This is a genomic window from Hymenobacter baengnokdamensis, from assembly GCF_008728635.1.
GTDB classification, from domain to species: domain Bacteria; phylum Bacteroidota; class Bacteroidia; order Cytophagales; family Hymenobacteraceae; genus Hymenobacter; species Hymenobacter baengnokdamensis.
The window spans coordinates 3,551,759-3,607,797 of record NZ_CP044285.1 but is presented as its reverse complement, the minus strand read 5'-3'; the positions used below and the strand labels follow the sequence as shown (position 1 = coordinate 3,607,797).

Here is a 56,039-nt window from a genome sequence, read left to right as displayed (position 1 = left end):
GGGTTCAGTCACTGGCATTAGGCTTTTTTCTCCCTGGCGGCGGGCAGGTCAATCACGGCCATCGTGATGCGGCTGATGCACACCAGCGCCCCGGTTTCTTCGTGCGTGATGCGGATTTCCCACACTTGCGTAGTACGGCCTACGTGCAGCGCCGTAGCCCGGCCGCGCACCCAGCCCTCGCGCACGCCCTTGATGTGGTTGGCGTTGATTTCCAGTCCTACGCAGGCCTGCTTGGTAACGTCGATGCGGGTAGCCGCGCCGATGCTGCCCAGCGTTTCAGCCAGCGCCACCGAAGCCCCGCCGTGCAGTAGGCCCATGGGCTGGTGGGTGCGGCCGTCGACGGGCATCCGGCCTTCGAGGTAGTCGTCGTTGAGAGCCGTCAGCTCAATACCCAGGGCATCGGCCAGCGTGGGGCGGTGGGCCGCCCAGATTTTTACGTCGTCAAGCGTCATTTTTTATACTAGGCAGTGGGTAATGGGCACTAGGTAATTATTCGACAGGGCGGGTTGGGAAGGGAGGGCGGCCGGAGGCCAACATGCCTTCATTACCCCTTGCTTTTTACCCATTACCCATTGAAAAACCCCGTACTTTACAGCATTGTTCGGCAAAACTACTCGACTTCCTTACCCGTGCCAGTTCAGCAGCTCTATCTTCTTCGCCACGGCCAGACCGACTTCAACGTGCAGGGCATTGTGCAGGGCAGTGGTATCGACTCCGACCTCAACGAGCGGGGCCGCCGCCAGGCCGCGCAGTTCTGGCAAGCATATCAGGCCACGCCATTCGACCGGATTTATACCTCCCGGCTCCGGCGCACCCAGCAGTCGGTGCAGCAGTTTATCGACGCGGGAATTCTGCACGAGCAGCACGCCGGCCTCAACGAAATCAGCTGGGGCACCCGCGAAGGTACCCGCATCACGCCCCAGGAAGACGCCGAATACGCTCAGGTACTGACCGAGTGGACCACCGGCAACGACCACGCCCGCCTGCCCGGCGGGGAAAGCCCGGCCGAGGTGGCGGCCCGCCAGCGCCCGTTTATCGAGCTGCTGCAGAGCCGGCCCGAAGACGAGCTGGTGCTGGTGTGCCTGCACGGTCGGGCCCTGCGCGTGCTGCTCTGCCAGCTGCTGGGCTACCCGCTGCGCTGCATGGATGGCTTTGAGCATCAGAACCTCTGCCTCTACAAGCTGCACTACACGGGGTCACACTACACTATCCGTAATTTTTTAGACGTAAGTCACTTAGCGGTGGGCTAACAGGTAGTGAGCAGTGAGTAATGAGCAGTGAGCAGTTGACTGCCATTCAGCTGCCCAGCTCAGCTGTTTACCGCTCACTACTCACTGCTCTCTTTTTTCGAATTGTTTCCCCACCTTTTGGCGGCTAATTTTGGCCCCCAATCCCAACCTGCAATTCCGATGGCCGAAATTATTAAAATGCCGAAAATGAGCGACACGATGACCGAAGGGGTCATTGCGGCCTGGCTCAAGAAAGTAGGCGACAAAGTGAAGTCGGGCGATATCCTGGCCGAAGTCGAAACCGACAAAGCCACGATGGAGCTGGAAAACTACGAAGATGGCACCCTGCTTTACATTGGCCCTAAAGAGAAGGACTCGGTGCCGGTTGATGGGGTTTTGGCTATTGTGGGCAAGGAAGGGGAAGATATTTCGGGCCTGCTAAACGGCCAGAGCGGTACTAGCACCACCCAGGCAGCCGCGCCGGCGGCAGCGCCGGCGGCTACTCCCGCAGCAGCACCCGTCGCCCCGGCGCCCAGCGCGCCCGCCAATGGCAAGAAAGCCACGGTGGTACGCATGCCCAAGATGAGCGACACAATGACCGAAGGCACTATTGCCGCCTGGCTCAAAAAGGTAGGCGATAAGGTGAAGTCGGGCGACGTGCTGGCCGAAGTCGAAACTGACAAAGCCACGATGGAGCTGGAAAACTACGAAGACGGGATTCTGCTTTACACCGGCCCCAAGGAAGGCGAAGCGGTAGCCGTAGATGGCATCCTGGCCATTATCGGGGAGGAAGGCGCTGATGTGCAGGCCCTGCTGGGCGGCCAGAGCGGCGGCGCCGCGCCCGCTGCCCCGGCTCCGGCCGAAACGGCGGCTCCGGCGGCTACTCAGCCTGCCGCCAGCACTTCGCAGCCCGAGGCCAGCACCGGCCGCCTGCTTGCCTCGCCCCTGGCCAAGAGCATTGCCAAAGACAAAGGCGTTGACCTGCGCCAGATTAAGGGCAGTGGCGAAAACGGCCGCATCGTGGCCCGCGACCTGCAAAGCACCCAGCCCCAGGCTGCTCCCACTGCCGCGCCGGCCCCGGCTGCTCAGCCCGAGCGAGCGCCTCAGCCAGCGGCCGCTGCCCCGGCTCCAGTGGCTACCGAAGTAACCTACACCGATACGCCCGTATCGCAGATGCGCAAGGTGATTGCCAAGCGCCTGTCGGAAAGCCTGTTTACGGCCCCGCATTTCTATCTCACGATGGAAATTCTGATGGACAAGGCCATGGAAGCCCGCGTACGCATGAACGAGCTGTCGCCGGTAAAACTGTCGTTCAACGACATGGTTATCAAGGCTTCGGCCGTGGCGCTGCGCCAGCATCCGGTTATCAACTCGTCGTGGCTTGGCGATAAGATTCGCCAGAATAAGCAAATCAACATCGGCGTAGCCGTGGCTGTCGATGAGGGCCTGCTGGTGCCCGTCATCCGCAGCGCCGATGGCAAAGGCCTCTCGCAGATTGCCACCGAGGTGAAAGAGCTGGCCGGCAAAGCCAAGAGCAAGAAGCTGCAACCCGCCGAGTGGGAAGGTAGTACGTTTACTATATCTAACCTGGGCATGTTTGGCATCGACGAGTTCACGGCCATCATCAACCCGCCCGATGCCTGCATCCTGGCCGTGGGCGGCATCAAGCGGACTGCCGTGGTGAAAGATGGTCAGCTGGCTATCGGCAACATCATGAAGGTGACGCTGAGCTGCGACCACCGTGTGGTAGACGGCGCCACCGGCGCAGCCTTCCTGCAAACCCTGAAAGGCTTGCTCGAAGACCCCATGCGGATGCTCATTTGATAGCAGTGAGCAGGTAACAATGAGCAATGAGCAGTGGCCATCCGGTCACGCTCATTGCTCATTGTCCTTTCAACTGCCCGCTGTTCACTGTTTACTGCTCACTGTTAACTGAAGATGAGAATCCGCTCCACAACTGTGCTTGGCGTGCGCCACAACGGCCAGATTGCCCTCGGGGCCGACGGCCAGGCCACCATGGATAAGCACGTAGCCAAAAACAACGTGCGCAAGGTGCGGCAGCTCAACGACGGCAAGGTCGTGACCGGCTTCGCCGGCTCCACGGCCGATGCGTTTATGCTGCTCGACCGCTTCGAGGAAAAGCTCGCGGCCTATGGAAACAACCTCAAGCGCGCCGCCATCGAGCTGGCCAAAGACTGGCGCAAAGACCAGTACCTGCGTAAGTTAGAAGCCATGATGGTCGTCTGCGACAAGGATGAGCTGCTCATCATCAGCGGCACCGGCGACGTGCTGGAGCCCGATTCTGATGTAGCGGCCATTGGCAGCGGCGCGATGTACGCACAAGCCGCCGCGCTGGCCCTCAAAAAGCACGCCCCGCATCTCACTGCCCGCCAGATGGTGGAGGATGCCCTGCACATCGCGGCTGATATTTGTATTTATACCAACCACAATTTGATTATTGCCGAGCCGGCGTAGTAATAGTAGTAGTGGTTAGACGATAAGTCACCTATGCAACCACTGATTGTAAGGTATTCACGCTGGTATTTTGTTTTACAGCCTCTAATGTTTGTTGCCTTTGCCAGTGGCCCTTTTGTCATTCTTCATGAAACTAAGCACTTAAAGATTCTAGACTTACTAGGAATCATACTGCTGGGAACAATGGCTGTAATAACTGGCTGGGGACTCGTACAGCTAATTCACCGCAAACCTTTTATTGTGCTTAATGACAATGGCGTTTTTAATAAAGATTGGGGGATGGGAACAATACCTTGGTCAGACATTGAGCAAACATTTATCTCGTCGGAGCGCTGGCCGAAACACGTTGAATTACTAATATGCAACCCCGACTCTTATCTGAAACGCCAGTTCTGGTTGCGCCGCATTTTAACAGCTTGTGAGTCTGCCTTTGGTAAATCACCTTTTCTTTTACTTACTGGAATTTCTGATACTACCGCTGACACTGTAGTAGAATATATCTGCCAGCAGTTGAGCAAGCAGCGTACCTCTTCTGTTTAAATAAATTTATTTATCCGCATTTGGTGTCGTAACCGGCACGTAAGCCTTACCATGCACATTACCAATTTCCTCAAGCACCACTACCGCCACTTCAATGCCGCTGCGCTCATCGACGCGGCGGATGGCTACAACAAGCACTTGGCCGAAGGCGGCAAAATGATGATTACCCTGGCCGGCGCCATGAGCACCGCCGAAATGGGCATTCAGCTGGCCGAACTTATTCGCCAGGATAAAGTGCAGATTATCAGCTGCACCGGCGCTAACCTCGAAGAGGATATCTTCAACTTGGTGGCCCACGACTTCTACGAGCGCGTGCCGCACTACCGCGACCTCACGCCCGCCGACGAGCACGCCCTGCTCAAGCGCCACATGAACCGCGTAACCGATACCTGCATCCCTGAAGAGGAAGCCATGCGCCGTATCGAGCACACGGTGCTGAAGTTCTGGGAGCAGGCCGACAAAGCTGGTGAGGCGTATTTCCCGCACGAGTTCTTCTACCAGATTCTGAAATCGGGTGAGCTGGAGCAGTACTACCAGATTGACCCCAAAGATTCCTGGATGCTGGCCGCCGCCGAGAAAAACCTCCCTATCATCTGCCCCGGCTGGGAAGATTCTACCCTGGGTAATATATATGCCGGCCACGTTATTACGGGCGACATCAAGAACGTGCACACCATGAAAACCGGCATCCAGTACATGATGTACCTGGCCGACTGGTACACTGAGCAGGCCACGGAGGAGAGCAAGGTGGGCTTCTTCCAGATTGGCGGCGGCATTGCCGGCGACTTCCCCATCTGCGTGGTGCCCATGCTGCACCAGGATTTGCAGCGCCACTCGGTGCCGCTCTGGGGCTATTTCTGCCAGATTTCGGACTCAACCACTTCCTACGGCAGCTACTCGGGCGCAGTGCCCAACGAGAAAATTACCTGGGGCAAGCTGGGCGAGAAAACCCCGAAATTCATCATCGAAAGTGACGCGACTATCGTAGCACCGCTGGTGTTTGCGATTGTGCTGGGGCAATAGGCCGGTCAGCTGAATAGGAAAAGGAAAGGCCGAACGCTACCCATGCGTTCAGCCTTTCCTTTTGCCAATGGCTATAGGGTTAGCGACCCAACACCTCATCGGTGAAATGCGCCTGGTGCGGGCCCTGAGCAAATTTCTCCGCATTAAAGGCGGCGGAGTTGCCGCGCGGAATAGAAAGCGACTGCCAGGCATCGCCTACCAGCAGCTTGCCGATAAAAACCAACTGCCCCACGTGGTACGGGTAGTGCGCCAGCTGTCGGTTGATGGCCTCCATAATGGTATGGCCCTGGTTGCGGATATAGATAATGCGCTGGCCATCGGCTTCCGTCAGCGTATCGAGGGCGGCAAACAGGCACTGCCAGCCGGCTTCCCAGCGCTGAAGCAGCGCGGCGCACGTCTGAAGGTCGTTGTCGAATTCTGCCTCGCGGTCGCGCCACGGCTTTTCGCCGTCCGTAGTGAGGAAATCAGTCCACCGGGATAGCATATTGCCCCACATATGCTTTACAATGGCCGCCATGCTGTTGCTGGCGGCGTTGGGCTGCCAGAAAAGCTGGTCGTCGGGCACTTGCATCATTGCCTGCTCGCCAAGCAGCTTGTAATAGGCAAATTGCTTACGGGCGCTGGAAAGAAAGTCCTGAAACATAAGATGGCAGCTGGTAGACCGTTACAAACCGCAATTTTACCACTTCCGGCGCTGGCGATAGGCATCTACCTGCTGGCGCAGCGCAGCCAGCACGCTACCGTAATGCTGGCGCGCATCCTGCTGCTGTTCCAGCCGTTGGAGGCGGCTATTGATTAGCTCAGAAAATTCCTCTACAGAGTAAGAGCGTTTCGGCTGGGTAGACACAGGCAAAAAATAGGGGCAGGACCAACAACACGTAGCGACCGCAATTTAAGCAGCGCAGCCGAATTGCCACGTTTGGAAAATGCAAATTTGCCGCTCCAATGCCGACTTGACAGTTAGGGCATTCCAAAAAAATGTCCGCTTCTCGCATTATGCGAAAAGCGGACGTGTTAATCACTGAAAAAAAGCTAAAACCGGAAGAGCGGCCGGGCCGGATTCCAGATGCCCCAGGGAATCATGAGCAGCACCAGCAGCAAGGCGATGCCGTAGTAAATGAAGGCAGTTTTGTGCTTTTGCGAATCATTAAGACGGTTTTTGGAGAGTGTGCGGCCTACCTGGGCCAGCACAACGGCCAGCACCATAACGGCCACGTGCTCCATCCCGAAAAAGCGGGTGGTGGGGTCTTTCATAGCCCCGGCTACCTTCATGGCCTTGAGGCCGTAGGGGCTCAGGCCGAAGTACAGCCCCAGCCCAATAATAAGCTGCAGCAGCATGAAGCCCACAAAGCTGGCTCCAAAGGCATTGTCGCCCTTGCCAAAGGCCTTGCGGCCCGACCAGCCCGCGTAGCCGCGAAATACGGCCACCAGGCCCGCGCCCAGTACAAACCAACGAAGCCAGGAGTGAAGAAAAAGAAGAATCTGATACATAGTAAAAGTGTAATATGCCGGGCGGCCCGGTCGGTGAAAACCTGCCGCGAAGCTACGGGTGGGGCTGCCTTCTACTCAAACTCGCCCGGCTGGGGCACGGGAGCGGGTGCCCCACCCCGGGCCGCTGCCGCCCGCTGCTTGTGCCGAACGGCCACGGCAATAGCCAGAAAAACCGAAACGAAGGGCAGCACCAGCCCCACCACAAGCCACCGCCCAACCGACTGCCCATGCGAGTAGGCGATATAAGCCGTGAGCAGCGCCAGCGGCACGTTCAGCAAATAAAGCAGCAGATAGGGGAGCAGGTAAAATAACATAGTAAAAATACAATATTCTGCGTCCGGCCGTTGAACAGTTCGTGCCAGGTGAGCTGCCTACCGGGCCTTGCCCCGCTTTACCAGGTAGGCGTAGAGCACCTTGTCGAAAGGCTCGCGCACATCGACCGGCACAAAATCAATTTTGAGCTGCCCGCAGCGCAGGGCCAGCTCTTCCTCAAATTGGCGCATAGCCGCCCGGTACTGCGCGCGCACCTGCGCCGGCTGCAGCCGTATCTCCTGGCCCGTTTCGACATCCTCGAAAATGTAAGGACGGTCCTGGAAGTCGAAATCCGACTCGGTGGCGCGGTCCAGCACATGAAACAGCAGTACCTCGTGGTGCTGGTGGCGCAGGTGCTGCAAGGCGGCCAGGGCGGCTTCCTGCTCGGCCGCGCCACGCCCCAGCATATCGCTAAACACGATAACGAGCGACCGCTTGGGTATTTGCTGCGCAATGGTGTGCAGTACGCCGGCCACGTCGGTCCGGGCCGTGGCGCGCCGGGTGGCGGCCAGGGGCGCGGGGCGGGCCAGTAGCTGCTGCATGGCCAGCAGCAGCGTGTGGCGGTGGGCCGAGGTCGAGCGCACGGGAGTTTGCAGCTCCACGGTTTCGGCAAACGTGACCAGGCCCACGGCATCGCGCTGGCGCTGCAGCAGCGTGGTGAGCGCGGCCGCCGCCAGCACCGCAAAGCGCAGCTTGTCGTGGCCGGGCTCGGGATAATACATACTCGGGCTCACATCGAGCAGCAGGTGGGCGCGCAGGTTGGTTTCTTCCTCGTAGCGCTTCACAAACAGCTTGTCGGTGCGGGCAAATACTTTCCAGTCGATATGCCGGGTGCTTTCGCCGGGGTTGTAGAGGCGATGCTCCGAGAACTCGACCGAAAAGCCGTGGTAGGGCGACTGGTGCAGGCCGGTAATAAACCCATCGACTAATTGCCGGGCCAGCAGCTCCAGGTTTTCAAAAGAGCGGATGGCGGCGAGGTCAAGGGCGGGAGCAGGCATGGTAGCGAAAGGTGGCGCAGGAGTAGGGAATTAGCAATCAGCCGGCTACTGTAATCTAGCGCGGCGTTTACTAAGAAAAGTTTGTCAGGATGGAGCCAGACCGGTACTGAACTAATCTTACGTGCTGATAAACAAGCCGGCCACCAGTTGAGTTTCGTCGACATTGCTACGCTGTTTAGGTAAGCAGTTTCGCCTTTATCTTTGTCTGAGCCTACGCAAGTTTAGTGCCTTATAACTAAAAATCAACTTACTTTCCCCTTCTCAACTCGTGGAAGACCGCTACTCAAAAGACCAGGAAGAAATCTACTCGCACCGCATGAAGGCGGGCAAGCGCACGTATTTCTTCGATGTGAAAGCTACCCGTGGCCAGGATTATTACCTCACCATTACGGAAAGCAAGCGCCGCCCTGGGGCCGACCCCGATGGCCCGGCCAGCTACGAAAAACACAAAATATTTCTCTATAAAGAGGACTTTAATAAGTTTATCGACGCGCTGCACGATGCCGTGGACTATGTGCGCGACGAGCTGCTGACCGAGGAAGAAGTGGCCGAGCTCGACCGCCCGCGCCCCGGCTTTGAGGGTGAGCAGCCGCGCGCCGGTGGGCAGCCGGCGGATGATAGCCAACCGGCCGCTCCCGACCTCGGCGAAAGCACTTACTAAATACCGATACGCAGTTGGAGAGGAGAGACTGGTAGCGCGCCGCTGTTCTGGCAAAGAGCAGCGGCGCTTTGCATTGGTGCCCCGCTCCGCTGCCCGCCGTACCTTTGCCCGTGGATTATGCGAACTCATAATTCATACCTCATAATTCAACACTCAACATAATGGGCCTCCGCTGCGGTATTGTCGGCCTGCCGAACGTCGGCAAATCCACGCTTTTCAACGCGTTATCCAACGCTAAGGCCGAATCGGCCAACTATCCCTTCTGCACCATCGAGCCCAACGTGGGCGTTATTACCGTGCCCGACGAGCGCCTCCAGATTCTGGAAGCGCTCGTGAACCCCAAGCGCGTGCTGCCCACCATCATCGAGTTTGTCGACATCGCCGGCCTTGTAAAAGGCGCCAGCAAGGGCGAGGGCCTGGGCAATAAATTCCTGGCCAACATTCGTGAGGTTGACGCCATCATCCACGTGGTGCGCTGCTTCGATGACCCCAACATCGTGCACGTGGCCGGCGGTGTTGACCCGGTGTTTGACAAAGATGTTATCGACACCGAGCTTCAGCTCAAGGACCTCGAAAGCGTTGATAAGAAGCTGGTAAAAAGCGAGCGCAGCGCTAAAGCCGGCGACTCCGCCGCCAAGAAGGAGGTGACCAACCTCCAGAAATTCAAGCAGGCCCTCGAAGCCGGCCAAAATGCCCGCGCCGTATCGGCCAGCGAAGACGACCTGGCCGCCGTAGCCGACTTGCAGCTGCTTACCATCAAGCCCGTCATCTACGTGGCCAACGTGGACGAGGCCAGCATCGCCACTAACGGCAACAAGCACGTAGAAGCACTGCGCCAGCACGTAGCCGCCGAAAAGGCGCAGGTGGTGCTCGTGTCGGCCGCCATCGAGGCGCAGATTGCCGAGATGGAGGACCCCGAGGAAAAAGCGCTGTTCCTGGGCGAGTACGGCCTCACCGAGTCGGGCCTGAACAAGCTCATCCGGGCCAGCTACGAGCTACTGAACCTCATTACCTACTTTACTGCCGGCGTGCAGGAAGTACGCGCCTGGACCGTGCACCGCGGCGACAAGGCGCCCGCCGCCGCCGGTGTCATTCACTCCGATTTCGAGAAGGGTTTCATTCGCGCCGAAGTTATCAAGCTGGCCGATTACCAGGAATACAAAACCGAGGTGAAAATCAAGGAAGCCGGCAAGATGGCCGTCGAGGGCAAAGACTACGTGGTGCAGGACGGCGACATCATGCACTTCCGATTTAACGTCTAGGACCACTGATTAGCGCGGGTTTTAACGGATTTCACGGATTTTGGGGACGCATTCTTCATTTATATAGAAAAAGGCTGACGCAACCACGTCAGTCTTTTTCTATATAAATGAAATAATATATAATATATATTATTGAAATAAATTGTTAATTGTTAGCTCAATGCCGCTGGCGGGGTCTTGCAGGGTGCTGCCGGGCGCAAAAGCGGTAATGGCACCGTCGGCAGAGAAGATATAAACGGTTTTAATAAAGGGTACAATCAGCCAGGCCGACCGCACGCCCGCCGGCAGGTAATACTTAACGATTTTTGAGGCAACAGCATCAAACGCCTGAGTAGGCGATAAGACCTCGATGGCCGTGATGGGGGGATGCGGAAATCGAATAAGGTCTTCCTGCCAATTATAAGCCCATTTAGAAATAATAGCTACGTCGGGCTTGAAATTGCCCGTGTTCAGCTCAAATTCCAATTCAGCTAAAATATCGTACTGTTGCTCGTAGGCGGCGGACAATTGCCAGGTAAGGCGGCTGATAAGCCGGGAGTGATTAAGCGACATAGCTTCTTCGAGCACAACCTCGGTTTCGATAACTTCGATGGCCTGCGTTTGCATAGCAAAAAGGGTTTTTTCAAAGGTAGGTTGACGGCTTATAAAGTTAGTGACAAAGCCCGCCCGGAAGTATCTTTGCCCCCTGCCAAAACCTAGCCCAACCCCACCTTTATGAAGTTCATTGTTTCGTCCTCGGCCCTGCTCAAGCAGCTCCAGAGCATCAACGGCGTGGTCACGAACAACCCCGTGGTGCCCATCCTGGAGAACTTCCTGTTTGAGATTGAGCCCGGCAAGCTCACCATCACCGCCTCCGACCTGGAGACGAGCATGATAACCGAGCTGCCCATCGAAGCCCGCGAGTCGGGGCGCATTGCCGCGCCGGCCCGCATCCTGCTCGATACGCTCAAGAACCTGCCCGACCAGCCGGTGACCTTCACCCTGGACGAGGAAACCTATACCATCGAAATCAGCTCGGCCAACGGCCGCTACAAGCTGGCCGGCGAAAATGCCGCCGACTTCCCGCGCGTGCCGGTGGTGAAGGGCTCGGCGCCGGTCGAAATCCCGTCGTCGTCGCTGGCGCGGGCCATCAACAAAACCATCTTTGCCGTGAGCACCGATGAGCTGCGCCCGGCCATGACCGGCATTCTGGTGCAGCTGGGCGAAGCCCAGGTAACGTTTGTGGCCACCGACGGCCACCGCCTGCTGCGCTACCGCCGCCAGGACGTGGGCGCCGGCCAGACCGCCAACCTCATCATTCCGCGCAAAGCCTTCAACCTGCTGAAAAGCTCGCTGCCCAGCGAGGCGACGCCGGTACGCATCGAGTTCAACCAAAGCAACGCGTTCTTCTCGTTCAACCAGATGCGCCTGGTGTGCCGCCTCATCGACGAGCGCTACCCCGACTACGAGAACGTAATTCCCGTCAGCAATCCGAATAAGCTCATTATCAATCGCCAGGAGCTGCTGAACTCGGTGCGCCGCATCAGCATCTACTCCAACAAGACCACCCACCAGGTGCGCCTGCGCCTCACCGGCTCGGAGCTGGTGATTTCGGCCGAAGACCTGGATTTCAGCAACGAGGCCAAGGAAACCCTGGCTTGCCAGTACGACGGCGAAGACATGGAAATCGGCTTCAACGCCCGCTTCCTGCAGGAAATGCTCTCGAACATTGACTCCGAAGAAATCACCCTGGAGCTGAGCACGCCCAACCGGGCCGGCCTGCTCATGCCTACCCTGGCCGATGAGAACGAAAGCATCCTGATGCTGGTAATGCCGGTGATGCTCAATAACTACGTGTAGCTGCCAGCCTATTAAAACACGTTTGTCATTGCGAGCCTGCGAAGCAATCGCACTAGAACGAGCCGCTTGAGTTTCGTTCAGGTGCGATTGCTTCGCAGGCTCGCAATGACAAACTTTTTTAGAATCCTGCCCAATCCTTCTTATGAAAAAATCAGAAATTCACTTCAGCATTGCGCTCGACGACCAGAAGGTGCCTGAGGCTATCAGCTGGCAGGCTACCGATGCCGGCAAGGATATTCATTTTGCTAAAGCTATCAACGTGGCCATCTGGGACCGCAACGCCGATGCGACGATGAAAATCGACCTCTGGACCAAGGATATGCCCACCGATGCCATGAAGTTTTTTGTAGTCGATAACATCGGCTCAATGGCCGAAACTATCGTGACGGCCACCGGCGACAAGAAAATGGCCGAAATGATGCGTACCCTCTGCAAAGAGCTCAGCGATTACCTCGAAGAGCAGGGTCAGACTAATCAGTAAATATAATATATATTTAATACTAAAAAGGCCTGCCGCATCATGCGGCAGGCCTTTTTAGCTTATACCTGGACAATCCTTTTAGCGCGTGGAGCGGCCCGGCGAAGCCGGCCGGGTGTTCGTGCCGCCGGCGCTCCTGGCCGGCGTGGAGGGCCGGATAACCGCATCGTTGGCCCGGGCCGGTACTGGGTTCTGGACTGAGTTGACGAGCAGCGAAGCCGAGGCATTGTGGGCGTAGTCGTGGTCGGCCTGCGCGTAGCGCTTGCGGGCGTCGAAATAATCGGTGTACTGGTCGGTCGAGAGAACGGCCTGCACTTCCGCATCGCGCTCGTGGCTGATGGCCTTCGACTGCTTGTCCAGCATATCGGGGTCTTTGGCGTACAGGTGTTCGGCGGCGGCCAGCTTGGCAATTTTATCGTTGTTGATATCGCGCATGCGCGAGGCCTGGTAGCCGTTCAGGCGTAGGTCGCGCGTCATCCGTTCGGTCAGGTATTCCGCCCGTGCCGATACGGCCGGATTCAGGCGCGGAGTAGACTGGGTTTTATCCTGCGGCATTGGCGAGGCCGGCCCTTGCGAGGGCGATGCCTGCTGCGCCCGGGCAGTAAGGGTAGCAGCCAGCAATAGAAAGGCAAAAGCAGATTTCATTGGCGGGCAAAGCATGGGTTAGAATGACTGGTAGCCAACTATCGCGCCAGTAGCGGGCGGCGTGCGGCTGCTGCTGCTAACGCAAAAGCCGCCCGCGAAGTTGATGCCCCTGCCCGCCCGGCCCAGCCTAAAACTGGTTTTTCCACATCATGCTCTCCACCGGCCGGTCGGTGCGGTCGTTGTACTTGGCCGACTGCTTGCGGTTGTAAAACGTTTGCACATCGCCTTGCAGGCTGAAATAAATCAGCTGGCCGATAGGCATGCCCGGATACACGCGCACCGGCATCGAAACGCTGATTTCCAGGGTCCAGTGGTTGCAAAAGCCCACGTCGCCCTTCCCGGCGGTGGCGTGAATGTCGATGCCCAGGCGACCCACGCTGCTTTTGCCCTCCAGGAAGGGAACGTGGGCGTGAGTTTCGGTATATTCCTGCGTTACGCCCAGGTAAAGCGTGCCCGGCTGAAGCACGAAGCCTTCTTCGGCCGACAGCTCGAAGGTGGTGATTTGGTTGTGGCGGCGGGCATCGAGCACCGCGTCGTTGTAGGTAGCCAGGTAGCGGCCCAGGTGCACGTCGTAGGAGTTGGTACCCAGGCAGCTCGGGTCGTAGGGCTGCACTACAATGGTACCGCGCTCCATTTCGGCGCGGATTTGCTGGTCGGTCAGAATCACAGGTTAACGAGGAGTTTAGCGAGTTTCAGGGTTGTTAGAGACGGCTCCGGCTGAGGCAAAGGCCGCAAAAGCAGGCGCTTATTCGGAGTCGTCGTAGCTGTCGGCGGGCAGCTCGCCGGTAGACTGGGGGCGGAAGCGGCTGAAAAAGCCGGCGTTAGTGCCAGTCGCCGCGCCCGGCTCGTCGGGGGCTTCTTCCTCGCCTTCGGGTGGGGCCGTATAGTACGCCTGCTCGGCCTCCAGGGCCCGTACGCGGGCGCGCAGGCGCCGCAGCTCGGGCAGCAGGCTGGCGGCCGAGTACAGCAGCAGGCCAAACGAGCCCAGGCTGAGCAGCAGTGTGGTGTAGCCTACCCAGCCGGGGCCGCTGGTGGGCGCGGTGCTTGCGGAGGAGTAGGCCGCCGGCCGGATTTCCGGCTCCGCTACCGCCGGTGGGGTCTCGTCGCTGGGAGCCGGGCCGTTGGTAGTAAGCGGCGCGGCTGCCGCCAGCGGCTCCTCGGGCTCGGGGGCGGGTTTGGCGGCGGGGCTGGCGCTGGCGTTGAACTGCGCGGTGGCTTGCTTGATAACGCGTTGCTCGGCGCGTACCAGGGCCGACTTTTCATCGTGCGGCAGGCCCCGGATAAAGAACTCGAAATTGCGGTCGAGCAGTACGCCGTTCAGCTGCTTCTCAAACTCAGCCAGCGTGAGCGGGCCGTTGCCGAAACGCGTTTTGTAGCGCTCAGCCACGCCGTTGTAGTTCAGAAACAGCTTTTGCAGCTCGGCATTATTTTCAAAGTTGGTAAACTGCCGCCGGGCTGCAGCCGTGCGCAGGCTCTCGGGAAATTTCTGCCGCGTAAAGTGCTTGTCGTACACCGTTTCGAAGGTGCGGAAGTTCAGCTCGTCGATGGTGCGGTCGAAGAGCTGCTTGTTGGCTTCGGCGGGCGTTTGGGCGCTGGCGGAGCCCGCCAGCAGCAGGGCAAAAAAGAGGGGCAGCAGGTAACGCATAAGAGTGTTTAGCGCAGAGTTTCGCAAAGTTGGCAGGGGAGCGCAAAGTATTGAGGCGGAAGCCTCCTGCCAGACGCTGCGCCAAAAAGTCTAGTGGTGCGCTTCGATAAGCGACTCGCGGCAGGCAGTGAGGTACTTTTCTACCAGCTCGTCGGTGATGGCCGTTGAGATAAAAAGCGCCTCAAACTGCGACGGAGCCAGGTAGATACCCCGGTTGAGCATGGCGTGGAAATAGCGCCCGAAAGCCGGCAGGTTGGCTTTCTTGGCATCTTCGAGGTTAGTAACCGGCTCCGGCGTGAAAAACAGGCTGAACATTGAGCCCACCTGATTAACGGTATAATGGAGACCCAGCTCCTTGGCAATCTGCCGGGTACCATCGGCCAGGCGGGTGCCGATAGTTTCCAGCTGCTGATATACTTCGGGGTGCTCGTGCAGGTAGCGCAGCTGGGCCATGCCGGCCGCCGTAGCCAGCGGATTGCCCGAAAGCGTACCGGCCTGGTACACCTTGCCGGCCGGCGCCACCTGGTTCATGATGTCGGCGCGGCCTCCGTAGGCCCCAACGGGCAGGCCACCCCCGATAATCTTGCCGAGCGTGGTCATATCGGGCACCACGCCGTAGCGCTCCTGCGCGCCGCCCGGCGCCAGGCGGAAGCCCGTCATGACTTCGTCGAATATTAGTACTATACTATGTTTGGTGCAGAGGGCCCGCAGCCCGGCCAGGAAGCCCGGCGCCGGCTCCACGAGCCCCATGTTGCCCACCACCGGCTCGATGATAATAGCAGCCAGCTGGTCGGGGTTGGCCGCAATGGCGGCCTCAACGGCGGCAAGGTCGTTGTAGGGCACGGTGAGGGTATCGCGGGCCACCCCCTCGGTTACGCCCGGCGAGTCGGGTGCGCCCAGCGTGAGGGCCCCCGAGCCGGCGGCAATCAGAAAGGAGTCGCCGTGGCCGTGGTAGCAACCCTCGAACTTAAGAATTTTGGGCCGGCCCGTGTAGCCGCGCGCCACCCGAATGGCCGACATCGTGGCCTCCGTGCCGGAGTTTACCAAGCGTACTTTCTCCAGGCTGGGTACTAGCTCGATAAGCAGCTCCGCCAGCTCGACTTCGCGCCGGGTGGGTGCGCCAAAGGAAAGCGAATCGGGCAGGGCTTTGGTGAGGGCATCTAGCACCACGGCGGGTGCGTGGCCGAGTATCATCGGGCCCCAGGAGTTAATGAAATCAACGTACTGCTTGCCATCAACATCGGTAAGCCAGGCGCCCTGGGCCGATTGCATAAATACGGGAACGCCGCCCACCGAGCGAAACGCCCGGACCGGCGAGTTAACTCCGCCCGGAATCAGCTCCTGGGCGCGGGCAAATAAGGTTTCGGAAGTGGTCATGCTAAAAGTCTGCTTGCTTTTTAAATATAATAACGTCTGTCATTGAGAGTCTGCGAAGCAATGAAATAAGAACGATGAGCGTACGACTCGCGCCAGGGTCGTTTTTAGTGCCATGGCTTCGCTTTGCTCGTAATGACAAACGCGAAGAGCCCGCGCCCTACCGCACCAGCTGCGGCTCCAGGTTGCTGAGCTTGAGCAGCGGCACGGTTTGGTTGTCGTGCGCCGTGCCAGGGTAGGCGAGGCCTTCAAAGATGGCGCCGGGCTGCGGCGGAGCGCTGGCCAGGCCACTCTGAAAGGCCGGCCCGTACTGGAGTAAGGCATTGCCAAAAAACAGCAGCAGCTCGAAGCCCTGGCTGGCAAACACGGAGGGCGGCAGCTTTTGCTTCGCCAGGTAAAGCTGGCGGAAGCGCCGGTAGCCGGGCCGCTGCGCATCAAAATACTTGGGGTGATAATAGTACACGCCCGCGCTGCCCAGCTGGCCAGCGCCCAGGCCGGGATTGTCGAGCCAGGTGCCGGGCACCAGTAGCGCCGGGCGACTGGCCGCCGGCACCGCGGCTAGCGCCGTAAAGGCCGCCGGCCCAGCCTTGCGGGCATCGGTAGCTACTACGAGGTGGCTGGCTCCGGCCAGCTCGGCCGGCACGAAGGCGGCAGCCAGGCTGCCGGGGTCGTCGGGCCGAAAGGTGTGGGTGGCCGTCAGGTGGCCGCCGGCCGCCTCGTAAGCTGCCTGGTAGGCCGCGGCAAAGTCATTCTCATCCTTGCTGTCCTCGTGCAGCAGCACGGCTGGCCGGCCCGTACCAAACGCGCTGGCGGCAAACTGCGCGGCCACGCGGCCCTGGGTAGCGGCACTGGGCGAATAGAGGTAGTGATAGGCATTATCCTGCACTAGGTCAGCATCCTGCGAAAGCGGATTGATGCATATAATCTGGTGCTCGCGGGCATAGCGGGCCAGCAGCTTGGCGCCCGACTTATACACCGGCCCGATGAGCAAATCCATGCCCGCCAGCTCGGGCAGGGCCAGTATGCTCTTGAGCGTCAGTGTATCGGCCCCGGTATCGTAGGCATAGAGCTGCACCGGGTGCCCGGTGCGCTGCAGCGAGTCCTGGGCCAGGCGCAGGCCAGCGTAGAGGTCGGTTACGAACTGATTATTGCGCTGGGTCTGCCAGGTATTATCCTGAAGCTCGAAAGGTAGTAAAACTCCTATGTTATAACTTCCCTTGCGCGGCAGGGCCTTCGGCACGGCCGGTCCGGTGGCGGTAAGGGCCGCCGCGTAGCGGCTACGGTCGAGCTTAAACTGACCAACGAGCGCCTCCAGCTGCTGGCGGTCGGCCTCGTTGAGTGAGCCACCGGCTAGCAGATAGTCGGCATAATACCGGCCGATGAGCTTGCTTTGCGGGTAGCGCTTCTGGAGGCGCTGCCAGGTGGTGCGGTCTTTCAGCTTGGCCAGGTAAGTGGCCTGCATGGCTTCGCGCAGGGGGCCGTACTGCTCGGCGGGCAGTTGCCCCAGCGTGCGCAGAGCAGTATCGTAGTCGCCCTGCTCAAACGATACCTGGCCTTGCAGGTACAGTGCCTCGTTGAGGTTGGCGTAGGTAGGATATTGGTTGCGAATAAGATTGAGCATCTGCTCGGCCTCGGCCCACTGACCCAGGCGGGTGGCCGCTACCGCGTAGAGGTAGGCGGCATCGCCGGCCTGGGCAAACTTATTGATGGGCTGGGCCAGCGGCTCCAGCTCCTGCATGGCCGTGGCGTAGTGGCCCTGGTCGAGCTGCATTTTGCCGGTGCGGTAGCGCGCCAGCTGGCCCTGGGCGGTTGCGCTCAGGCTCAGCAGCACAAGTGGCAGTAGAAGCAGCTGCCGCCAGAACCGGCAGGCGGCAGCACGATACAAGTGGGTCATGCGGAAGGGAAGGGCCGGCGTTGGCCAGCGCAAAGGTACGGGAGGGGAGCAGGGAGATGTAAAAAGCTCAAGCGGCGGGCCAGCTACCTGGCTGGGGTCGCTATCCGGCCCGCTGCTTACCTTAGCGCCTTCGCCAGGCTTGCTGCTTATGCCACTTTCTGTTGCGGCGCTGCGGCGCCGGCTGCCGCTGCTGCTGGTATTGGGGCTGTCGCTGGCCCTGAGCTTCACGCTTATTGCGGCGCGACTAGTTATCACCCGGCAGCTGCTGTTCGTTTTTCTGCTCTGGAACCTGTTTCTGGCCGCTATACCGTTTGGGCTGAGCGCCGCGCTGCACCTGGCCACCCGGCCGCCCGGCGCGCGGCTGCTGCTCCCCATCGGCCTGGTATGGCTGCTGTTTTTCCCCAATGCGCCTTACCTCATTACCGACCTCTTTCACCTGGAGCCCCGGCCCGGCGTACCCTACTGGTACGACCTGGCCCTCATCATGTCCTGCGCCTGGAACGGGCTGATGCTGGCCTTCGCCTCGCTGCTCGACATGCACACGCTGGTGCGCCAGCGCCTGGGCTTCTGGGCGGGCTGGGGGTTTGCGACGGCCGCCCTGGGCCTAAGCGCGTTTGGTGTGTATCTCGGACGTTTTCTGAGGTATAATTCCTGGGATGTGCTCAGCAACCCGTTTACGCTATTCTACGATATCCTGAACCGGATTCAGCACCCTTTCACTTACCCGCGCACCTGGGGCGTCACGGTCGTTTTCTGGGCTTTTTTGCTCATTGCCTACGCTACCGTGCGGTTGCTGGGGCCGGGCCGGGAGCCGGGAGCGACCGATACCAGGTGAGCTAGTACTTCAGGTTGCCTTCCCAGGCCGCTAATTCGGTGCGCCGCTCGCCGTAGGCGCGGGCCAGCAGGGCCGGGCTGGGGTTTATGCCGAGGTAAATAGTAACCCCGCGCTCGCGGGCGTAGGGCGTGGTCATTTCGCCCACTTTACGAAACTCCTGGAAATAAGGCACGAGTTCATCGGGGTGGCCTTCACCCACGAGCAGCAGGTTGCGCCAGGGCCGGGCCGGCAGCGCCGGAAACCAATACAAGTAGCTGCCATTGAAGCTGGTAGCGGCGGGCATTGCCCGGCCGCGATTGTAGTAGTTGAGGGCCCCGGCCTGACCATAGTCGTCGCACTTGATGAGCGTGCGGGCGCGCGTGGAGTCGGGCAGGGCCTGGTAGGCCAGCCAGGTTTTGTCGGCCAGCTCGTGCCAGCCCAGCATATCGGCAAAATCCTGGGGCAGCGGGTGCACCTGGCCATCTTCCCAGCGGTTGAGACCCAGCTTCTGGTGCAAAGGCCGCTGGCTGAGACGCGCCATGGCCGCTGGCGGCAGAATGGGAAAGATGTCGCGCACGATGGGCACCCACAATAACAGCGGCAGGGCCAGCAAGGCTATTCGCAGGCCTGACCGGCCGGCCAGCCGGGTTTGCCACCACACGGCCCCAATCGCAAACAATGCCGGGTAATAGCCTAAGCTATAGTAGCTTTTGCCATGCAGGATGGTCAGAATAAGCAGCCCGACCACGAATACGAGTCCGGCTACGCGGACCGCCGGCGCGGGCTGCCCGCGCAGGGCCGCCCATAGCCCCGGCACCCACACCAGCAGCGCCGCAAAGCACAGCAGGAGCTGGGCGCTCCAGAAGCTGGCTAGCGTTACGTGCACCAGCTGCGTGTCGTGCAGCAGGGCCATATGGTGGCGAAAGGGTAAGCCGTGGCGCAGCTGCCACCATAGCGTGGGTGCCGCTACCAGCAGCGCCAGGCCACCCGCCAGCCAGACGGGCCGCCGGGCAAATAGGCGCGGGGTGGTGAGCAGGAGCGCCGCCAGCACGGCGGCACCAAAAAAGAAGGTGGTGTATTTGTTGAGAATGCCCAGCCCCAGCACCAAACCCAGCCAATAAAGGTGCCGGGGCTGGCCGTCGGGCTGGGCGTGGCGCACCAGTAAATAAATTCCGAGTGTAAAGCTGAATATTTCAAACGCATTGGGTTGAAACAGCAGATTAACCCGGCCGTAGGCCGTAGTGAGGTAGCACACGCCGGCCAGCGCCTGCGCCCACGGCCCGCCACCCAGCCGCTGCGCCAGCCGCACCACGATATAAATAGTAAGGCTGCCCCAGAGCAGCGGCCACGCTTTCACCCAGAAAAACCCGCCGCCCAGCGCCAGCGATACCCAGCTTTGCAGGGCAGTGAGGGGCGGCACTTCGATGTAGCCCCAGGCCAGGTGCCGGCCGTAGTCGAGGTACAGGTATTCGTCGCGGTGCAGCTCGTAGGTGCCGTAGCCGGCCAGCAATAGCCCCGAAACAAACTTGAGGAGCGCGAATAATAGGGGTAAGCGGTGCTTCATACTTCAGTGAGCAGTGAGTAGTGAACAGAGAGCAGTTAGCAAAAGAACATCATGCTGACGAAGGAAACAGCTCTGCCACTCCGAAGAATGTTACCCCAGCGCCGCAAGCGAGATGCCGCGCTGTGCTCAGTATGGCGTTCTTTGCTCACTACTTACTGCTCACTGCCCATGTGGTCCCGCCTGCTTTCTATCCGCCGCTACCCCGACCGCCCCGCCGAGGTGCCCATGCCCGGCCGCTCGCCCTACCTGGCCGATTACGACCGCGTGGTCTTCTCGTCGGCTTTCCGGCGCTTGCAGCGCAAAACCCAGGTGATGCCGCTGCCCGAAACCGACTTCGTGCACACCCGCCTCACGCACTCGCTCGAAACGGCCTGCGTGGGCCGCTCGCTGGGTCGCCTCTCGGCCCGCCGCGTGCTCGAAACTGACGCCGATTTGGCGCGCGAGCTGCCCGATTTTGCCCAGGACTGCGGCGACATCGTGGCCGCTGCCTGCCTGGCCCACGACATCGGCAACCCGCCCTTCGGCCATTCGGGCGAAGATGCCATCTCGGCCTACTTCGCCAGCCGGGCGGCCGAGCGCTTTATCACCGGCCTGAGCGCCGCCGAGCAGGCCGACTTGCAGCACTTTGAGGGCAACGCGGCCGGCTTCCGCATTCTTACCCATACGTACCCGGCGCTCAGCAGCGGCTCGGGTGGCCTGGGGCTGACGTATGCCACGCTCGGCGCGTTTACCAAGTACCCGCGCCCGTCGGTTATCGACCCGAGTAAAAAGCATAACGGCGCCAGCGAGAAGAAATACGGCCACTTTCAAGCCGAAAACGCCCGCTTTAAAGCGGTGGCCGAAGAGCTGGGCCTGCAAGCCAAAGACGCCCCGGCCGGCTTCTACCACCGCCATCCGCTGGCCTTTCTGGTCGAGGCGGCCGACGACATTTGCTACCGCATTATCGACTTCGAGGACGGCCTCAAGCTGGGCCTCATCGACCACGAAAAAGGCCTCACGCTTATGCGCGACTTGCGCGCCGCCGCGCCCAATGCCCGCCCTAAAGGTGCCAGCAGCGGCCTGGAGTGGCGCGACTGGCAGGAGGAGCTGGGCTACCTGCGCGCCACGCTCATCGGCCAGCTCGTGGATGAAACCGCCACCCGCTTTGCTTATCACGCGCCCGCCATCCTGACTGGTACCTACGACTCTTCTTTAGTTAAAGAGCTTACCGGCTACTCGTTTTTGCAGGAAATCCAGCGCCTGAGCATCGACAAGCTTTACCGCTCGCGCCCGGTGCTCGAAATTGAAGCCGCCGGCTTCGAGGTACTCGGCGGCCTGCTCGACGCGTTCCTGTGCGCCATTTTTGACAAGAAAGAAAATCACCGCTCACGCAAGCTGCTCGATTTATTGCCGAACCAGTTTCGGGCCATTGGCCCGCAAGCCGGCGCCTCGGCGTATGAGCAGATTATATTGCTTACTGACTATATTTCCGGCATGACCGACCAGCATGCGCTGAGCTTATATAAAACGATTAAAGGGATTGAGTTACCAAAGGGCTTCTAGACCGCAGATTAAACGGATTAAACGGATTAAACGGATACGGCGCTGGCGCGCCTGACTAACCCTGCTGCGCCTTGTTTAAGTTATAAATAAGCAGTACGAGTAGTCAGGCGTGCCAGCGCCGTATCTGTGAAATCCGTTTAATCCGTTTAATCTGCGGTATGCAGCGCCACCATATTTTTCAGCAGTTGCTCAATTAGTATTCGGCCTTTCCACACCGATTTTAACTTGCTGCGAATCTGCGCGGCCGTTTGCACAAATTCCTGTTCTTCCGCCGTTTCGTGGCCTTCAAACTGTATGAGTTTCTCCACCATCTCCTCCGTCATTTCGGGGTGAAACTGGAGGCCAATGATGCCGTCGCCCCACACGTAGCCCTGCGCGGCGCAGCCCGCCGACATACCCACCCGCACCGCCCCCGGCGGCACCGTGAAGGTATCGACGTGCCAGTGCAGTACGGTGGCTTTGTCGGGCCAGCCGCGCAGCAGCGGGTGGGTAAGGGCTTTGCTGGCGAAGCGCACTGGCCAGAAGCCAATTTCCGGCGCCGGATTGCGATGCACCTCCCCACCCAGCGCCTGCGCCACCAGCTGTGCCCCCAGGCAAACAGCCAGCGTGATTTTGCCCGCTCGTAGTACCGTGCGTAAAAACGCTTTCTCCGGCACCAACCAGGGAAATTCAGTCTCGTCGTGCACACTCATTGCCCCGCCTAGAATCAGCAGCACATCGAACTCCGCCAGCGCCGGAAAAATTGGATTTGGTTCAAACAGCCGCGTGTAGTTAAGCGTGTAGCCGTGTGCGGCCAGCCACTCGGCGGCGTAGCCAGGGCCTTCGTCGGGTAAGTGTTGGAGGCAGTGAAAGCGCATAAGTTAACAGCTATAATTTTTCCGCGTGATTAAACATGATGAAAATTGTTGCTGCCATTGCTATTACAAAAAATCCTAATAAGAAAATAAATAAAAATGAAATGCCTGCCCAGAAAATCGACCATATACTACTGTATTGCTTCTGGCCGAGTGCGCGATAAGCCCACGCACCATAAACCAAATAGGGAATCCCAAAGGCATAAAATTCACATGAGGAGAACAAGAGGCGTAGCCAGTCCATAACCTGTTCATAAACGAAAGTCGCCCTGGTAACCCAACGCGACTTTCGTTTATTCAGCCCCTCAGTATGAAATTACAGTTTCTATTCCCATTCAATCGTCGCCGGCGGCTTGCTGCTGATATCATACACCACGCGGTTAATGCCGCGCACCTGGTTGATAATGCGGTTGCTCACGTCGGCCAGGAAATCGTAGGGGAGGTGCGCCCAGTCGGCGGTCATGCCGTCCACGCTGGTTACGGCGCGCAGGGCCACCACGCGCTCATAGGTGCGCTCGTCGCCCATCACGCCTACGCTTTGCACGGGCAGTAGCATGGCGCCGGCCTGCCACACCTGCTCGTAGAGGCCGCGCTCTTTCAGCAGGTTGATGAATACCCCATCGGCGCGTTGCAGCAGGTCCACTTTCTCCGGCGTGATGTCGCCCAGTATGCGGATGCCCAGGCCGGGGCCGGGGAAGGGGTGGCGGTGGAGAATCTCACCCGGCAGGCCCAGCGCGGCGCCCACCTCGCGCACCTCATCCTTGAAGAGCATGCGCAGCGGCTCCACGATTTTGAGGTTCATCTTCTCGGGCAGGCCGCCCACGTTGTGGTGGCTCTTGATGGTTACGGCCGGGCCGCCGTGCACCGAAACCGACTCAATCACGTCGGGGTAAATCGTGCCCTGGGCCAGCCAGCGCGCGCCATTCACCTTCTGCGCCTCGCGGTCGAATACCTCAATAAACGTGCGGCCGATGGCCTTGCGCTTCTGCTCGGGGTCGCTCAGCCCTTCGAGCGCCTGGTAAAACTCGGGCGCGGCGCGCACGCCGGTCACGTTCAGGCCCAGGCCCTCGTAGGCTTTCAACACGGAGGCAAACTCGTCCTGCCGCAGCAGGCCGTTATCCACGAAAATGCCGTGCAGGCGCGGGCCGATGGCCCGGTGCAGCAGCAGCGCCGCTACGCTGCTATCGACACCGCCCGAGAGGCCCAGAATCACCTGGTCGTGGGGGCCGATGGTAGTTTGCAGCGCTTCCACCATCGAATCCACGAAGTGCTCGGGCGTCCAGCTCTGGTCGCAGCCGCAAATCCCAACCACAAAGTTTTCCAGTAGCTGCCGGCCTTCGGTCGAGTGCGTTACCTCGGGGTGAAACTGGATGCCGTAGGTTTCCTGTCCCGGCAGCTGGTAAGCCGCTACTGCTACCTCGGGGGTGCCGGCGATGATACGGTACCCGGCCGGCAGTGTCTTAATCGTATCGCCGTGCGACATCCAGACCTGCGTATCCAGGTGCAGGCCGCGTAGCAGCGGCGACGCCTCGTTGAGGCTGGTAAGCCGCGCCCGGCCGTATTCGCGGATGGTCGCGGGCAGCACTTCGCCGCCGCCCTGCTGGGCCAGCAGCTGCGCGCCGTAGCAGATGCCCAGCACCGGCACCCGGCCCAGAATCCCGCTCAGGTCGGGGTTGGGCGAGTCGGCGTCGCGCACCGAGCAGGGCGAGCCGGAAAGAATGACGCCCCGCAGGTCGCCGGCGCTAATGCGCTCGGCCAGCTGAGAGGCGTGGGTATAGGGGTGAATTTCGCAGAAGACGTGCAGCTCGCGAATGCGCCGGGCAATGAGCTGGGTGTACTGCGAGCCGAAGTCAAGAATGAGAATTTGCTGCATAAGACCGCAGATTTAACGGATTTAACGGATTGCGTGGATACGCCTGCTTCGCAGGCTGATTACGCTGATGAGCTGACGTTTCTTTAGTGCTCGGGCAGCTTGGTCAGGATAGCAGTAGCTTTTCCAACCGGGCTGGGTGAAAGAGGCTGCAAAATTACCCCCATTTTACCCTCAATGGCACGGCCAGCCCAGCTTTTTCTTGCCACGTAACAGACCTCAGGAATTATTTTTACCCACTAAATCCCTAATAGACAAGCCAGTCAGCCTGCCGTAGGCAGGCGTATCCGCGAAATCTGTTTAATCCGTTAAATCTGCGGTCTATCTTTGCACCGGCGAGTCAGAACGACCAGCTCCTGCTGAACTCCCCCAGGGCCGGAAGGCAGCAAGGGTAGGTGGTTGAGCGGTGCGATTTTGGCTCGCTTTTTTTTGTCTTTTCCTCTGGTTTCCAGCCGGCCCTGAGCCGCGTTTTGTCTGCCGTGTTTAGGTAGCCAGCGCGTAGCTTTGGGCCGGCTTTTTTATAAGCTGCCTATCTTACTAAACCGCTTGTTCTTGCGAGCACCGCGAAGCAAGGACAAGCGGTTTTACCAGACATCTACCAAATGAAGTTCTTCATTGATACGGCCAACCTGGCCGAAATTCAGGAAGCCGTTGACCTCGGCGTGCTTGACGGCGTAACTACCAACCCCTCGCTGATGGCCAAAGAAGGCATCCGGGGTACCGACGCGGTGATGGCGCACTACCGCGCTATCTGCGACATAGTGGACGGCGACGTGTCGGCCGAGGTCATTGCTACCGACTACGAGGGCATTATCCGGGAGGGCGAGGCCCTGGCCGAGCTGCACCCCAACATCGTAGTAAAAGTGCCCATGATTAAGGAAGGCGTAAAAGCCATCAAATACTTCAGCGACAAGGGTATCCGGACCAACTGCACGCTCATTTTCTCGGCCGGGCAGGCCCTGCTGGCTGCCAAAGCCGGGGCTACCTACGTATCGCCCTTCGTAGGCCGCCTCGATGACATCGGGGCCGACGGCCTGGGCCTGGTTGCCCAGATTATCGAGATTTTTGCCAACTACGGCTACGCCACCGAAGTGCTGGCTGCCAGCGTGCGCCACGTACCGCACCTCATTCAGTGCGCCGAGCTGGGCGCCGACGTAGTTACCTGCCCGCTCAATGTTATCACCGGCCTGCTCAACCACCCGCTGACCGATAAAGGGCTGGCCACTTTCCTGGCCGACCATAAGAAAGTAAACTCGTAGTTTTAATGTGGCAAATGTGGAAGAGGGGAGAATGTAGAAAAATGGCTATGCCAGGTGTAGTCAGCATTTTCAGCTTGCATTAACACATTTCCACATCTTCCACATTTACCACATTCTTTCAGTGTACATCATCAAAGTAAAGGGCAAGGCCAAAATTCCGGACTACATCCAGCTGCGCGATGAGAGCTTCGTGCTGATTGCCTATTTCCGGGCCGACCGGCCGCTCAAAGACCTGCACCGCTACGGACTGGAAGGGCAGGAGGTACCACTGGCATCCGTTATAGCGGAGCTGGAGTTTGGCAAGCTTCGCAAGCTGGAGCTGTAATTGATTAATTGCTATAAGTATATTATTTCATATTTAGCAAGAGAAAAAAATAGAAAGATTTAATAGTTCATATGCTGCTCATGAGTTTGGTTATTGCTTTGATTATGCTTGACCACGTTCCGTAGTAAGAGCTTATTCTGCGGAGAGGGTCAGGCTAATACGTTAACCAGATACCTGTAAAAAGTATGAAAAAGCCCCCTTTCTTACTGTTGGCGTTTCTCTTTTGTGCCTGCTTGGCGCAGGCGCAAATACCAGGCACTGCCAGCCGGCAAGACAGTGCCATCAAACTCAACGTAGCTGGGTATGGACGGTACTCAAGAGCATTCTATACAGTTAATAATGAGCCAGTTACCAACGCTACTATTAAACGGCTGTTAAAATCGTATCCAAAATCTGCTGTTGAGCTGCGTAAGTACCACGCCCAGCAGCGATTAGCGATTGGGTTGTTGCCCCTATTTCTGGCTGGTATAATTATAGGTGGTGTGCAGTCGGATAAACACCCGTACGACCCAGGCTCCCGGTTTAGCAAGGCGCCGGTTCCCTATTCAATTGGGCTGAGCGCTTGGCTGGGGAGTATTATTATTGCGGTAAGCAATGCGCATTATGGCAAAGCCATTGAGGCTTATAATAGTAAGTTTAAAAATTAAGTAGCGATGGCTTATATACTTCCCACTAACTAACTTTGAAACTTGACCGAGCCGATAATTGAGCTGCACGGAGCCACCATTACGCAGGAAGAGCGGGCGGTGCTGGAAAATGTATCGTTTGAGCTGGGCAAAAGCGAATTTGCTTACCTGGTAGGGCGTACCGGGTCGGGCAAATCATCTATTTTAAAAACGCTATATGCTGACCTGCCGCTGCTAGTGGGTAGCGGTACTGTGGCGGGCTTCGACCTGGCGAGCCTGCCAGCGGGCAAAGTGCCTTACCTGCGCCGCCGGCTGGGTATCGTGTTCCAGGATTTTCAGCTGCTGAGCGACCGTACAGTGAGTGAAAATCTGTTGTTTGTGCTAAATGCAACTGGTTGGAAGGGCAAGGCTCGCAAGCAGCAGCGCGTGCAGGAGGTGCTCACGCAAGTGGGGCTGAGCGGCGTGGGTGCCCGCATGCCGCACCGCCTCTCGGGTGGCGAGCAGCAGCGCGTGGTGATTGCGCGCGCCCTGCTCAACGAGCCCGTGCTGCTGCTGGCCGATGAGCCCACGGGCAACCTCGACCCCGAAGTGGCCGACGGCATCATGGAGCTGTTTCGGGAAATCAACCACGCCGGCACGGCGATATTGATGGCGACGCACAATTTTCAGCTGCTCGAAAAATACCCGCACCGGGTGCTGACGTGCAAAGATGGGGCGCTGCTGGATTCGGGCCGGCGCTAGCATACTCGTCGCTACCGATGCTGGCCGGCTTATCTATTCTGATTCCCGTTTACAACCGCAGCGTTAAGGTGCTGGTCGAGAGTTTGCTGCGGCAAGCTCCGGGCTGGCTCGGAGGCTTTGAAATCGTGCTGCTTGATGATGGCTCGGCCGCCGAATTTCAGCGCCAAAACCGACTGCTGGCGCAGCTGCCGAGCGTGCGCTACGAAGAGCTGCCTGCCAATGTAGGCCGCGCTGCCATTCGCAATCGCCTGGCCGTCCGCGCCCGCCAGGAGTGGCTGCTGCTGCTCGACAACGACAGCCTGCTGCCCGCCGGGGCGCCGTTTCTGGCGCGTTATGCCCAGGCTGTGCAGGACCAGCGCGGGGCCGGCCTTTTTATTGGTGGCACTACTTACGAAGCCACGCCCCCCGCCGACCCGGCGCTGCAGCTGCGCTGGCTCTACGGCCGCGCCCGCGAGATGCGCCCGGCGGCCGCGAGGCAGCGTGACCCCGGCGGGCAGCTGACTATTAATAATGCCCTGATAAAGCGGCAATTGCTATATCGATTTCCGCTTGATGAGCGGCTGAGCGGCTATGGCCACGAAGACACCCGCTTTGGTCTGGCGCTGGCGCAAGCCGGCGTAGTCGTGCAGCACCTCGATAACCCCGTGCTGCACGATGGCCTGGAGTCGGCCACGGTTTTTCTGGAAAAAAGCCGGCAGGCGGTGCATAATCTGGCGCAGGTGCTCCGCACCGATGGACTGGGCGCCGACACGCGCCTGGCGCGCACCGCCCGCCGGCTGCGCCGGCTGGGGCTGGCGCGTGCCGCGCTGGCCGCCCTGGCTAAGCTGGAGCCGGCTTTGCAGCGCAATTTACTGTCGCCCCGGCCCGATTTGCGCGCCCTCGACGCCTTGAAGCTGCGCTGGCTGCTGCAAGAGCTGGGTTAGCTGGCCGGTGCCAGTATCTTTGGTCTTCGGCGAATCCTTAAAAACAGCTAGCTTGCCTGAGTTACTACCCATTCATTTGCTCGATTTGGCCGCCGAGCATGCCCCTTACCAACCCGAGCTGGATGCGGCCTGGCAGGCAGTGCTGCGCGAAGCGGCGTTTATTCAGGGTCCGGCCGTGGGGCAGTTTGCCGCCGAGCTGGGCGCCTACCTGGGCAATGCCCACGTGGTGCCCTGCGCCAACGGCACCGATGCCCTGACCCTGGCCCTCATGGCGCTGGAACTGCCGCCCGGCACCGAAGTTATCGTACCGGCGTTCACCTACGTGGCTACGCTGGAGGCTGCCGCCCTGCTGGGGCTACGGCCGGTATTGGTTGATGTGTTGCCCGATACGTTCAACATAGACCCCGCAGCGGTGCGGGCCGCGCTTACGCCGCGTACCGGGGCCGTGGTAGCGGTGCATCTATTCGGGCAATGCGCTGATTTAGAAGAATTAAACGCTATCTGCCAGGAATCGGGCGTGGCCCTTGTCGAAGACAATGCCCAGGCGCTGGGTGCCACGTTTACCTTCGCCGGCGGCGAAACCCGCTACGCCGGTACGGTAGGTGAGGTAGGCACGACCTCCTTCTTCCCGAGCAAAAACCTGGGTTGCCTGGGTGATGGCGGTGCGCTTCTTACCCGCGATGCGGGCCGCGCTGCTCTACTCAAACAGCTGGCCAATCACGGCCAGAGCCGGAAATACTATCATCAGCGCATTGGCCTCAACTCGCGCCTCGATACCCTGCAAGCCGCCCTGCTACGCGTGAAGCTGCGGCACCTGCCCGCCGCCCAGGCCGCCCGCCAGGCCATAGCCGCCCGCTACGACGCGGCGCTCGGCGGTATTATCGGCCTACAGCTACCAGCCCGCGACGCGCGCAGTAGCCACGTTTTTCACCAGTACACGATTAAAATGACTGGAGCCGACCGCCGCGACGCTCTGCAAGTGCATCTGCAACAGCGCAGTATAGCTAGTGCGGTTTATTACCCATTACCGGTGCATCAGCAGCCAGCTTATACTTATTTGTACTATAAGCTGGGTCAGTTTCCGGTGGCGGAGAACTTATGCGGGCAGGCTTTGTCGCTGCCCGTGCATCCGTGCCTGACGCTGAATCAGCAGGAATACATTATTGCCAGCCTGCATACATTCTTTGATGTTTGATTCAGTCTTGTGAGCGACTACCTATCTCCCGTACGCTTCGTTATCTGCGGCGTGGGCCACATCGGCCGGCGGCACGCAGCTTTAGTAGCGCGCCATGACGGAGCGGTGCTAGCGGCCCTCATAGACGTGCGCGAGGACTTGCGCGCCGGTCTGGCGGCCGAATTCCCCGGCGTACCATTCTACTCTTCACTCCAAGAATACCTGCAAAGCGGACCCGCCGCCGACGTGCTCACCGTAGCTACGCCCAATGGCCTGCACGCCCCGCAAGCCATTGCCGCCCTCCGGCACGGCCTGCACGTCGTTGTTGAAAAACCCATTGCGCTCCATAAAACGGACGCCGAAAGTATTGTGCATACGGCTTTGCAAACCGGCCGCCTGGTGTTTGGGGTGATGCAAAACCGCTACTCGCCGCCCGCCGCCTGGCTCAAGCAGGTGGTAGGAGAGGGCCGGCTGGGTCAGGTGTTTCTGGTGCAGCTCAACTGCTTCTGGAACCGTGATGCCCGCTATTATCAGGCCGGCGGCTGGAAGGGCACGCAGGCGCTCGATGGAGGCACGCTTTTCACGCAGTTCAGTCACTTCGTAGATTTGCTTTATTGGGTGTTTGGTGATATTACCAACATTTCGGCCCGCTTCCGCGACTTCACGCACCAGGGAATTACCGAGTTTGAGGACAGCGGCCTGGTCACCTTCGACCTTGTGCGCGGCGGCAGCGGCACGCTCAGCTACAGCACCGCCGTGTGGGACCGCAATCTGGAAAGCTCCCTGACGGTGGTAGCCGAGCGCGGGGCGCTGAGAATCGGCGGCCAGTATATGGATAAAGTTGACTATTGCCACTTGCAAGGGTACGCCATGCCCGCGCTGCCGCCGACCAATCCATCCAACGACTATGGCCCGTACCAGGGCTCGGCGGCCAACCACGTGCAGGTGATTGAAAACGTGGTCGCTACCGTGCAAAAGCGCAGCTTTGCCACCACCAACGCGCTCGAAGGCCTGAAAGTGGTGGAAATAATCGAGCGGATTTACGCCCTGCGTTGAAAGAATGTCTATTGCCCAGACTCCTCAAGCTGCTAGTTGGCGCCGGCTGCTGCGCCGCGTGTGGCCCTGGCGGCGCTGGCTGCTGGGTGGGCTGCTGGCCTTATTACTACTGCCTTATGTGGCGCTGTGCCTGTATAGCCAGCCTTATTGGGACGACTACGACTACGCGGCGCTGGCGCGGCGCGTGGGGCAGTGGCCCGCCCAGCGCTACCTGTATATGCATTTCACGGGCCGCTATTTCACCCTGCTGCTCACGCGGCTTAATCCGCTTGCGTATGGCTGGCTGCCTGGGTTTAAGTGGTTGTCTTTGGGCTGGCTGGGTGCTACGCTTGTGGTGCAGGCCCTGGCGCTGCGGGTGTTGGCGCGGCAGCGCCTGAGTTGGCGCGCGGCGGCCGGCTGGTCGGGGGCGCTGGTATTGGCGCAGCTCTACGTGATGCCCAGCCCATACGGGGCATTCTACTGGTTTTCGAGTGCCGTAGTGTATCAGGTGCCGGTTATTCTGGCGATGCTGTTTCCGGTGGCGGCCCTGCAGGCAGGGCGTGCGCCGCATTTCGCCGGGCGGGCCGCCTGGTACGCCGTGGCCGCGCTGGCCCTGCTGGGCATGGTAGGGAGTAACGAGCTGGCGTTGCTGCTGGCGGCCTGGTTTCTGGGCTGGTGCTGCTGGCTTAGCTACCGCCGCGCCAGCTACCCGGCCCTTCGCCGCTGGCTGGGGCTGGCGGCCGTGGCGCTGGCGGGCGCGCTGGTAGTGGTGCTGGCCCCCGGCAATGCTATTCGCTTACAGCACGAAAACCCCGGCCTGGCTATTCCGCTCTACAAGGTTGCCGGCCGGGCTCTGGCCCAAACACTGCTTTTCCTCACCGAGCCCCGGCAACTCACGGCGCTGCTGGTACTGCCCGTATTGCTGGCCCAACCGGCATATCGCTACCGGCACCTGCGCCCCGCCGGCCTGCGGCTGTCGGCAGGTCAGGGCGTGCTGTTTGTGCTCGGGGGGCTAGGGCTGCAAATGCTGTTTCTGAGCTTCACGGCCTGGGGCTACCCGGCCGCTCGCACGCTTAATTTTTTGTGGTTTAGTTTGTTGGCCAGCTGGCTGTTGGTAGGGTGGGCCACGCTGCCGGCCGAAGGGCCGCGCCGGCCTGGCCCGCTGCTGCGCCGCCTGCGGCTCCCGGTGCTGCTCTATGCGGCGCTGCTGGCGGGCGGCGGTACCGAGCGTGCGGCCTGGCGCGAATTACTCGAAAATGCCCCCGCCTGGCAGCGCCAGCAAGCGGCGCGCACGGCGGCTATCGAAGCGGCAAAGCAGGCCGGTGCCCGCGAGGTGAGCGTGGAGCCGTTACGCGGCATTCATCCCCAGAATGTGCTCATTATCGGTGAAACGCTCAGCCCGGATGCCCGCGCCCGCTACAACCAGGACGCCGCCCGGTGGTACGGCCTCGACTCCCTGCGGCTCAGCCGGCCGGGCCTAGAGCCAGCCAATGTGAACCTGCATTAGCCAAACTTGTAGCTACCTTTGCCCTGTCAAGTCTGGCTTACGGCCCTGCTTGTTTTTATACCGAGGCGCTGAGAGATAGGCTCTGCGACGCGCCGGCAACCCCCGCCCCGTGGCGGAACGGTGCCAACCGAACGGCGGCCAAACTATGGTCGCCCCTATAAAAGCCCGTGGCCTTTTCTGTTTTGCGTTCTGGTTCCTGCTGCTCAACTTTTGGCGTATCGCTGTGCGCTGCCCGGCCCATCACAGGCGGTTGTTGTTGTTGAGTAGTGTAAGCGTAAGCTTGTCAAAAAGCCGGTTTTAACTTTTTAGTGGGTTGACTACGACCGGCCGGGCGCGACTGCGTTGCGGCGGGCGGGTCTGTTTAAACGCAAAATATAGATTTTGCGCTATGTTATGATGCTGAAAAAATCTCTGGAGCTGCTGCGGCAGGAAGCCGCCGAATCGGGCACGGGTACGCTGAAGCGCAGTCTGAACGGCGTGAGCCTCATTGCCCTGGGTATCGGGGTTATTATCGGAGCGGGGCTGTTTTCGCTCACCGGCATTGCGGCGGCCAACAACGCGGGGCCGGCCGTTACGCTTTCCTTTATCGTGGCGGCCGTGGGCTGCGCCTTCTCGGCGCTGTGCTACGCCGAGTTTGCCGCGCTGGTGCCCGTGGCGGGCTCGGCCTACACCTATTCCTACGCCACGATGGGCGAATTATTTGCCTGGATTATCGGCTGGGACCTCGTGCTCGAATACTCGGTGGGGGCCGCCACGGTCGCCATCAGCTGGTCGCAATACCTGCTCAAGTTTCTGGGGAAATACGGCCTGCACCTGCCTGCCCAGCTGGTGCTGTCGCCCTTCGAAACGGCTACCCTGGCCAACGGCTCGGTGGTGCACGGCTACGCCAACTTTCCGGCCATGTTTATCGTGCTGGCTATCACGGCTATCGTGGTGCGCGGCACCAAGGGCTCGGCGTGGTTTAATGCGCTGGTAGTGGCGCTGAAGGTGGCGGTGGTGCTGGTTTTTATCGCTTTAGGCTGGAAATACATTGACCCCGCCAACTACCATCCCTACATCCCGGCCAACACCGGCAAGTTTGGCGAGTTTGGTCTGAGCGGCATCTTGCGCGGGGCCGGGGTTATCTTCTTCGTGTTCATTGGGTTCGACATCGTAGCCACCATGGCGCAGGAAACGAAAAATCCGCAGCGCAATATGCCCATCGGCATTATCGGCTCGCTGCTGGTGTGTACCGTCCTGTTTGTGCTGTTCGGACACGTACTCACGGGCCTGGCCAATTACACCGAATTTAAAAACAGCGCCGCGCCCGTGGCCATCGCCATCGACAAAACCCCCTACGCCTGGCTGACTTCAGCCGTGATTCTGGCCATTCTGGTGGGCTACACGTCGGTAATTCTGGTTGATTTGCTGGGGCAGTCGCGGGTATTTTTCTCCATGTCGAAAGATGGGCTGCTGCCGCCCGTCTTCTCGCGGGTGCATCCCACGTTTCGCACGCCCATGCATTCAAGTCTGCTCTTAGGCTTGTTTATCAGCTTGTTTGCGGGCTTTGTTCCTATCTCAGTGGTGGGTGAGATGACGAGTATCGGCACGCTGCTGGCCTTCGTAATGGTGTGCCTGGGCGTCATCATCATGCGCCGCACCAACCCCGATGCCCCGCGCAGCTTCCGCACGCCGTGGGTGCCGCTGGTGCCCCTTCTGGGCATCGCCACCTGCGTGCTCATGATGGTGTCATTACCCTGGGAAACCTGGCTGCGACTAATTGTGTGGCTGGCAATTGGATTGGCCATCTACTACGGCTACGGCCGCAAGCATAGCAAATTGCGCCGGCAAGCCGCCCACAACGAGTAGCCGGCCGCTATTCCGTAAACACTTTTCGGCCTCCCGCGCTTATAAAGAAGCCGCTTCGGTAACTTACCGGAGCGGCTTTTTTGCTACCTATAAAAATGCCGCTGACAGCGCCGCATATCGACCGCATTATTGAGATGGCGTGGGAAGACCGCACGCCTTTTGAGGCAATAGCCGCGCAGTTTGGCCTCGGCGAAGGGGAAGTAATCCGGCTAATGCGCCGGGAGCTGAAGCCGGCTTCCTGGCGTTTGTGGCGGGCCCGCGTGCAAGGCCGGGCAACTAAGCACCGGGCTAAGAGCCTGGTCGATGATGCGCGCTTTAAGTCAAATCTGCAGCGGGTAATTTCGAAAAATAAAATTTCGAAGCGCCCGTAATGGCATGACAGTCAGGCAAGCCCCTCGGTTTCTAAAAAAATAACCTGATTTATAGTAGGTTAAGGTAAGAGGGGGCATGTTTTTTGCCAGAGCGCCAGCATAGCTGCTACTGGTATTTAGTCGGGGTTTTCTCGCCGTGATACGGCCCGGTATTCCATTCTGCTCTCAGGCAGTTAAAAGTCAGGTAGTGTGGCGGCTGGGTTTGCAGCTGACTACCAGCTGCGGCTAGCTGCTGCCCTCGTTCGCTTGGGTGTTTACAAGGCTTCCCCAGTTCGGGCGCAGGTCTATTTATCCTTTTCCGCAGCATCGCGGCCGTTTTATGAGCATCAAAAAACTTCTGACCGGCATCACGGCCTTCGACCACATTTCGGCCGGTGGCCTGCCCTACGGCCGCACCACGCTTATTTCGGGTAGCTCGGGCTGCGGCAAAACGCTATTCGGGGCGCAATTCCTGGCCATGGGTATTCAACTTTTCAACCAGGCGGGGGTATTTGTCACATTCGAAGAGCAGGTCGAGGATATTCGTATCAACCTGCGCACGCTCAACTGGGACATCGACGGGTGGGAGCGCGACGGCAAATGGGTATTTGTCGATGCCTCGCAGAAGGATGACGATACGATGCTGGTGGGCGACTACGACCTCAGTGGCTTTCAGGTGCGTCTGGAATATGCAATTACCAAGTGCAATGCCAAGCGCGTGGTGCTCGACTCTATCGGGAGCGTGTTCACCGAGTTTCAGGAAATGAATACCATTCGGCACGAGTTGTTTAAAGTGACGCTGGAGCTGGGCCGCCTCGATACGACGTCTATTATTACCACCGAGCGCACCGAAGAATACGGCAAAGTATCGCGGCTGGGCGTGGAGGAATTTTTGACCGATAACGTAATCATTCTGCGCAATGTGCTGAGCGACGAAAAACGCCGGCGCACCATCGAAATCCTGAAATTTCGGGGCAGTACGCACGAAAAAGGCGAAAACCTGTTCACCATTCACCCCGAGCAGGCGATTGTGATTATCCCACTGTCGGCCATGGATTTGAAGTACCGCTCGTCGAGCGTGCGCGTCACTTCGGGCATTGCCAAGCTCGATGATATGTGCGGCGGCGGCTTTTACCGCGACTCTATTATCCTGGTTTCGGGCTCCATTGGCGCGGGTAAAACGCTGCTGGTTGCCGATTTTATTAACGGTATAAAGGCCAAGCAGGAGCGTTGCCTGCTGCTGGCCTTTGAGGAAAGCCGCGAGCAGCTTTTTCGCAATGCCAGCGGCTGGGGCCACGACTTTGCTAAGCTCGAAGACGATGGCTTTCTGAAAGTAGTATGCATCTACCCCGAAGTATCTTCGCTGGAAGACCACCTGCTTAATATACAAGCGATTGTAAAGGATTTCAGGCCCGACCGCATTGCCATCGACAGCTTGTCGGCGCTCTCCCGTACCTCCACCGATAAAGCTTTTCGGGAGTTTATTATTGCCCTCACGTCGTTTCTGAAGCACCAGGAAATTACGGGTATGTTCACGGTCACTACCACCCTGCTTTCGGGCGGTACTTCCGACACGGAAGGCAATATTTCGCCGCTCACCGATACCATTATTCTGCTACGCTACGTGGAGATGTCGGGCGAGATGCAGCGCAGCCTGTCGGTGCTCAAAATGCGCGGCTCCAAGCACGACTCGTCGATTAGAGGCTTCACTATCAACGATAAAGGTATCAATATTGGTAAGCCGTTTATTGGTGTCAGCGGCATCCTGACGGGTATCCCAATTCGGAGCTAGTCGGCGCCGAGCGGGCACCATCCCATTTAATAAGCACCGTTAATCCGGCGTTATAGTTTTCGCATCTATTATGAGTGAATTTAATTTGCAGCTTTTCGTCAACGGCAAGAGTCACACTTCGGTGCAGGCCATTGACATCCTGAGCACCATCTGCCGGGAGCGCCTCGATGGGCAGTATGAGCTCGAGGTTATCGATATTCAGAAGCATCCCGACCGGGCCGAAGAAGCGGGCATTCTGGCCATTCCGACCTTAATCAGGAAGTGGCCGCTGCCCGTCACGCGCATTATTGGGGCGCTCACCGTGCGCTCGCGCGTACTGGCCGGGCTGGGCCTTTCCAGCCTCGAAGCAATGTAGGGTAGCGGCTTTAGCGCCTAGGTAGCCTGCGCAGCGCCTGCTGCCACAGCGCCGATACTTCGGGCACTACCCCCGTGGCCAGCAGCCCCGCTCCGTAGAGCAGGGTGAGCACGCCGCCCCTTAAGCATAGAGTAAGGTATATATTATCCGGTGCGGGCAACGCCCACGCTCCGGCCGCCGCACCGCTGGCCAGCAGCAAAATGTAGAGAATGCGCAAATCGAACGGCTGCCAGCCAAAGCTGTGCCACACAAACCAGGTGCGGGCCAGGTTGATGCCGGCCAGTGCCAGAGCATTCGAGATAGCTGCCCCGGTGAGGCCCAGGCGCGGAATAAGCAGGTAGTTGAGCCCGATAATACCCACCGACAGGCCCACATTGAAGAGCAGGTCGTAGCGGTAGCGCGGCGACGTAACCACGATAATACCGTTGACGCCCGTGATGCCGTCGGTGAGGCGGCCCGCCAGCAGCAACAGCACGGCCACGGTGCCCGCCGCATATTCGGGCCGGTGAATAAGCGAGTAAATAAAAGGTAAGTTGAGGGCAATCCCCAGCGCCAGGTAAGCGCCGAGCGCAGTAGTGAGGCGGGTGGTGCGGCGATAGAAATCGAGCATTTTCGCAGTGGCCCCTTCCTTCCAGTATTCAGCAATAAGCGGATAAGCCGTTTTGTACAAAGCCCGAAATGGCACCGCCAGTGCAGTACTGATATTGAGCGCAATGTTGTAGATACCCGCATCGGCGAAACTGTGCGAGCCCAGCATCAGCGAGTCGATGGTAATGAGTAGCGTGCCCGAAATGTTGCCCAGCAACGCAAAGCTGCCGAAACGTAGTAGCTCGCTCATGGGCCGCACCCGCAGCACTGCCCGCGTAGGCCGCAGGTGCAGCTCACCAATTACGGCCAGATACCCCAGCAGCAGCACCGATATACTCGCGTATGACCCGAGGTAAGCCAGCACGAAGCCATCAAATGAGAGCAGGCCCATGCCGTAAAGCAGCGCGGCGCCCACAATGAGCAGCCGCTGGAGCACGTCAGTAAGGAAAGAAGAGAACGAGGTGTGAAACAGCGACTTGGTATAGGCTTCGAGCAGGTTGTAGACCAGAATGCAAAGCGCGATGCCGAGCATGACCGCGTAGTGCGGCCCCAGCATAGCGGCATCGTGGGCGTACCAGCGCAGCACCAGCGGCCGGCCCAGCCACAGCACCGCCGCCACCAGCACAAATACGGCCAGCGGCAGCCCCAGTAGCAGCGGCAAAAACCCCGAATGCCCCGCCTCCCGGTTGCGGAAGTACGGAAAATAGCGCAGCGTTGTATTGGTAAAGCCCAGCGCCGATACCAGCGCGCCCATCGTGGCCAGCGACACCAGCACCGATAGGAGGCCCAGCTGCGCCGGCGCCAGCAGGCGCGGCAGCACCAGCGTAGTGTTGACGAAGCCAATGCCCAGCCCCACGTAAGAAATGACGGTGTTGCGCAGACCCTGGCGCTGAACGATACCCAACTCGGTGAATTAGAAATTAAGAATTAAAAACTAGAAATTGGGAGCGGAATCTTCGCTCGCAAACGCCTGCGATATTTCGTGGCCCGTCAAAAATGCCGCCCCCTGCTGGCGTAGGTGCGCCATAATTTCGTGGAATTGCTGCGGGCCGTTTTTCGTATTGGCCGGGTCGAAATTTTCGTTATGCCACAGTACAGAGGCCACGCCGCCGAAGCGTTTTATTTCGGCAAAAATGGGTTGGAGCGCGGGCAGAATCTCGGCTGGTTTTAGCTGCAAATAGTTCGGGTGGTGCAGCGTGGCGTCCATGACGTTCAGGGGAATTTCCAGAAACTCCGCCGCCTGACTACTGGTGAAATCGAACGGGTAAAATGGCTGGCAGTAAGAATTTCGAAAGCCAAAATATTCGGCAAACCCAAGCGTAGAATCGAAAGGGAAACCTGCTTTGTTTACGAGCGTGATTGTTTGGCGCGGTTCCCAGCTAAGGTAGTGAAAACGATTGCCGCGCATAGCCAGCGACCAATGATGCCGCCACGTATTTCGCAACGCTTCGTAGCTGCCGGCCGTGCCCAGAGGGGTGTGAAGGGCCTGCTCGCATCCCGCGGCTCTTAAATTTTGGAGCCGCCGCTCTAAATCAAGAGTTAGCTCGTAATCGGCATTGGGAGTGCCATTTGGCGCTTTTTTGGCGCTCGGTAACATAAAGAACGTAGACTTCGCGCCATGATGCGCCGTACTGGCAGCCACCGCTTCCAGGTTGTCCCAGGCATCGGGCTGGGTGAGGTGCTGCCATAGCAATTTGCCGAATAAGCCGAATTTTCGCTGCTTTAGCGCCGCCTTGGCCGGTGCTTTCCAGGCGCTGCGTAAATTATCAACGTCGTGCGAGATAAAGGCGGCAAATTCGGCCTGCTGGCTGCCCCAGCGGCGCGGGTGCAGCGGCTGGCCGCTTACGTGCTCAACGGCCGTTTTCAGCACGTCGAAATAATAATTGACGACCGGCAGCGTCACGAAATTATACTGCTGCTGCACGCTGGCGCCATAAGGAAAGCGCCCGTGCCGGTCGCGCTCCGACGAAAAATATTCCTGCCAGCCGCTCAACAAATAAAACGCGCCCGAAATAATATCGGCCGCAATAATCGCCTTATTTTCCTGAAAAATAAGCAACGATTCCGCCGTCGCATTATCGAAGAAAAAAGGCACCTGGCGACCCTGCCAGTCGCGCCAGTGCGGGGCGGCCGGGTAAGGTGCGTTGCCGTCGAAAAACCCCGCGCTCAGGTCGGCTATTGCCACCCGCGGCTGCTGGCTGGCGTAGCCAATTGCCACGTCCGGCCCGCCGGGATAAGCCAGCCGGAAATGCCGCAGCACGTAAGCCAGACGCACTTCGGCCGAAACGGGCGCGGGCGAGGCGGGTGGAAGGGTAGGAGGGGGCATGGCAGCCGCGAAATTACGCCGCGCCGACCGGGACCGTCAGCCACTCGCCCAGTCGGCGCAGGGCCAGCTCACGGCTATGGCCCTCATCAGGCGTGCCCAGGCTGGCATTGTAATAACTAGCCCGGCGATATATAGCGGCTGGCTTATGCTGGGCGAGGCGGCGCAGCGCGGCGGCAAGCTCGGGCAGTGTATGCGCCCACTCGCTGAGGCCGTGGGCGGCGTAGCCGTAGTAATCGGCCAGGGTGGGCGTGGGCGAAAACCGGTAATACACGCTGGCCACGTTGAGCAGCGTGGCTTCGAGGTGGGTGCTGGTATCGGCGGCAACCAGGGCATCGTGGGTTTGCAGAAACTGGAACACGTTTTCCTGCTGCGGGTTGCTCCACTGCAAAGCCGGCAGCGCCTGGCGCAGAGCGCTGAAATCGCGGCGGTCGGCAGGATGGGCGCGCAGAGTAAACGTTAGCTCCGGTAGCTCACGCACTAAGTAAATAAGGGTTGTGGTGAGGTCAGGCAGGTCGTCGAGCAGGTTGCAGGCTACGGCCACGCGGCGCACCTGCGGCGCAGTATTACGCTGCTTAAGAAAGTTATCGGCCTTGGGCATGCCCACCAGCCCGACGCGGCCGCGCACGGGGCCGCACTGCCGGTATTTATCCAGTGCGTCCTGACCTTCCAATAAGCTCAAATCGAAGCCCAGGGGCGGGAAGTTAGTGCTCACGCTGGCGTGCTGCACGTAGGCCGTGGGCACGCCCTCGGCCTGGCAGGCCAGCAGCAGGGCGCGGGCGTCGTCGTTGTGGTCGTTGGCAAAGACCACGGCCCGCGGCCGGTAGTGCCGCAGGGCCCGGCGGTACACTTCGTAGTAGCCAATGGCGTAAAAAATCAAGTCGAAAAACCGCAGCGCCCGGCCGCCCACCAGCTGGTGCAAGCCCCGCAGCGCGGCTGGGTACTGCCAGTAGTACAAGATTTTGCGCCGCAGCGACAGCCGGTTTACGTCTTTGCCATAGCGCCCAATGTTTTTGCCCTGGCCCGCCAGCAGCACGGCATCGGGGCGGGCTTCCCGGATAAATCTCAGCGCCTCGTAGTTGTTGGCGCTCACCACGTAGAGCCACACGGCACCAGCCAGCCGGTCGGGGTTTCGAACAGGCTGAAAAAGATGCCCAAGCAGCCGCAGCACGGTGTAGCCCGCCACCCGCCCCAGGCGCTTCAGCGGATTGGCTGGGGAAATGCCGGCCAGCACAGAGGCCGGCAGGGCCGCAAACAAGTCGGTAAAGCGCAGCTGAAGAATATCGCGCAGCCGGCTGGCCAGGGCGCTCACGACCGGGACACCGGTTCGCCAAGCAGGGCGTCCCAGGTAAGGGGGGTGCCGGGCGTGAGGTCGCGAGTGGCGCGGCGGCCCAGCACCACGTCCCAGTGCCGGGGCAGCAGGCCGTCGCCGGGCCGGATAATGCGCAGGTTATCAGCAGTGAATACCTCGCCGGCAGCTACGGGCCGGGCCACGTAGATGCTTCGTTTGAAGACGCGGCTTTTCTCCTCACTGGGCTGCACGCAAAGCTGCACCGTGCCCAAAGCCTGGTGGGCGCGAGTGGTTTCATCGACCAATAGCTTTAGCTCCTCGGGCTCCAGCGAAAAGGCCGAATCGACGCCGCCGTCGGCGCGGCGTAGGGTAAAGTGCTTTTCAATAACGCAGGCACCCAGCGCCACGGCGGCCACGCTGGCCCCCACGCCCATCGTATGGTCGCTCAGGCCCACCGGGCAGCCAAAGGTTTCGGCCAGCACCGGGATGGTGCGTAAGTTGGTAGTAAGGGGAGAGGCTGGATACGTGCTGGTACATTTTAACAGCACCAGCTCGCGGCAGCCAGCCTGGCGCAGCACCCGCACGGCCTCGTCGATTTCGCTGAGCGTAGCGGCTCCGGTGCTCACAATCACGGGTTTGCCGGTAGCAGCTACGCGGCGCAGCAGCGGCCAGTGAGCATTTTCGAAGGAGGCAATCTTGTAAGCGGGCACGTCGAGAGTTTCCAGAAAGTCGACCGCCGACTCATCAAACGGCGAGCTGAAGGCCAGCAGGCCGTGCTGGCGCGCCCGCTCAAAAATGGGCGCGTGCCACTCCCACGGAGTATAGGCTTCTTTATATAGCTGGTACAGGCTTTTGCCCTCCCACAGCGATTGCCCATCTTCGCGAATAACGAAGCCGGTATCCATGCTGATGGTATCGGCAGTGTAGGTCTGAAGCTTGAGGGCGTGGACCCCGGCGGCAGCGGCGGCATCCACGAGGGCCAGCGCCCGGTCGAGGCGCTGGTTATGATTGCCCGACATCTCGGCAATAATAAACGGCAAATGCGCCGGCCCAACGGGGCGGCTACCAATCGTAATTTCCATGAGCAAAAACCAGGACTAGGCTGCCGGAGCAGCTATCCACACGAAGGTAAGGCCGCCCGCCGGGCCTGCCGCCTCGGCCTGCGCAAACCCCGCCCGCCGGAAAGCCCGGACGGAAGCTTCATTATCTGCTTTAACCTCCCCCAGCACGCGCTGCACCCGCGGAAACTGCGCCAGCACAGCGCGCGTACCGGCTACCAGGAGGGGAGCGGCCCAGCCCCGTCCCCGGTAGTCAGGGCCGAGCGAGTAGCTAAGCGTAGCCGTTATTTCGGCTTCGTTAGCCGTCGAAATTGAAAAGCGAATAAGGCCCGCTGCTGCCCCGGTATCGGTTGTTTCGGCCAGCAGCAGCAGGTGGCGGTCGGGCGCGGCCAACTGGCCAGCCAGCCAGGCTTCGTGGCGGTCTGGCAGCACCGGCTCGGGCGCAAATGACTGCCGACGCGTGGCGGGGTCATTGGTCCAGGCCAGCAGCTGCGCGGAGTCTTCGGGCTGCACGGGCCGCAGGCGCAGCGGAGCCATTGGTAGGCGCAGGGCCGTAAACTCCTGCCGGAGTCGCCGGGGGGCCAGCCCGTCGAAATAGCGGCGCTGTACTTGACGTAGCTGGGCGGCCAGGCGCGGGGCCTCGTCGGCGGTCAGCACGTTGGCCGCCGTAGTATAAGGCAGCGCCAGGCCAGCGCTCCGCATAAAATGGTCAAGGTCCTGCTGGTTTTCGGCAGTGGGGCGCAGCAGCAGCAAGCCGCCGCTTACGGCGCAGTACTCGTAGCTGATGGTGCTGGGCGACAGCACGGCCGCTCCGCAGGTGCGCATCAGCGCCGCCAGCTCGGCGGCAGAAAGGGCGCGGTGCAGCCGCAGACGGCCGGGGTAGGTAGCAGCCCACTGGTATAGCTCGTCCGGGGCAGTGTAGGCGCTGCCCACCACCACGTGAACCAGCGCCACGGCTGGCAGAGCCAGCAGAACCTCGGCTGTAGCACGGGTGAGCTGGCGCGGGTCGGCTCCGCCCAGGCATACCAGCACCTGCGTGGCCGAAGGGCTTGCAGTGTGCTGCTCAGCTGACTGAAAATCAGCGCGCAGCGGGGCGTAGCCCGGACCGGTTAGCAGGCGGCAGGTGGGCGGGCGCAGGTAGGCCGAAGCGGCCACGCCGCCTGCCGGATTCAGCACCAGGTCGGCGGCAAAAGGAAACGCGTGCAGGTCGTCGAGGCACACCAGGCGGGCTGCCAGTGGGCGCACCAGCTGCTGATACGCATAGTCAAAGCTGTATCCGTCGAGCACCAGCACATCGGTTGGCTGAAGCAGGGCGGGCATACTTTCGGCCGCTTCGGTGGCTGGCGCAGCGGGCGGCAGCTCCGTCAGCGCGAGGCCCGCGTTGCGCAAGAGCGCTTGTACGTTCTCATCGGGTGCCTGAATGAGGAAGTGGATTTCCCCAAAATCAGCCCGCAGAATTTCGGCCAGCGCCAGCAGCCGCATGAGGTGGCCCAGCCCGATACGACTGTTCCCATCGGCTCGCAGCACGAGCCGGGGCAACGCCTGTTGGGGGGTATCATTAACCGCGAAAGTGTCAACCATTCTGCAAATAAAGGCGGCCCGGCTACGCCCGCACCTGCTCATTATGCCGGTTAATATCGGCCAGCCACGGGTAGCGGCCCACCAGAGCCGGCAGTCCGGCCGGGTCGGTCAGCGAAAAAGCTGGTCCCAGCTCCGTAAAAAGCAAGCTTAGCAGCGCATAGTCGCTGGGGTAGTCAACGGTCAGGCGCAATGCCGCCACGGCGGGAGATACCGTCAGCGCCAGCGTTTCAACTCGAAACAGCTCGGGGTGGCGGCGCAGGTAGGGCGTTACGTGTTCGCGCTCATCGGACTGGCGGGCCTCGGCGTGGGCGCGCCGGAGCGCAGAAGTTTGCATTACCTCAATATTAGTGCCCAGCGGCAGCCCGGTAGTATGGGTATAATCGGCCCCGGAGACCAGGTGATGCGCTACGGCCTTATCCAGAAAAACCGGGTCGAGCGCCGGGTTGTCGGCCGTGAGGCGCACGACAGTATCGGCCGGGCCAGCCTGCGCCAGCGCGCCGGCAAAGCGGCCGAGCACATCCTGCTCATCGCCCCGAAATACCGTTGCGCCCAGACTAATAGCCAGCGTCGCCAGCTCATCATCAAGCGGCTGGGTAGTCGTTGCAACCATTATCGTTTTCGTCGAAGCAGCGCGTTGCGCCCGCCTTACCACGTGCCCCAGAATAGTAGCGGCATTGCCCACCGCGCCGAGCGGCAGCGGCAGGCGCGACTTGCCGGGCAGGCGCGACGACCCTAGCCGGGCCTGAATAATAACAATAACCTGCGGCGACTCCAGCATATAGGCCTGCTTTTAGCGGATAGTCCAGCCGCCATCTACTACCAGGTTGTGGCCGGTGACAAAATTCGACGCGGGCGAACTGAGAAACACAAACGCGCCCGCTATATCCTGGGGCTCGCCCACGCGGCCCAGCGGAATGCGCCGCCGCAGCTCGCCCTCAAAATTGGTGTTCTGCCGCACCTTGTCAGAAGGAAAGGCTCCAGGCGACACGCAGTTTACCTGAATATTCTCCGGTCCCAGGTACGAGGCGAAGTACTTGGTTAGCTGAATCATCGCTGCCTTGCCCGCGCCATAGTGCGGCGGATTCAGAAACTGCGGCGCGTCGGCGTAGGCCTCGAAATCGGGGGCCACCAGGCCGTACATGGAAGCCACGTTGATGATTTTGCCGCTGCCGGTTTCGCGCAGGTAGGGCAGCACCTCGCGCAGGCAGCGGTAGGCGCTGCCCACCGAGCCGTCGAGGCCGAGCGCAAAATCGGCGTCGGGCAGCGCATCGGGCTGCTGGCCGCGGCTGTAGTAAGCGTTGTTGATGAGCACGCTGGGCGGCCCGTAGAGGTCGAAGCTCTGACGGAAAGCTGCCTGCACCGAAGCCGTTTCGGCCACGTCGCAGAAAACGAAATGCAGGTTGTCGGTAGGCGCTCCGAAAGTTTTGGCAAATGTTTCGGCACTACGCCCCAAGGCAATAACCTGCGCCCCGTGAGCCAGCAAACCGCCCACAATGGCTTGGCCGAGGTGGCCATATGCCCCGGTCAGCAGCACAGTCTGGCTGCGCAGGTCGAACATCGTGCGGTAAAACGAATCGGTCAGGGGCGCGGCGGCCATGCGTAGGGAAGAATAAAAGTGTCGGTAGTTTCGGCCAGCCCGGTCAGGGCTGGCCGCAGGGCTTCCACGGCGTGAGCATAAGCAGCGGCAGTCAGGTTTTCGCGCAGGTTCTCTACCGAATCGACGCCAATCACGGCCCGCGCCACCCCCGGCGCGTAGGCTGCAAACAGCAGTAGGGCGGCTGGCAGTGGCACGCCGGCTGCGGCGATGAGTGCCCGCAGCTGGGTCAGCTTCGGGGCTAGTGGTCGGAAAAAGTCGGGTAAGTCGGTTGGGTCGCGCAGCAGCAGGCCCTGTAAAAAAGCCGACCGCACGTGTACCTCCACGCCTTGCGCAGCCAGCCGGGGCAACACCGCCGCAAAGCGCTGGTCGAACACACTATAAGGCACTTGCACGAGGTCGATATCCCAGCCTTCAGCCAGCAGCCACTCGGCTTCGTGCGGATGGTAGAGCGACACGCCGATGTGGCCCACCTGCCCGGCCGCCCGGGCGGCCCGCAGCGCCGACCAGGCCCCCGGCTCGGCCTGCAGGGGGCCAAAAGCGTGAAATAATACGCCGTAGAGCCGTTGCCGTCGCAGCCGCGCCAGCGAGGCCGCGAGGTGCTGCGTTACCTGCGCCGCCGGCCCGGCCGGAATTTTGGTGATTATAGAGAAAATTGAATATTGTCCCGCCAGCTCACCCAGCCGCACCTCGCTGTTGCCGTAGGCGGCCGCAGTGTCGAGCAGCGTGAGGCCAGCGGCCTGGGCCGCGGCCAGCACCTCGGCCACGGCGGCGGCAGTTGGCTGGCCGCCGTGGTTGTTTATGCCGTAGGCCAGCCCAAACTGGGCCGTACCCAGTGCCAGGCGCTGGGTTAAGGCCTGCAGTTCGGGCGTAGCCACCGTGCTCACGCTGGGTTTCGGGCTAAAAATTCCTGCACGCAGTCGATAACGTACGCCTGCTCGTCATCGGTGAGGGTGGGGTAGAGGGGCAGGCTCAGACAACGGGCGTAGTAGGCTTCGGCAGCCGGAAAATCCCCGGCTTTCCAACCCAGCTTCTCGTAGTAGGGCATGCGGTGTACGGGTACGTAATGTACCTGCGCCAGAATGTTCTTGCCGCGTAAGAACTCATAAAGCCCGCGCCGGTCGGCTACCTGAATCACGTAGAGATGGTAGGCGTGGCCGGGCTGGCCGGGCGCCAGCACCTCCACGCCCGGCGTGGCGGCAAAGGCGGCATCGTAGGCGCGGGCCAGCTCGCGGCGGCGGGCCAGCCCGGCATCGGCCCTCGCCAGCTGGCTGATACCCAGCGCGCACAATATATCAGAAATGCGATAGTTGTAGCCCAGCTCCTGCATCTCCATGTACCAGCCGCCCTCGTCCTGCCGCAGCAGGCCGCTGGCTTCGCGCTCGATGCCGTGGGTGCGCAGCCGGCGCAGGTGGCGGTACAGCTGCTCGTCGTTGGTGGTTATCATGCCGCCCTCGCCGGTGGCAATGTGCTTCACGGGGTGGAAGCTGAAGATGGCCAGCTCGGCCAGCTGTCCGCTGCCGCAGCGGCGTTCAATGCCTTGACTATCAATAAAAAAGCCTCCCGGCGCGTGGCAGGCATCCTCAATTATCCAGAGGTCATACTCGTCGGCCAGCGCCCGGGCTTCTTCCATGTTCACGGCCAGCCCGGCAAAATCGACGGGTATGAGCCCGGTAAAAAAGCCTTTGGGATGGGCTTCGAGCAGCTGCCGCACCTTTTGCAGGTCGAGCAGACCAGTGGCTGGGTCGATATCGGCAAAATACACTTCGCCGCCGCAGTAGCGCACGCAGTTGGCCGAGGCCGCGAAGGTGATAGGCGTAGTGATAACGCGCTGACCCGGCTGCACTTGCAAGGCCAGCGCACACAGGTGCAGGGCGGCCGTGCCGTTGCTGACCGCCACGGCAAACTTCGCGCCTACATAGGCCGCAAATTTCTCCTCAAACTCCGCCACGCGTGGCCCCTGCGTAAGAAAGTCGGAGCGGAGCGTAGCCACGACGGCGGCCACGTCCTCGTCAGTGATATGCTGGCGGCCGTAGGGCAGCGGGTGAGTAGGGATAGTTTTCAACCTGAACAGGAAAGAACAGTAAACCGTAAGTTAAGCTATACTTCAAAAGTAGCGTCAACGTGCAGCCGGATTTCCTCCCGAATCTGCTCGGCCGACAGCCACTCATTGTTATTGGCCGAATCGTAGTGAAAGTCGGTGGGCACGCGCCTGGCCCCGAAGTGCTGAATGAAGCTTTCCTCCTTCCAGCCGGGCGAAGTGGTGGGCAGAATGACGTAGTAGCGGTCCAGCTCCACCGTGCTCAGGGCATCAGTCTGGGTTATCATTTCTTCGTGTAACTTTTCCCCAGGCCGGATGCCCACAATGCGCTGCTCGCAGTCGGGGCCGATGGCGCGAGCCACTTCCGTAATTTTATAGGAAGGAATCTTGGGCACGAAAATCTCACCGCCCCAGGAGTGCTCCAGGGCATACAGCACCAGGTCCACACCTTCTTCGAGCGAGATGTTGAAGCGCGTCATGTCGGGGTGCGTGATGGGGAGCACGCCCGTGTGGCGCTGCTGCAAAAAGAACGGCACCACCGAGCCGCGCGAGCCAATTACGTTGCCATAGCGCACCACCGACAAGCGCAAGTCTCTGGAGCCCTTCATGTTATTGGCTGCCACAAACAGCTTGTCCGAACACAGCTTGGTGGCGCCGTAGAGGTTGATGGGCGCGGCAGCCTTGTCGGTACTCAGGGCCACTACGTGCTTTACGCCGCAGTCGAGCGAGGCATTAATAACATTCTCGGCACCGAATATATTAGTTTTAATACATTCCATCGGATTGTATTCGGCGGCCGGCACCTGCTTCAGGGCTGCGGCGTGAATGATAATGTCTACGCCTTCGCAAGCCCGGTGCAGACGCTCGGCATCGCGCACATCGCCGATAAAAAAGCGGATAGCCGGGTAGCTGCTGTGCGGAAACTCCTGGCTCATCTCATATTGCTTCAGCTCATCGCGCGAGAACACAATGAGCCGCCGCACGTCGGGGTACAGCTTAAATACGGTGCGCACAAACTGCTTGCCGAAGGAGCCGGTGCCGCCGGTAATGAGCAAAGACTTGCCGTTGAGGTCGAGAGCCATGAAACTGGAATAGGAAACCACAAAAATAGGTGCTCCTGGCTTAGGGTTACGCAGCTGCGCCTTCGCCAGCCAGCGCCCGCACCAGCTCGGCCAACCGAGCGGCCTGGCCCCGCCGCGAGTACAGCGTGGGCCGGGCGTGGGGTAGGTCCAGGTTGGGGTTTTGCTGCCAATCCCGGGCCAGCTGCTCCAGGGCGCTGAGCATGAGGTCGTAGTCGTCGTAGGGCAAGGCCTGGCCCGCCCCGGCCTCGCGCAGCACCTGGTCGGCATCGGAGCCCGCCGGACCCACGCACAGCACCGGCTTGGCCGTAGCGAGGTATTCAAAAATCTTACCTGGCAAAATTCCCCGGTTAAGCGCTACATCCGGAATGGCCATCAGCAGAATGCTGCTGCTCAATAAATAAGCTATTGATTGCTCGTGCGGCACAAAGGGAATAAACTCCGTGACCGCCGCCAGTTTTGCTACCTCAATCTGCTCGCGTACTCCGGCATCAACCTGCCCCACAAAGCGCAGCCGCCAGGGCACCAGCGGATAGCGCTGCTGGCATTCGGCGATGGCTTTTAGTAGTGTATCAATGCGGTAGCGGGCCGTAATGGTGCCCGCGTGCGTGATGCGCAGGCAATCGGTGGGTGGGGTCGATACACCTTGAAAATCAGCTTCATCGTAGCCATTGGGCAGCACCACGATTTTACCTTTGGCCAGGTCGGGCAGCTTGCGTCGGAACAGTCGCTCGGTTTCGGGCGAGGTCACCAGCACGGCATCGGCCCGGCGTAATACCTGCTGCTCGTAGTGCGCGTCGAGCCAGGCGGCGGCGGCCGTGCGGTGCAGGTCTTTGGTATAATAAATGTCGGTCCAGGGGTCGCGCAGGTCGGCCAGCCAGCGCAGGCCGTGCTTCTTTTGCAGCTCCAGGCCAATAAGCTGCGTCGAGTGCGGGGGTGAAGAAGTGAGCACCGCGTCAAACGTGGCGCCTTCTGCCAGTAATTTTTCCACCGCTGCCAGGGCGTAGGCGTTCCAGCCCCGGCGCGGGTCCGGAATGAAGAGGTTGCCGCGCACGAAGCGCATCATTTTCTGCGTCAGGCTCGGTGCCCCTTCGTTGGCAAAACCGCCGTAGGGCACGGCCCGGCCCGTCAGCTTCTGATAAGACCCAAACGGTTCCAGCGTGGCCGTGCGAATAACGCGCACTCCCGGCGGCACCTCGCGCAGCAGACTTTCGTCGCGCACCGGGTACGTTGCCTGGTCGGCATCCACAGTAATCACCGTAGGCTCAATGCCCAGCTCGGGCAGGTATTTCACCCACTTCAGGCAGCGCTGCACCCCGGCCCCGCCCGATGGCGGCCAGTAGTACGTAATAACGAGCAGGCGGAGCGGAGCAGTGGGCACGATGGGCAGCAGGTTTTTATTGACAAAGCTACGTGCTTCGCACCGGCACCCCGGTTGTAACTTTGTGACTCCCGCCTTCCTTCCTTTCCCATGACCAACGAGCAAGCAACCGAGCTGCTGGCCTTGATGGCAGACCAGATTAAAGCCACGGACCGCCTAAGTGAAACATTTGAAAAACGTTTCACGCAACTCAATGAAACGATGTTGAGTGGCTTTGTGCGGATGGAAGATAAATTTGACACGCTCACCGAGCGCGTAGACCACCTCACCGAGCGCGTAGACCACCTCACCGAGCGCGTAGACCACCTCACCGAGCGTGTAGACCACCTCACCGAGCGTGTAGACCACCTCACCGAGCGTGTAGACCACCTCACGGAGGAAGTGCGTGAGGTGAAAAGCGACATTCGTGATATCAAAGCAGAGGCCCAAACTACCAATCGCCGCCTGAGCGCCACCTTCGACCAGGCGGGGCATCTGACCGAGCAGATCGGGACTACGGCCTTGCGGGTCAGCCACGTAGAACAGGCGCAGGTGCCTACCAACGCTGAGCTACACCAGCGGGTACTAGCCCTCGAAACCAAATTAAACCAAGCATCTTAGGCCGCCCGGCAAACCGCACAATCAGGCGGTTTGCTTTAGCTACAATAATCTTTTAGCATGTTCGATAATCTCTCTTCCAAGCTCGACCGGGCTATTAAAACGCTCAAGGGGCAGGGCAGCATCTCCGAAATCAACGTCGCGGCTACCGTGAAGGAGATTCGCCGGGCGCTGGTCGATGCCGACGTAAACTATAAGGTTGCCAAAGAGGTAACCGACAAGATTAAGGACGAGGCAATGGGCCGCGACGTGCTCACGACGGTGTCGCCGGGTCAGCTCATGGTCAAAATCGTCTACGATGAGCTGACGCTGCTCATGGGTGGCGAAAAGCAGGACATCGTTATTAAGGGTGACCCGGCCGTGGTACTGCTTTCGGGGCTGCAAGGCTCGGGCAAAACGACCTTCGCTGGCAAGCTGGCCAGCTTTATCAAGAAGCAGAACCGCAACGTGCTGCTGGTGGCCTGCGACGTGTACCGCCCCGCCGCCATCGACCAGCTCAAGGTGCTCGGCGAGCAGATTGGCGTGGAAGTGTACTCGGAGCCGGAAAACAAGAATCCGGTCGAGATTTCGCAGAATGCCATCGCCTACGCCAAGAAAAACAACAAGAAGGTAGTCATCATCGACACCGCCGGCCGCCTGGCCGTGGATGAGCAGATGATGCGCGAAATCGAAGCCGTCAAAAAAGCCATCAACCCCAGCGAAACGCTGTTCGTGGTGGATTCGATGACTGGCCAGGATGCCGTGAACACCGCCAAAACCTTCAACGACCGCCTCAATTTCGACGGGGTGGTGCTCACCAAGCTTGATGGCGACAGCCGCGGCGGGGCGGCCCTCTCGATTCGCGCGGTGGTCGAAAAGCCTATCAAGTTCATCTCGACGGGCGAGAAGATGGAGGCGCTTGACCTCTTCTACCCAGACCGTATGGCCCAGCGTATCCTGGGCATGGGCGACGTAATCTCGCTCGTGGAGCGCGCCCAGCAGCAGTTCGACGAGGACGAGGCCAAGCGCATCAACGCCAAGATTCGCAAAAACCAGTTCGACTTCAACGACTTCCTCGGTCAGCTCGAGCAAATCAAGAAGATGGGCAACCTCAAAGACCTGGTAGGCATGATTCCGGGCGCGTCGAAGATGATGAAAGACGTCGAAATCGACGACGATGCCTTCAAGCCGGTCGAAAGCATCATCAAAAGCATGACCAAGCAGGAGCGCGCCCAGCCCGACCTCATCAACGGCTCGCGCCGCCGCCGCCTCGCCGCTGGCTCGGGCACTGATATTCAGCAGGTAAATGCCCTGATGAAACAGTTTGAGGACATGCGCAAGATGATGCGCCAGATGAATAAGCTGAGCCAGACCAAAGGCGGCATGGCCCAAATGGCCAAAATGATGGGCGGCATGAAAGGCGGAATGCCTGGCATGGGCCGCCGGTAGTTTCCGCCTATCAAATAAAAAGAAACCCCGGCTGAAATCTCAGTCGGGGTTTCTTTTTATTTGGTAATTAAAATGCGCGGAATATCTTTTTCTCGCAAATCAATATCTGCGGGCAAAGGCTGCTTGGTAAACTCATCGAAGCAGATTTTGCTACGACCTTTAAATTTCATTTCCGGGTCATTAATAATAATAACGTGCGGAAACGTGCCGTATTCCTTGTCTTCCCGCATCAGCGTTTGCTGGCTGCCGAGGCCGGGGTTATTTACCACGTTAGCGTACACCAGCTCGCCTTGTGGTGCTTGCTTGAAGTAAAGCACCTTGCTCTCGATATGTCCATTGCAGGCATCGGAGCAGCCAGCTAGTACTAGTCCAAACAAATAAAAAAATGGCAGCTTGCGCATGAGTATAGAGATTAACTTATTGGTCGGCTAATCGCAGAGGTGGAATGTGCAGATTCTTGTAAATGTCAGCCAGCGATAAGGCTAACCCTAATGCTGGTACCGGCAGTACATCAGTAAGTTGGCGATAGGATGTCAGCGTCCAGGTATCGTGAGAAAAGCGCGTGTAGTTTTCCACCAGCAACCGGGTTTGCGTAATCAACACGTACTGCTGCAAGGATGGAAGCTGCCGGTACTGCTCGGCTTTCCAGCCCCGGTCGTGGGCTTCGGTGCTGCGCGATAGTACCTCCACGATAAATACCGGCCGGTGCACCGTGTGGGGGTCATCGTCGCTAGGGTCGCAGCTCACGACAATATCTGGATAATTGTAATACTGCCCAGCTTCCACGGCTAGCCGCACGCTCTCCGAAAACACCTCGCATTCCCGCTCGCCCAACTGCTGCCGTAGCCCAAAAACTACGTTATTAATCAGCTTATTATGCCCTTTCGTAGCGCCCGACTTAGCTTCCGGCGACTCGGGGCTATCTGGCCCGTCAAGCGGAAATATCTCGCCGTGGTAATATTCATGGCGAATAGCCGACTGCTCCTCAAAGGCGAAGTACTCCTCGACGGTGTAGCTGCGCTGGTAGATGGATTGGACGGCGGACATAATTGAGGAATTATTGCTGTCTCTTGGAAGATTCGAAACCGTCAAAAATCCACAGACAAGTTCTTAAAACAAGCCAAGAGCCAATTATTATGATGATAGTTCCTATAAAAAACAAACCAATTCGTTCGCCAAAATCCATTGACTTCTCGAATAATAATAGAAGAAACTAACCGCCTACTGAGGTGCATTAAAAACGGTAGACAATCGGAATAGCCCAGTTGATTTGCGGGCAAATAATCTAGTGCGTTCATCCATACACTACACCACCGAAAAATCGAACGACTCCAGAAACTTGGTCGTGAAATTACCGGCCTTAAAATCCTCGCTGTCCATCAGCGCCAGGTGAAACGGAATGGTCGTTTTCACGCCTTCTACCACAAATTCGCTCAGGGCGCGCTTCATCTTGACGATGCACTCCTCGCGGGTTTGGGCCACAGTGATGAGCTTGGCAATCATGGAGTCGTAATTGGGCGGAATCTGGTAGCCCGCATACACGTGGGTATCGACGCGCACACCGTGGCCGCCGGGGATGTGCAGTGTGGTGATGCGGCCGGGCGCCGGGCGGAAACCGTTGCGCGGGTCTTCGGCGTTGATGCGGCACTCCATGGCGTGCATTTTGGGGTAGTAGTTCTTGCCCGAAATCGGGATGCCCGCCGCGACCTTAATCTGCTCCTTAATGAGGTCATAGTTAATGATTTCCTCGGTTACTGGGTGCTCGACCTGGATGCGGGTATTCATTTCCATGAAGTAAAAGTCGCGGTTGGCATCGACCAGAAACTCGATGGTACCCACGCCCTCGTAGCCGATGGCCGAAGCGCCTGCGATGGCCGCCGCGCCCATGCGCTCGCGCAGGTCGTCGGTCATAAACGGCGAAGGAGCCTCTTCTACCAGCTTCTGGTGGCGGCGCTGGATGGAGCAGTCGCGCTCCGAAAGGTGGCAGACGTGGCCGAACTGGTCGCCAACAATCTGAATCTCAATGTGGCGGGGTTCTACCACAAATTTCTCCAGGTACATGCCATCGTTGCCGAAGGCAGCCTTCGACTCGGTGCGCGCATCGTCCCAGGCTTTCTGAAACTCGTCGTCGCTGTTGATGATGCGCATGCCGCGCCCGCCGCCGCCCGCCGTGGCCTTCAGAATAACGGGGTATTTTATCTCATGCGCAATTTTTTTGCCTTGCTCCACCGATTCCAGCAGGCCTACCGAGCCCGGCACTACTGGCACGCCAGCCTTAATCATGGTTGCTTTGGCGGTGGCCTTGTCGCCCATCTGGTTTATCATTTCGGGCGTGGCCCCGATAAACTTGATGCCGTTTTCCTGGCAGATGCGCGAAAATTCCGCGTTCTCGCTCAAAAAGCCGTAGCCGGGGTGAATAGCATCGGCGTTGGTAATCTCGGCCGCCGCAATGAGCGTCGGAATATTCAAGTAGCTCTGGCTGCTGCTGGGCGGCCCGATGCACACGGCCTCGTCGGCAAAGCGTACGTGCAGGCTTTCCTTGTCGGCAGTCGAATACACGGCTACCGTTTTGATGCCCATCTCGCGGCAGGTACGAATAACGCGCAGGGCAATTTCGCCCCGGTTGGCAATCAGAATTTTGTTGAACATGGCCAGGAATGGCGAAGTCTATGGGAAGGAAATAAAAATCAAAAGAACGTCATGCTGAGCTTGTCGAAGCATCTCTACCGCGCCGCTTGTACATGTGCAACGAAGCGGTAGAGATGCTTCGACAAGCTCAGCATGACGTTCTTCTTTTTGGAAGCCAACGTAGCAAAAGGCTACTCAATCAGGAACAGCGGCTGGTCGTACTCAACCGGCGTGGCATTTTCGACGAGCACCTTCACGATGCGGCCGGCCTGCTCGGCCTCAATCTCGTTGAACAGCTTCATGGCCTCGATGATGCAGATAACCTGGCCTTTCTCTACCGTGTCGCCTACCTGCACAAATACGGGCGCGTCGGGACCGCTGCTGCGGTAAAAGGTACCAATCATCGGCGATTTCAGCGGCGTGTAGCTGGCGCTGCTGGCGGGCTCGGCGGCCGGGGCCGCCGGTGTGGTAGCAGCCGCCGGGGCAAGCGTTGGCGCGGCAGGGGCTTGCTGCGGAGCCGCCGGCGCAGGCGCGGCGCTCATGCTCACAATCTGCTTGGTGTTGGGCTCGCGCTGCACCGAGATTTTAAACTCTTCGGTTTCAATATTTACTTTATTGAGGCCCGACTTGGCGATGAAGTCGAGCAGTTCCTGGAGTTCTTTGGCTTTCATGGCAGCGTCTTTTTTGGGCGGGGTTTTGGAATGTTCTTTCGACATCGGAAGGGAGTAGCGTGGCCTCGGCAGGTCCGCTGGTATATCAGTACGAGGCGCGGACTCGCCGAGTCCACGCTACCGGGCTACTTAACGCGCTCTACGTAGGAGTAATCGCTGGTTTTAATGCGAATCTTGGTATCCGTGTCAATAAACAGCGGAACCTGAATGCGGGCTCCCGTCTCGACTATGGCCGGCTTCAGGGTGTTAGTGGCAGTATCGCCGCGCAGGCCCGGCTCAGTATAGGTTACTACCAGGTCAACGGTGGTGGGGAGCTCGGCGGTAAGCGGCTGCTCGGTTTCGGCGTGCATAAGGATAGTCACCGCCTGGCCTTCCTTCATGAGGTCGGCGAAGGGCACCATCGCCTCGGGCAGCACAATCTGCTCGAAGGTGTCATTATCCATAAAGGTGAAGCCGTAATCGTCCTTAAACAGGTACTGGTGCGGGCGCTGCTCTACGCGGGCCGTTTCAATCTTCACCCCGGCGTTAAAGGTATTATCCAGCACCTTGCCCGTCTTGATGTTGCGCATTTTAGTGCGCACAAACGCCGGGCCTTTGCCCGGCTTCACGTGTTGAAACTCAGTGATAACGTGCAGGTCGTTGTTGTACATCAAGACAAGACCGTTGCGGAAGTCGGCGGTGGTAGCCATTTTGTTGAATTAAAAATTATAACTTACAAATTATGAATCAGGCTAAAGGAATTCGGTCGTTGCTAAATCGGCAATCTCTAATTCCTGATTTCTCCATTCATAATTAAGAATTGTATGCCCATTTCACATGAATGGCACCCCAGGTAAAGCCCCCTCCGAAAGCGGCAAATATCAGGTTATCGCCCTTGTGAAGCTGCTTTTCGTAATCCCAGAGACAGAGCGGAATAGTAGCGTTGGTGGTATTGCCATAGCGCTGAATATTGAGCATTACTTTCTCGGGCCCTACGCCCATGCGGTTGGCGGTAGCGTCGATGATGCGCTTGTTGGCCTGGTGCGGCACCAGCCAGGCAATATCGTCGTGGCTGAGGTTCTGGCGCGCCATTACCTGCGCGGCTACATCGGCCATACTTTTCACGGCAAACTTGAATACCGTGGCGCCTTCCTGAAAAATGTAGTGCTCGTGGTTGGCCACGGTTTCCGCCGTTGGGGGGCGGCGGCTGCCGCCGGCCTTCTGGTTTAGGTATTGCTCGCCGTGTCCATCGCTGCACAGTACCTGGTCGAGAATACCGTAGCCCTCGGTGCTGGGCTCCAGCAGCACCGCGCCGGCCCCGTCACCAAACAGAATGCAGTTGGCGCGGTCGGTGT

The 56,039-nt window shown here is 59.5% G+C and carries 59 protein-coding genes, 1 other RNA gene and 1 riboswitch (2 of these 61 running past the window's edge); of the genes, 26 read left to right on the top strand and 34 right to left on the bottom strand.

Annotated elements, in window-relative coordinates:
- Positions 1–12 carry the 5' portion of a chorismate-binding protein gene (locus F6X24_RS15500; RefSeq protein WP_229725149.1) on the bottom strand. The gene continues 1,224 nt to the left of window position 1, outside the view, so the window shows 12 of its 1,236 coding nt (coding positions 1–12); it begins with the start codon at positions 10–12; its stop codon lies beyond the left edge, outside the window.
- A 5-nt stretch (positions 13–17) separates the two neighbouring features.
- Entirely contained in the window at positions 18–452 is a 435-nt protein-coding gene (locus F6X24_RS15495; RefSeq protein WP_151088879.1) for a hotdog fold thioesterase, read from the bottom strand.
- Between the two features lie 120 nt (positions 453–572).
- Between F6X24_RS15495 and F6X24_RS15490 the strand changes: the two genes are divergently transcribed.
- From F6X24_RS15490 to F6X24_RS15470, 5 genes are all read left to right on the top strand, one after another.
- Positions 573–1,250 (top strand): histidine phosphatase family protein, encoded by a 678-nt coding sequence (locus F6X24_RS15490; protein ID WP_229725147.1) that lies wholly within the window; start codon positions 573–575, stop codon positions 1,248–1,250.
- 159 nt (positions 1,251–1,409) lie between these two features.
- Complete coding sequence (locus F6X24_RS15485; RefSeq protein WP_151088878.1) at positions 1,410–3,053, top strand: pyruvate dehydrogenase complex dihydrolipoamide acetyltransferase; 1,644 nt, start codon at positions 1,410–1,412, stop codon at positions 3,051–3,053.
- A 114-nt stretch (positions 3,054–3,167) separates the two neighbouring features.
- Positions 3,168–3,704, top strand: coding sequence for an ATP-dependent protease subunit HslV (hslV, locus tag F6X24_RS15480; protein ID WP_173242098.1), 537 nt, complete (start codon positions 3,168–3,170; stop codon positions 3,702–3,704).
- 33 nt (positions 3,705–3,737) lie between these two features.
- The gene (locus F6X24_RS15475; protein WP_151088876.1) at positions 3,738–4,244 is read left to right on the top strand and encodes an STM3941 family protein; all 507 of its coding nucleotides are present in this window, start codon (positions 3,738–3,740) and stop codon (positions 4,242–4,244) included.
- A gap of 51 nt (positions 4,245–4,295) precedes the next feature.
- On the top strand, positions 4,296–5,267 hold the full coding sequence (locus tag F6X24_RS15470) for a deoxyhypusine synthase family protein (protein WP_151088875.1): 972 nt from the start codon (positions 4,296–4,298) through the stop codon (positions 5,265–5,267).
- Positions 5,268–5,346: 79 nt separating this feature from the next.
- Here the strand turns inward: F6X24_RS15470 and F6X24_RS15465 are convergent, their stop codons facing one another.
- The 5 genes from F6X24_RS15465 to F6X24_RS15450 form a co-directional block, all read right to left on the bottom strand.
- Positions 5,347–5,910 carry a DUF1572 family protein gene (locus F6X24_RS15465; RefSeq protein WP_151088874.1) on the bottom strand — a complete coding sequence of 188 codons (564 nt, stop codon included), beginning with the start codon at positions 5,908–5,910 and terminating at the stop codon, positions 5,347–5,349.
- 36 nt (positions 5,911–5,946) lie between these two features.
- Entirely contained in the window at positions 5,947–6,114 is a 168-nt protein-coding gene (locus F6X24_RS19020) for a hypothetical protein (RefSeq protein WP_191906349.1), read from the bottom strand.
- Between the two features lie 185 nt (positions 6,115–6,299).
- On the bottom strand, positions 6,300–6,758 hold the full coding sequence (locus F6X24_RS15460; protein ID WP_151088873.1) for a hypothetical protein: 459 nt from the start codon (positions 6,756–6,758) through the stop codon (positions 6,300–6,302).
- 71 nt (positions 6,759–6,829) lie between these two features.
- On the bottom strand, positions 6,830–7,072 hold the full coding sequence (locus F6X24_RS15455; protein WP_151088872.1) for a hypothetical protein: 243 nt from the start codon (positions 7,070–7,072) through the stop codon (positions 6,830–6,832).
- A 57-nt stretch (positions 7,073–7,129) separates the two neighbouring features.
- Entirely contained in the window at positions 7,130–8,068 is a 939-nt protein-coding gene (locus F6X24_RS15450) for a DUF58 domain-containing protein (protein WP_151088871.1), read from the bottom strand.
- 268 nt (positions 8,069–8,336) lie between these two features.
- Here F6X24_RS15450 and F6X24_RS15445 point away from each other — a divergent pair, with 268 nt between their 5' ends.
- Together F6X24_RS15445 and ychF are read left to right on the top strand one after the other, a co-directional pair.
- The gene (locus F6X24_RS15445; RefSeq protein ID WP_151088870.1) at positions 8,337–8,729 is read left to right on the top strand and encodes a DUF3276 family protein; all 393 of its coding nucleotides are present in this window, start codon (positions 8,337–8,339) and stop codon (positions 8,727–8,729) included.
- A gap of 161 nt (positions 8,730–8,890) precedes the next feature.
- Complete coding sequence (gene ychF / locus F6X24_RS15440; protein ID WP_151088869.1) at positions 8,891–9,991, top strand: redox-regulated ATPase YchF; 1,101 nt, start codon at positions 8,891–8,893, stop codon at positions 9,989–9,991.
- A 129-nt stretch (positions 9,992–10,120) separates the two neighbouring features.
- Here the strand turns inward: ychF and F6X24_RS15435 are convergent, their stop codons facing one another.
- Entirely contained in the window at positions 10,121–10,597 is a 477-nt protein-coding gene (locus F6X24_RS15435) for a Uma2 family endonuclease (protein WP_151088868.1), read from the bottom strand.
- Between the two features lie 108 nt (positions 10,598–10,705).
- Here F6X24_RS15435 and dnaN point away from each other — a divergent pair, with 108 nt between their 5' ends.
- A complete protein-coding gene (gene dnaN, locus F6X24_RS15430; protein ID WP_151088867.1) occupies positions 10,706–11,830 on the top strand; it encodes a DNA polymerase III subunit beta in 1,125 nt (374 codons plus the stop codon).
- A gap of 142 nt (positions 11,831–11,972) precedes the next feature.
- Entirely contained in the window at positions 11,973–12,311 is a 339-nt protein-coding gene (gene gldC, locus F6X24_RS15425) for a gliding motility protein GldC (protein WP_151088866.1), read from the top strand.
- A 78-nt stretch (positions 12,312–12,389) separates the two neighbouring features.
- Here gldC and F6X24_RS15420 read toward each other — a convergent pair whose 3' ends face one another.
- The 5 genes from F6X24_RS15420 to F6X24_RS15400 all read right to left on the bottom strand — a co-directional run bounded on the left by F6X24_RS15420 (position 12,390) and on the right by F6X24_RS15400 (position 17,866).
- Positions 12,390–12,953, bottom strand: coding sequence for a hypothetical protein (locus tag F6X24_RS15420; RefSeq protein ID WP_151088865.1), 564 nt, complete (start codon positions 12,951–12,953; stop codon positions 12,390–12,392).
- Between the two features lie 127 nt (positions 12,954–13,080).
- On the bottom strand, positions 13,081–13,587 hold the full coding sequence (gene dcd / locus F6X24_RS15415; protein WP_394349948.1) for a dCTP deaminase: 507 nt from the start codon (positions 13,585–13,587) through the stop codon (positions 13,081–13,083).
- A gap of 111 nt (positions 13,588–13,698) precedes the next feature.
- The gene (locus F6X24_RS15410) at positions 13,699–14,598 is read right to left on the bottom strand and encodes a hypothetical protein (protein WP_151088863.1); all 900 of its coding nucleotides are present in this window, start codon (positions 14,596–14,598) and stop codon (positions 13,699–13,701) included.
- Positions 14,599–14,688: 90 nt separating this feature from the next.
- Positions 14,689–15,975 (bottom strand): glutamate-1-semialdehyde 2,1-aminomutase, encoded by a 1,287-nt coding sequence (gene hemL / locus F6X24_RS15405; RefSeq protein WP_151088862.1) that lies wholly within the window; start codon positions 15,973–15,975, stop codon positions 14,689–14,691.
- Positions 15,976–16,132: 157 nt separating this feature from the next.
- Positions 16,133–17,866, bottom strand: coding sequence for an ABC transporter substrate-binding protein (locus F6X24_RS15400; RefSeq protein ID WP_191906348.1), 1,734 nt, complete (start codon positions 17,864–17,866; stop codon positions 16,133–16,135).
- 148 nt (positions 17,867–18,014) lie between these two features.
- On the opposite strand from F6X24_RS15400, the gene F6X24_RS15395 reads away from it, so the two are divergent.
- Entirely contained in the window at positions 18,015–18,701 is a 687-nt protein-coding gene (locus F6X24_RS15395; protein WP_191906347.1) for a DUF1361 domain-containing protein, read from the top strand.
- Between the two features lies 1 nt (position 18,702).
- On the opposite strand, the gene F6X24_RS15390 is transcribed toward F6X24_RS15395, so the two are convergent.
- Positions 18,703–20,244, bottom strand: a complete 1,542-nt coding sequence (locus F6X24_RS15390) for an ArnT family glycosyltransferase (RefSeq protein ID WP_151088860.1) — start codon at positions 20,242–20,244, stop codon at positions 18,703–18,705.
- 168 nt (positions 20,245–20,412) lie between these two features.
- Here F6X24_RS15390 and dgt point away from each other — a divergent pair, with 168 nt between their 5' ends.
- Positions 20,413–21,786: a dGTP triphosphohydrolase gene (gene dgt / locus F6X24_RS15385; protein ID WP_151088859.1), complete on the top strand. Its 1,374-nt coding sequence runs from the start codon at positions 20,413–20,415 to the stop codon at positions 21,784–21,786.
- Positions 21,787–21,932: 146 nt separating this feature from the next.
- Here dgt and F6X24_RS15380 read toward each other — a convergent pair whose 3' ends face one another.
- From F6X24_RS15380 to guaA, 3 genes are all read right to left on the bottom strand, one after another.
- The gene (locus F6X24_RS15380) at positions 21,933–22,643 is read right to left on the bottom strand and encodes a type 1 glutamine amidotransferase (protein ID WP_151088858.1); all 711 of its coding nucleotides are present in this window, start codon (positions 22,641–22,643) and stop codon (positions 21,933–21,935) included.
- 10 nt (positions 22,644–22,653) lie between these two features.
- Entirely contained in the window at positions 22,654–22,884 is a 231-nt protein-coding gene (locus F6X24_RS15375; RefSeq protein WP_151088857.1) for a hypothetical protein, read from the bottom strand.
- 81 nt (positions 22,885–22,965) lie between these two features.
- On the bottom strand, positions 22,966–24,513 hold the full coding sequence (gene guaA, locus F6X24_RS15370; protein ID WP_151088856.1) for a glutamine-hydrolyzing GMP synthase: 1,548 nt from the start codon (positions 24,511–24,513) through the stop codon (positions 22,966–22,968).
- 329 nt (positions 24,514–24,842) lie between these two features.
- Between guaA and ffs the strand changes: the two genes are divergently transcribed.
- The 13 genes from ffs (at position 24,843) to F6X24_RS15305 (ending at position 36,445) form a co-directional block, all read left to right on the top strand.
- Positions 24,843–24,939: signal recognition particle sRNA small type (gene ffs / locus F6X24_RS15365), an RNA gene on the top strand.
- Positions 24,940–25,112: 173 nt separating this feature from the next.
- Positions 25,113–25,769, top strand: coding sequence for a fructose-6-phosphate aldolase (gene fsa, locus F6X24_RS15360; protein ID WP_151088855.1), 657 nt, complete (start codon positions 25,113–25,115; stop codon positions 25,767–25,769).
- A gap of 121 nt (positions 25,770–25,890) precedes the next feature.
- Entirely contained in the window at positions 25,891–26,094 is a 204-nt protein-coding gene (locus F6X24_RS15355; protein WP_151088854.1) for a fructose-6-phosphate aldolase, read from the top strand.
- Positions 26,095–26,279: 185 nt separating this feature from the next.
- A complete protein-coding gene (locus tag F6X24_RS15350; protein ID WP_151088853.1) occupies positions 26,280–26,741 on the top strand; it encodes a hypothetical protein in 462 nt (153 codons plus the stop codon).
- Between the two features lie 42 nt (positions 26,742–26,783).
- Entirely contained in the window at positions 26,784–27,461 is a 678-nt protein-coding gene (locus tag F6X24_RS15345; protein ID WP_151088852.1) for a cell division ATP-binding protein FtsE, read from the top strand.
- 17 nt (positions 27,462–27,478) lie between these two features.
- Entirely contained in the window at positions 27,479–28,384 is a 906-nt protein-coding gene (locus tag F6X24_RS15340; RefSeq protein ID WP_151088851.1) for a glycosyltransferase family 2 protein, read from the top strand.
- Positions 28,385–28,436: 52 nt separating this feature from the next.
- Complete coding sequence (locus F6X24_RS15335) at positions 28,437–29,579, top strand: DegT/DnrJ/EryC1/StrS family aminotransferase (RefSeq protein ID WP_229725145.1); 1,143 nt, start codon at positions 28,437–28,439, stop codon at positions 29,577–29,579.
- Between the two features lie 9 nt (positions 29,580–29,588).
- A complete protein-coding gene (locus F6X24_RS15330) occupies positions 29,589–30,614 on the top strand; it encodes a Gfo/Idh/MocA family protein (RefSeq protein ID WP_151088850.1) in 1,026 nt (341 codons plus the stop codon).
- A 4-nt stretch (positions 30,615–30,618) separates the two neighbouring features.
- Positions 30,619–32,100: a DUF6056 family protein gene (locus F6X24_RS15325; protein WP_151088849.1), complete on the top strand. Its 1,482-nt coding sequence runs from the start codon at positions 30,619–30,621 to the stop codon at positions 32,098–32,100.
- Between the two features lie 52 nt (positions 32,101–32,152).
- A riboswitch (SAM riboswitch) is annotated at positions 32,153–32,264 on the top strand.
- Between the two features lie 232 nt (positions 32,265–32,496).
- On the top strand, positions 32,497–33,948 hold the full coding sequence (locus F6X24_RS15320; protein ID WP_151089641.1) for an amino acid permease: 1,452 nt from the start codon (positions 32,497–32,499) through the stop codon (positions 33,946–33,948).
- Between the two features lie 95 nt (positions 33,949–34,043).
- Positions 34,044–34,319: a TIGR03643 family protein gene (locus tag F6X24_RS15315; RefSeq protein WP_151088848.1), complete on the top strand. Its 276-nt coding sequence runs from the start codon at positions 34,044–34,046 to the stop codon at positions 34,317–34,319.
- 319 nt (positions 34,320–34,638) lie between these two features.
- On the top strand, positions 34,639–36,090 hold the full coding sequence (gene kaiC / locus F6X24_RS15310) for a circadian clock protein KaiC (protein WP_151088847.1): 1,452 nt from the start codon (positions 34,639–34,641) through the stop codon (positions 36,088–36,090).
- Positions 36,091–36,160: 70 nt separating this feature from the next.
- A complete protein-coding gene (locus tag F6X24_RS15305) occupies positions 36,161–36,445 on the top strand; it encodes a circadian clock KaiB family protein (RefSeq protein WP_151088846.1) in 285 nt (94 codons plus the stop codon).
- A 10-nt stretch (positions 36,446–36,455) separates the two neighbouring features.
- Here the strand turns inward: F6X24_RS15305 and F6X24_RS15300 are convergent, their stop codons facing one another.
- The 11 genes from F6X24_RS15300 to F6X24_RS15250 are packed head-to-tail and all read right to left on the bottom strand — an operon-like array spanning position 36,456 to position 49,381.
- The gene (locus F6X24_RS15300; RefSeq protein WP_151088845.1) at positions 36,456–37,937 is read right to left on the bottom strand and encodes a lipopolysaccharide biosynthesis protein; all 1,482 of its coding nucleotides are present in this window, start codon (positions 37,935–37,937) and stop codon (positions 36,456–36,458) included.
- A 30-nt stretch (positions 37,938–37,967) separates the two neighbouring features.
- Entirely contained in the window at positions 37,968–39,359 is a 1,392-nt protein-coding gene (locus tag F6X24_RS15295) for a DUF7033 domain-containing protein (protein ID WP_151088844.1), read from the bottom strand.
- A gap of 13 nt (positions 39,360–39,372) precedes the next feature.
- Positions 39,373–40,668, bottom strand: a complete 1,296-nt coding sequence (locus F6X24_RS15290) for a hypothetical protein (RefSeq protein WP_229725143.1) — start codon at positions 40,666–40,668, stop codon at positions 39,373–39,375.
- On the bottom strand, positions 40,665–41,729 hold the full coding sequence (gene pseI, locus F6X24_RS15285) for a pseudaminic acid synthase (protein WP_151088843.1): 1,065 nt from the start codon (positions 41,727–41,729) through the stop codon (positions 40,665–40,667). Before pseI ends, F6X24_RS15290 begins: the two co-directional genes overlap by 4 nt.
- 15 nt (positions 41,730–41,744) lie before the next feature.
- A complete protein-coding gene (gene pseG / locus F6X24_RS15280) occupies positions 41,745–43,286 on the bottom strand; it encodes a UDP-2,4-diacetamido-2,4,6-trideoxy-beta-L-altropyranose hydrolase (protein WP_191906346.1) in 1,542 nt (513 codons plus the stop codon).
- Between the two features lie 22 nt (positions 43,287–43,308).
- On the bottom strand, positions 43,309–44,064 hold the full coding sequence (locus tag F6X24_RS15275) for a cytidylyltransferase domain-containing protein (protein ID WP_151088841.1): 756 nt from the start codon (positions 44,062–44,064) through the stop codon (positions 43,309–43,311).
- Between the two features lie 12 nt (positions 44,065–44,076).
- Positions 44,077–44,883, bottom strand: a complete 807-nt coding sequence (locus F6X24_RS15270; protein WP_229725141.1) for an SDR family oxidoreductase — start codon at positions 44,881–44,883, stop codon at positions 44,077–44,079.
- Positions 44,865–45,758: an aldo/keto reductase gene (locus F6X24_RS15265; RefSeq protein ID WP_191906345.1), complete on the bottom strand. Its 894-nt coding sequence runs from the start codon at positions 45,756–45,758 to the stop codon at positions 44,865–44,867. Before F6X24_RS15265 ends, F6X24_RS15270 begins: the two co-directional genes overlap by 19 nt.
- 5 nt (positions 45,759–45,763) lie before the next feature.
- Positions 45,764–46,936, bottom strand: coding sequence for a UDP-4-amino-4,6-dideoxy-N-acetyl-beta-L-altrosamine transaminase (pseC, locus tag F6X24_RS15260; RefSeq protein ID WP_151089638.1), 1,173 nt, complete (start codon positions 46,934–46,936; stop codon positions 45,764–45,766).
- Between the two features lie 44 nt (positions 46,937–46,980).
- Complete coding sequence (pseB, locus tag F6X24_RS15255; protein ID WP_151088839.1) at positions 46,981–48,003, bottom strand: UDP-N-acetylglucosamine 4,6-dehydratase (inverting); 1,023 nt, start codon at positions 48,001–48,003, stop codon at positions 46,981–46,983.
- A gap of 46 nt (positions 48,004–48,049) precedes the next feature.
- Entirely contained in the window at positions 48,050–49,381 is a 1,332-nt protein-coding gene (locus F6X24_RS15250; protein WP_229725139.1) for a glycosyltransferase family 4 protein, read from the bottom strand.
- Positions 49,382–49,471: 90 nt separating this feature from the next.
- Between F6X24_RS15250 and F6X24_RS15245 the strand changes: the two genes are divergently transcribed.
- Entirely contained in the window at positions 49,472–49,981 is a 510-nt protein-coding gene (locus F6X24_RS15245; RefSeq protein WP_151088838.1) for a DUF1664 domain-containing protein, read from the top strand.
- 57 nt (positions 49,982–50,038) lie between these two features.
- Positions 50,039–51,406, top strand: a complete 1,368-nt coding sequence (gene ffh, locus F6X24_RS15240) for a signal recognition particle protein (RefSeq protein ID WP_151088837.1) — start codon at positions 50,039–50,041, stop codon at positions 51,404–51,406.
- 56 nt (positions 51,407–51,462) lie between these two features.
- Here ffh and F6X24_RS15235 read toward each other — a convergent pair whose 3' ends face one another.
- From F6X24_RS15235 to F6X24_RS15210, 6 genes are all read right to left on the bottom strand, one after another.
- The gene (locus tag F6X24_RS15235) at positions 51,463–51,807 is read right to left on the bottom strand and encodes a hypothetical protein (protein ID WP_151088836.1); all 345 of its coding nucleotides are present in this window, start codon (positions 51,805–51,807) and stop codon (positions 51,463–51,465) included.
- Positions 51,808–51,823: 16 nt separating this feature from the next.
- Positions 51,824–52,453, bottom strand: a complete 630-nt coding sequence (locus tag F6X24_RS15230) for a Uma2 family endonuclease (protein WP_151088835.1) — start codon at positions 52,451–52,453, stop codon at positions 51,824–51,826.
- Positions 52,454–52,711: 258 nt separating this feature from the next.
- Positions 52,712–54,055: an acetyl-CoA carboxylase biotin carboxylase subunit gene (accC, locus tag F6X24_RS15225; RefSeq protein ID WP_151088834.1), complete on the bottom strand. Its 1,344-nt coding sequence runs from the start codon at positions 54,053–54,055 to the stop codon at positions 52,712–52,714.
- A gap of 170 nt (positions 54,056–54,225) precedes the next feature.
- Positions 54,226–54,705, bottom strand: coding sequence for an acetyl-CoA carboxylase biotin carboxyl carrier protein (gene accB, locus F6X24_RS15220; protein WP_151089636.1), 480 nt, complete (start codon positions 54,703–54,705; stop codon positions 54,226–54,228).
- A gap of 125 nt (positions 54,706–54,830) precedes the next feature.
- Positions 54,831–55,394, bottom strand: a complete 564-nt coding sequence (gene efp, locus F6X24_RS15215) for an elongation factor P (protein ID WP_151088833.1) — start codon at positions 55,392–55,394, stop codon at positions 54,831–54,833.
- A 103-nt stretch (positions 55,395–55,497) separates the two neighbouring features.
- Positions 55,498–56,039: the 3' portion of a beta-ketoacyl-ACP synthase III gene (locus tag F6X24_RS15210; protein ID WP_151088832.1), read on the bottom strand. The gene runs 451 nt beyond the window's last position; the window shows 542 of its 993 coding nt (coding positions 452–993); its start codon lies off the right edge, out of view; its stop codon occupies positions 55,498–55,500.

Coding starts and splice junctions, on each gene's coding strand:
- F6X24_RS15495 (WP_151088879.1), bottom strand. CDS start 452: ATGACGCTTGACGACGTAAAAATCTGGGCGGCCCACCGCCCCACGCTG.
- F6X24_RS15485 (WP_151088878.1), top strand. CDS start 1,410: ATGGCCGAAATTATTAAAATGCCGAAAATGAGCGACACGATGACCGAA.
- hslV (WP_173242098.1), top strand. CDS start 3,168: ATGAGAATCCGCTCCACAACTGTGCTTGGCGTGCGCCACAACGGCCAG.
- F6X24_RS15475 (WP_151088876.1), top strand. CDS start 3,738: ATGCAACCACTGATTGTAAGGTATTCACGCTGGTATTTTGTTTTACAG.
- F6X24_RS15470 (WP_151088875.1), top strand. CDS start 4,296: ATGCACATTACCAATTTCCTCAAGCACCACTACCGCCACTTCAATGCC.
- F6X24_RS15465 (WP_151088874.1), bottom strand. CDS start 5,910: ATGTTTCAGGACTTTCTTTCCAGCGCCCGTAAGCAATTTGCCTATTAC.
- F6X24_RS15460 (WP_151088873.1), bottom strand. CDS start 6,758: ATGTATCAGATTCTTCTTTTTCTTCACTCCTGGCTTCGTTGGTTTGTA.
- F6X24_RS15455 (WP_151088872.1), bottom strand. CDS start 7,072: ATGTTATTTTACCTGCTCCCCTATCTGCTGCTTTATTTGCTGAACGTG.
- F6X24_RS15450 (WP_151088871.1), bottom strand. CDS start 8,068: ATGCCTGCTCCCGCCCTTGACCTCGCCGCCATCCGCTCTTTTGAAAAC.
- ychF (WP_151088869.1), top strand. CDS start 8,891: ATGGGCCTCCGCTGCGGTATTGTCGGCCTGCCGAACGTCGGCAAATCC.
- F6X24_RS15435 (WP_151088868.1), bottom strand. CDS start 10,597: ATGCAAACGCAGGCCATCGAAGTTATCGAAACCGAGGTTGTGCTCGAA.
- dnaN (WP_151088867.1), top strand. CDS start 10,706: ATGAAGTTCATTGTTTCGTCCTCGGCCCTGCTCAAGCAGCTCCAGAGC.
- gldC (WP_151088866.1), top strand. CDS start 11,973: ATGAAAAAATCAGAAATTCACTTCAGCATTGCGCTCGACGACCAGAAG.
- F6X24_RS15420 (WP_151088865.1), bottom strand. CDS start 12,953: ATGAAATCTGCTTTTGCCTTTCTATTGCTGGCTGCTACCCTTACTGCC.
- dcd (WP_394349948.1), bottom strand. CDS start 13,587: ATGGAGCGCGGTACCATTGTAGTGCAGCCCTACGACCCGAGCTGCCTG.
- F6X24_RS15410 (WP_151088863.1), bottom strand. CDS start 14,598: ATGCGTTACCTGCTGCCCCTCTTTTTTGCCCTGCTGCTGGCGGGCTCC.
- hemL (WP_151088862.1), bottom strand. CDS start 15,975: ATGACCACTTCCGAAACCTTATTTGCCCGCGCCCAGGAGCTGATTCCG.
- F6X24_RS15400 (WP_191906348.1), bottom strand. CDS start 17,866: ATGACCCACTTGTATCGTGCTGCCGCCTGCCGGTTCTGGCGGCAGCTG.
- F6X24_RS15395 (WP_191906347.1), top strand. CDS start 18,015: ATGCCACTTTCTGTTGCGGCGCTGCGGCGCCGGCTGCCGCTGCTGCTG.
- F6X24_RS15390 (WP_151088860.1), bottom strand. CDS start 20,244: ATGAAGCACCGCTTACCCCTATTATTCGCGCTCCTCAAGTTTGTTTCG.
- dgt (WP_151088859.1), top strand. CDS start 20,413: ATGTGGTCCCGCCTGCTTTCTATCCGCCGCTACCCCGACCGCCCCGCC.
- F6X24_RS15380 (WP_151088858.1), bottom strand. CDS start 22,643: ATGCGCTTTCACTGCCTCCAACACTTACCCGACGAAGGCCCTGGCTAC.
- F6X24_RS15375 (WP_151088857.1), bottom strand. CDS start 22,884: ATGGACTGGCTACGCCTCTTGTTCTCCTCATGTGAATTTTATGCCTTT.
- guaA (WP_151088856.1), bottom strand. CDS start 24,513: ATGCAGCAAATTCTCATTCTTGACTTCGGCTCGCAGTACACCCAGCTC.
- fsa (WP_151088855.1), top strand. CDS start 25,113: ATGAAGTTCTTCATTGATACGGCCAACCTGGCCGAAATTCAGGAAGCC.
- F6X24_RS15350 (WP_151088853.1), top strand. CDS start 26,280: ATGAAAAAGCCCCCTTTCTTACTGTTGGCGTTTCTCTTTTGTGCCTGC.
- F6X24_RS15340 (WP_151088851.1), top strand. CDS start 27,479: ATGCTGGCCGGCTTATCTATTCTGATTCCCGTTTACAACCGCAGCGTT.
- F6X24_RS15325 (WP_151088849.1), top strand. CDS start 30,619: ATGTCTATTGCCCAGACTCCTCAAGCTGCTAGTTGGCGCCGGCTGCTG.
- F6X24_RS15320 (WP_151089641.1), top strand. CDS start 32,497: ATGCTGAAAAAATCTCTGGAGCTGCTGCGGCAGGAAGCCGCCGAATCG.
- F6X24_RS15315 (WP_151088848.1), top strand. CDS start 34,044: ATGCCGCTGACAGCGCCGCATATCGACCGCATTATTGAGATGGCGTGG.
- kaiC (WP_151088847.1), top strand. CDS start 34,639: ATGAGCATCAAAAAACTTCTGACCGGCATCACGGCCTTCGACCACATT.
- F6X24_RS15305 (WP_151088846.1), top strand. CDS start 36,161: ATGAGTGAATTTAATTTGCAGCTTTTCGTCAACGGCAAGAGTCACACT.
- F6X24_RS15295 (WP_151088844.1), bottom strand. CDS start 39,359: ATGCCCCCTCCTACCCTTCCACCCGCCTCGCCCGCGCCCGTTTCGGCC.
- pseI (WP_151088843.1), bottom strand. CDS start 41,729: ATGGAAATTACGATTGGTAGCCGCCCCGTTGGGCCGGCGCATTTGCCG.
- pseG (WP_191906346.1), bottom strand. CDS start 43,286: ATGGTTGACACTTTCGCGGTTAATGATACCCCCCAACAGGCGTTGCCC.
- F6X24_RS15275 (WP_151088841.1), bottom strand. CDS start 44,064: ATGCTGGAGTCGCCGCAGGTTATTGTTATTATTCAGGCCCGGCTAGGG.
- F6X24_RS15270 (WP_229725141.1), bottom strand. CDS start 44,883: ATGGCCGCCGCGCCCCTGACCGATTCGTTTTACCGCACGATGTTCGAC.
- pseB (WP_151088839.1), bottom strand. CDS start 48,003: ATGGCTCTCGACCTCAACGGCAAGTCTTTGCTCATTACCGGCGGCACC.
- F6X24_RS15245 (WP_151088838.1), top strand. CDS start 49,472: ATGACCAACGAGCAAGCAACCGAGCTGCTGGCCTTGATGGCAGACCAG.
- ffh (WP_151088837.1), top strand. CDS start 50,039: ATGTTCGATAATCTCTCTTCCAAGCTCGACCGGGCTATTAAAACGCTC.
- F6X24_RS15235 (WP_151088836.1), bottom strand. CDS start 51,807: ATGCGCAAGCTGCCATTTTTTTATTTGTTTGGACTAGTACTAGCTGGC.
- F6X24_RS15230 (WP_151088835.1), bottom strand. CDS start 52,453: ATGTCCGCCGTCCAATCCATCTACCAGCGCAGCTACACCGTCGAGGAG.
- accC (WP_151088834.1), bottom strand. CDS start 54,055: ATGTTCAACAAAATTCTGATTGCCAACCGGGGCGAAATTGCCCTGCGC.
- accB (WP_151089636.1), bottom strand. CDS start 54,705: ATGAAAGCCAAAGAACTCCAGGAACTGCTCGACTTCATCGCCAAGTCG.
- efp (WP_151088833.1), bottom strand. CDS start 55,394: ATGGCTACCACCGCCGACTTCCGCAACGGTCTTGTCTTGATGTACAAC.